This is a genomic window from Actinacidiphila sp. bgisy160 (genome assembly GCF_965342435.1).
In the GTDB taxonomy this organism is placed as follows: Bacteria; Actinomycetota; Actinomycetes; order Streptomycetales; family Streptomycetaceae; genus Actinacidiphila.
Map to the genome: position 1 here is coordinate 1 of NZ_CBDRCM010000042.1, position 55,935 is coordinate 55,935.

At 73.6% G+C, this 55,935-nt stretch carries 48 protein-coding genes and 3 pseudogenes (1 of these 51 only partly in view); 33 read left to right on the forward strand and 18 right to left on the reverse strand.

Annotated elements, in window-relative coordinates; genetic code table 11:
• Window positions 1-213 precede the first annotated feature (213 nt).
• Entirely contained in the window at window positions 214-1,734 is a 1,521-nt protein-coding gene (locus tag ACRWNP_RS26975; protein WP_431965734.1) for an FG-GAP repeat protein, read from the forward strand.
• Here the strand turns inward: ACRWNP_RS26975 and ACRWNP_RS26980 are convergent.
• Entirely contained in the window at window positions 1,731-2,369 is a 639-nt protein-coding gene (locus ACRWNP_RS26980; protein WP_431965736.1) for an FMN-binding negative transcriptional regulator, read from the reverse strand. The genes ACRWNP_RS26975 and ACRWNP_RS26980 overlap by 4 nt on opposite strands.
• A 14-nt stretch (window positions 2,370-2,383) precedes the next feature.
• Window positions 2,384-3,055 (reverse strand): pyridoxamine 5'-phosphate oxidase family protein, encoded by a 672-nt coding sequence (locus ACRWNP_RS26985; protein WP_431965738.1) that lies wholly within the window; start codon window positions 3,053-3,055, stop codon window positions 2,384-2,386.
• 26 nt (window positions 3,056-3,081) lie between these two features.
• Here ACRWNP_RS26985 and ACRWNP_RS26990 point away from each other — a divergent pair, with 26 nt between their 5' ends.
• The gene (locus ACRWNP_RS26990) at window positions 3,082-4,422 is read left to right on the forward strand and encodes an aminotransferase class I/II-fold pyridoxal phosphate-dependent enzyme (protein ID WP_431965740.1); all 1,341 of its coding nucleotides are present in this window, start codon (window positions 3,082-3,084) and stop codon (window positions 4,420-4,422) included.
• Window positions 4,423-4,434: 12 nt separating this feature from the next.
• On the opposite strand, the gene ACRWNP_RS26995 is transcribed toward ACRWNP_RS26990, so the two are convergent.
• Complete coding sequence (locus ACRWNP_RS26995) at window positions 4,435-5,403, reverse strand: DMT family transporter (protein WP_431965742.1); 969 nt, start codon at window positions 5,401-5,403, stop codon at window positions 4,435-4,437.
• A 74-nt stretch (window positions 5,404-5,477) separates the two neighbouring features.
• Between ACRWNP_RS26995 and ACRWNP_RS27000 the strand changes: the two genes are divergently transcribed.
• Together ACRWNP_RS27000 and ACRWNP_RS27005 are read left to right on the forward strand one after the other, a co-directional pair.
• Window positions 5,478-6,392 (forward strand): LysR family transcriptional regulator, encoded by a 915-nt coding sequence (locus ACRWNP_RS27000; RefSeq protein ID WP_431965744.1) that lies wholly within the window; start codon window positions 5,478-5,480, stop codon window positions 6,390-6,392.
• A 142-nt stretch (window positions 6,393-6,534) separates the two neighbouring features.
• Window positions 6,535-6,888, forward strand: a pseudogene (locus ACRWNP_RS27005) (isochorismatase family protein); the annotation flags it as partial.
• Here ACRWNP_RS27005 and ACRWNP_RS27010 read toward each other — a convergent pair.
• Window positions 6,871-7,353, reverse strand: a complete 483-nt coding sequence (locus ACRWNP_RS27010; protein ID WP_431965746.1) for a Rieske (2Fe-2S) protein — start codon at window positions 7,351-7,353, stop codon at window positions 6,871-6,873. The pseudogene ACRWNP_RS27005 and the gene ACRWNP_RS27010 overlap by 18 nt on opposite strands.
• Before the next feature lie 553 nt (window positions 7,354-7,906).
• Here ACRWNP_RS27010 and ACRWNP_RS27015 point away from each other — a divergent pair.
• From ACRWNP_RS27015 to ACRWNP_RS27040, 6 genes are all read left to right on the forward strand, one after another.
• Window positions 7,907-8,725, forward strand: a complete 819-nt coding sequence (locus ACRWNP_RS27015) for a HipA family kinase (protein WP_431965748.1) — start codon at window positions 7,907-7,909, stop codon at window positions 8,723-8,725.
• A complete protein-coding gene (locus tag ACRWNP_RS27020) occupies window positions 8,722-9,114 on the forward strand; it encodes a DUF3037 domain-containing protein (RefSeq protein ID WP_431965750.1) in 393 nt (130 codons plus the stop codon). Before ACRWNP_RS27015 ends, ACRWNP_RS27020 begins: the two co-directional genes overlap by 4 nt.
• 119 nt (window positions 9,115-9,233) lie before the next feature.
• Window positions 9,234-9,995 (forward strand): 3-oxoacyl-ACP reductase FabG, encoded by a 762-nt coding sequence (gene fabG / locus ACRWNP_RS27025; RefSeq protein WP_431965752.1) that lies wholly within the window; start codon window positions 9,234-9,236, stop codon window positions 9,993-9,995.
• A gap of 22 nt (window positions 9,996-10,017) precedes the next feature.
• Window positions 10,018-10,779: an SDR family oxidoreductase gene (locus ACRWNP_RS27030; protein ID WP_431965754.1), complete on the forward strand. Its 762-nt coding sequence runs from the start codon at window positions 10,018-10,020 to the stop codon at window positions 10,777-10,779.
• A gap of 267 nt (window positions 10,780-11,046) precedes the next feature.
• Window positions 11,047-11,727, forward strand: coding sequence for a uracil-DNA glycosylase (locus ACRWNP_RS27035; RefSeq protein ID WP_431965756.1), 681 nt, complete (start codon window positions 11,047-11,049; stop codon window positions 11,725-11,727).
• A 61-nt stretch (window positions 11,728-11,788) separates the two neighbouring features.
• Entirely contained in the window at window positions 11,789-12,244 is a 456-nt protein-coding gene (locus ACRWNP_RS27040; RefSeq protein WP_431965758.1) for a hypothetical protein, read from the forward strand.
• Between the two features lie 4 nt (window positions 12,245-12,248).
• On the opposite strand, the gene ACRWNP_RS27045 is transcribed toward ACRWNP_RS27040, so the two are convergent.
• On the reverse strand, window positions 12,249-12,767 hold the full coding sequence (locus tag ACRWNP_RS27045) for a DinB family protein (RefSeq protein ID WP_431965844.1): 519 nt from the start codon (window positions 12,765-12,767) through the stop codon (window positions 12,249-12,251).
• A 209-nt stretch (window positions 12,768-12,976) separates the two neighbouring features.
• Here ACRWNP_RS27045 and ACRWNP_RS27050 point away from each other — a divergent pair, with 209 nt between their 5' ends.
• Together ACRWNP_RS27050 and ACRWNP_RS27055 are read left to right on the forward strand one after the other, a co-directional pair.
• Window positions 12,977-13,231 carry a hypothetical protein gene (locus ACRWNP_RS27050; RefSeq protein ID WP_431965759.1) on the forward strand — a complete coding sequence of 85 codons (255 nt, stop codon included), beginning with the start codon at window positions 12,977-12,979 and terminating at the stop codon, window positions 13,229-13,231.
• Between the two features lie 154 nt (window positions 13,232-13,385).
• Complete coding sequence (locus tag ACRWNP_RS27055) at window positions 13,386-14,300, forward strand: Gfo/Idh/MocA family protein (RefSeq protein ID WP_431965761.1); 915 nt, start codon at window positions 13,386-13,388, stop codon at window positions 14,298-14,300.
• Here the strand turns inward: ACRWNP_RS27055 and lnt are convergent.
• Together lnt and ACRWNP_RS27065 are read right to left on the reverse strand one after the other, a co-directional pair.
• Window positions 14,272-15,798 carry an apolipoprotein N-acyltransferase gene (gene lnt / locus ACRWNP_RS27060; protein WP_431965763.1) on the reverse strand — a complete coding sequence of 509 codons (1,527 nt, stop codon included), beginning with the start codon at window positions 15,796-15,798 and terminating at the stop codon, window positions 14,272-14,274. The genes ACRWNP_RS27055 and lnt overlap by 29 nt on opposite strands.
• 632 nt (window positions 15,799-16,430) lie before the next feature.
• Entirely contained in the window at window positions 16,431-17,105 is a 675-nt protein-coding gene (locus ACRWNP_RS27065; protein WP_431965765.1) for a hypothetical protein, read from the reverse strand.
• A 148-nt stretch (window positions 17,106-17,253) separates the two neighbouring features.
• Between ACRWNP_RS27065 and ACRWNP_RS27070 the strand changes: the two genes are divergently transcribed.
• The 4 genes from ACRWNP_RS27070 to ACRWNP_RS27085 all read left to right on the forward strand — a co-directional run bounded on the left by ACRWNP_RS27070 (window position 17,254) and on the right by ACRWNP_RS27085 (window position 20,663).
• Window positions 17,254-18,129, forward strand: a complete 876-nt coding sequence (locus ACRWNP_RS27070; protein ID WP_431965767.1) for an Fpg/Nei family DNA glycosylase — start codon at window positions 17,254-17,256, stop codon at window positions 18,127-18,129.
• 63 nt (window positions 18,130-18,192) lie between these two features.
• Window positions 18,193-18,804 (forward strand): NAD(P)-dependent oxidoreductase, encoded by a 612-nt coding sequence (locus ACRWNP_RS27075; protein WP_431965769.1) that lies wholly within the window; start codon window positions 18,193-18,195, stop codon window positions 18,802-18,804.
• A 90-nt stretch (window positions 18,805-18,894) separates the two neighbouring features.
• Window positions 18,895-19,431, forward strand: coding sequence for a DoxX family protein (locus ACRWNP_RS27080; RefSeq protein WP_431965771.1), 537 nt, complete (start codon window positions 18,895-18,897; stop codon window positions 19,429-19,431).
• Window positions 19,432-19,499: 68 nt separating this feature from the next.
• Window positions 19,500-20,663, forward strand: coding sequence for a lactate 2-monooxygenase (locus ACRWNP_RS27085; RefSeq protein WP_431965773.1), 1,164 nt, complete (start codon window positions 19,500-19,502; stop codon window positions 20,661-20,663).
• Between the two features lie 7 nt (window positions 20,664-20,670).
• Here the strand turns inward: ACRWNP_RS27085 and ACRWNP_RS27090 are convergent, their stop codons facing one another.
• Window positions 20,671-21,390, reverse strand: coding sequence for a class I SAM-dependent methyltransferase (locus ACRWNP_RS27090; RefSeq protein WP_431965775.1), 720 nt, complete (start codon window positions 21,388-21,390; stop codon window positions 20,671-20,673).
• A 133-nt stretch (window positions 21,391-21,523) separates the two neighbouring features.
• Between ACRWNP_RS27090 and ACRWNP_RS27095 the strand changes: the two genes are divergently transcribed.
• From ACRWNP_RS27095 to ACRWNP_RS27125, 7 genes are all read left to right on the forward strand, one after another.
• Entirely contained in the window at window positions 21,524-21,946 is a 423-nt protein-coding gene (locus ACRWNP_RS27095; protein WP_431965777.1) for a VOC family protein, read from the forward strand.
• A 271-nt stretch (window positions 21,947-22,217) separates the two neighbouring features.
• Window positions 22,218-24,632 carry a phosphoketolase family protein gene (locus tag ACRWNP_RS27100; protein WP_431965846.1) on the forward strand — a complete coding sequence of 805 codons (2,415 nt, stop codon included), beginning with the start codon at window positions 22,218-22,220 and terminating at the stop codon, window positions 24,630-24,632.
• A 377-nt stretch (window positions 24,633-25,009) separates the two neighbouring features.
• Entirely contained in the window at window positions 25,010-25,813 is an 804-nt protein-coding gene (locus ACRWNP_RS27105) for a DUF4097 family beta strand repeat-containing protein (protein ID WP_431965779.1), read from the forward strand.
• A gap of 382 nt (window positions 25,814-26,195) precedes the next feature.
• The gene (locus ACRWNP_RS27110) at window positions 26,196-26,948 is read left to right on the forward strand and encodes a DeoR/GlpR family DNA-binding transcription regulator (RefSeq protein ID WP_431965781.1); all 753 of its coding nucleotides are present in this window, start codon (window positions 26,196-26,198) and stop codon (window positions 26,946-26,948) included.
• Window positions 26,945-28,288, forward strand: a complete 1,344-nt coding sequence (locus tag ACRWNP_RS27115; RefSeq protein ID WP_431965783.1) for a 6-phospho-beta-glucosidase — start codon at window positions 26,945-26,947, stop codon at window positions 28,286-28,288. The genes ACRWNP_RS27110 and ACRWNP_RS27115 overlap by 4 nt, the downstream gene beginning before the upstream one ends.
• A 13-nt stretch (window positions 28,289-28,301) precedes the next feature.
• Window positions 28,302-31,421 carry an alpha-mannosidase gene (locus tag ACRWNP_RS27120; protein ID WP_431965785.1) on the forward strand — a complete coding sequence of 1,040 codons (3,120 nt, stop codon included), beginning with the start codon at window positions 28,302-28,304 and terminating at the stop codon, window positions 31,419-31,421.
• A gap of 677 nt (window positions 31,422-32,098) precedes the next feature.
• Window positions 32,099-33,373 carry a glycoside hydrolase family 18 protein gene (locus ACRWNP_RS27125; RefSeq protein WP_431965787.1) on the forward strand — a complete coding sequence of 425 codons (1,275 nt, stop codon included), beginning with the start codon at window positions 32,099-32,101 and terminating at the stop codon, window positions 33,371-33,373.
• A 66-nt stretch (window positions 33,374-33,439) separates the two neighbouring features.
• On the opposite strand, the gene ACRWNP_RS27130 is transcribed toward ACRWNP_RS27125, so the two are convergent.
• Entirely contained in the window at window positions 33,440-34,192 is a 753-nt protein-coding gene (locus ACRWNP_RS27130) for a CAP domain-containing protein (RefSeq protein WP_431965789.1), read from the reverse strand.
• A gap of 446 nt (window positions 34,193-34,638) precedes the next feature.
• Between ACRWNP_RS27130 and cobF the strand changes: the two genes are divergently transcribed.
• From cobF to ACRWNP_RS27150, 4 genes are all read left to right on the forward strand, one after another.
• Complete coding sequence (gene cobF, locus ACRWNP_RS27135) at window positions 34,639-35,406, forward strand: precorrin-6A synthase (deacetylating) (RefSeq protein WP_431965791.1); 768 nt, start codon at window positions 34,639-34,641, stop codon at window positions 35,404-35,406.
• Between the two features lie 293 nt (window positions 35,407-35,699).
• The gene (locus tag ACRWNP_RS27140) at window positions 35,700-36,704 is read left to right on the forward strand and encodes a glycosyltransferase family 2 protein (RefSeq protein ID WP_431965793.1); all 1,005 of its coding nucleotides are present in this window, start codon (window positions 35,700-35,702) and stop codon (window positions 36,702-36,704) included.
• On the forward strand, window positions 36,691-37,131 hold the full coding sequence (locus ACRWNP_RS27145) for a GtrA family protein (protein ID WP_431965795.1): 441 nt from the start codon (window positions 36,691-36,693) through the stop codon (window positions 37,129-37,131). The genes ACRWNP_RS27140 and ACRWNP_RS27145 overlap by 14 nt, the downstream gene beginning before the upstream one ends.
• Window positions 37,128-38,396, forward strand: a complete 1,269-nt coding sequence (locus ACRWNP_RS27150) for an NAD(P)/FAD-dependent oxidoreductase (protein ID WP_431965797.1) — start codon at window positions 37,128-37,130, stop codon at window positions 38,394-38,396. The genes ACRWNP_RS27145 and ACRWNP_RS27150 overlap by 4 nt, the downstream gene beginning before the upstream one ends.
• On the opposite strand, the gene ACRWNP_RS27155 is transcribed toward ACRWNP_RS27150, so the two are convergent.
• Together ACRWNP_RS27155 and ACRWNP_RS27160 are read right to left on the reverse strand one after the other, a co-directional pair.
• Window positions 38,345-39,382 carry a hypothetical protein gene (locus ACRWNP_RS27155; RefSeq protein ID WP_431965798.1) on the reverse strand — a complete coding sequence of 346 codons (1,038 nt, stop codon included), beginning with the start codon at window positions 39,380-39,382 and terminating at the stop codon, window positions 38,345-38,347. The genes ACRWNP_RS27150 and ACRWNP_RS27155 overlap by 52 nt on opposite strands.
• Before the next feature lie 76 nt (window positions 39,383-39,458).
• Window positions 39,459-41,195: a hypothetical protein gene (locus ACRWNP_RS27160; RefSeq protein WP_431965800.1), complete on the reverse strand. Its 1,737-nt coding sequence runs from the start codon at window positions 41,193-41,195 to the stop codon at window positions 39,459-39,461.
• A gap of 184 nt (window positions 41,196-41,379) precedes the next feature.
• On the opposite strand from ACRWNP_RS27160, the gene ACRWNP_RS27165 reads away from it, so the two are divergent.
• Entirely contained in the window at window positions 41,380-43,113 is a 1,734-nt protein-coding gene (locus ACRWNP_RS27165; protein WP_431965802.1) for an RNA ligase family protein, read from the forward strand.
• 1 nt (window position 43,114) lies between these two features.
• Complete coding sequence (locus ACRWNP_RS27170; RefSeq protein WP_431965804.1) at window positions 43,115-45,955, forward strand: poly(A) polymerase; 2,841 nt, start codon at window positions 43,115-43,117, stop codon at window positions 45,953-45,955.
• A gap of 19 nt (window positions 45,956-45,974) precedes the next feature.
• Here ACRWNP_RS27170 and ACRWNP_RS27175 read toward each other — a convergent pair whose 3' ends face one another.
• Window positions 45,975-46,121, reverse strand: a complete 147-nt coding sequence (locus tag ACRWNP_RS27175) for a hypothetical protein (protein ID WP_431965806.1) — start codon at window positions 46,119-46,121, stop codon at window positions 45,975-45,977.
• A gap of 158 nt (window positions 46,122-46,279) precedes the next feature.
• Here ACRWNP_RS27175 and ACRWNP_RS27180 point away from each other — a divergent pair, with 158 nt between their 5' ends.
• Entirely contained in the window at window positions 46,280-47,581 is a 1,302-nt protein-coding gene (locus ACRWNP_RS27180; protein ID WP_431965808.1) for an acyltransferase family protein, read from the forward strand.
• 400 nt (window positions 47,582-47,981) lie between these two features.
• Window positions 47,982-48,104, forward strand: a pseudogene (locus tag ACRWNP_RS27185) (IS5/IS1182 family transposase); the annotation flags it as partial.
• 9 nt (window positions 48,105-48,113) lie between these two features.
• On the opposite strand, the gene ACRWNP_RS27190 reads toward ACRWNP_RS27185, so the two are convergent.
• Window positions 48,114-48,902, reverse strand: a complete 789-nt coding sequence (locus ACRWNP_RS27190) for an alpha/beta fold hydrolase (RefSeq protein ID WP_431965810.1) — start codon at window positions 48,900-48,902, stop codon at window positions 48,114-48,116.
• A gap of 189 nt (window positions 48,903-49,091) precedes the next feature.
• Window positions 49,092-49,718 carry a LysE family translocator gene (locus tag ACRWNP_RS27195; RefSeq protein WP_431965812.1) on the reverse strand — a complete coding sequence of 209 codons (627 nt, stop codon included), beginning with the start codon at window positions 49,716-49,718 and terminating at the stop codon, window positions 49,092-49,094.
• A 112-nt stretch (window positions 49,719-49,830) separates the two neighbouring features.
• Between ACRWNP_RS27195 and ACRWNP_RS27200 the strand changes: the two genes are divergently transcribed.
• Window positions 49,831-50,847: a LysR family transcriptional regulator gene (locus ACRWNP_RS27200; RefSeq protein ID WP_431965814.1), complete on the forward strand. Its 1,017-nt coding sequence runs from the start codon at window positions 49,831-49,833 to the stop codon at window positions 50,845-50,847.
• A 288-nt stretch (window positions 50,848-51,135) separates the two neighbouring features.
• Here ACRWNP_RS27200 and ACRWNP_RS27205 read toward each other — a convergent pair.
• The 3 genes and pseudogenes from ACRWNP_RS27205 to ACRWNP_RS27215 all read right to left on the reverse strand — a co-directional run.
• A pseudogene (locus tag ACRWNP_RS27205) lies at window positions 51,136-51,864 on the reverse strand (HAMP domain-containing sensor histidine kinase); the annotation flags it as partial.
• Between the two features lie 69 nt (window positions 51,865-51,933).
• Window positions 51,934-53,151, reverse strand: coding sequence for a cation:proton antiporter (locus ACRWNP_RS27210; protein ID WP_431965816.1), 1,218 nt, complete (start codon window positions 53,149-53,151; stop codon window positions 51,934-51,936).
• Between the two features lie 4 nt (window positions 53,152-53,155).
• Window positions 53,156-53,626 (reverse strand): cation:proton antiporter regulatory subunit, encoded by a 471-nt coding sequence (locus ACRWNP_RS27215; protein WP_431965818.1) that lies wholly within the window; start codon window positions 53,624-53,626, stop codon window positions 53,156-53,158.
• A 334-nt stretch (window positions 53,627-53,960) separates the two neighbouring features.
• On the opposite strand from ACRWNP_RS27215, the gene ACRWNP_RS27220 reads away from it, so the two are divergent.
• Window positions 53,961-54,731, forward strand: coding sequence for a CAP domain-containing protein (locus ACRWNP_RS27220; protein WP_431965820.1), 771 nt, complete (start codon window positions 53,961-53,963; stop codon window positions 54,729-54,731).
• Window positions 54,732-54,770: 39 nt separating this feature from the next.
• On the opposite strand, the gene ACRWNP_RS27225 is transcribed toward ACRWNP_RS27220, so the two are convergent.
• Window positions 54,771-55,935: the 3' portion of a sensor histidine kinase gene (locus ACRWNP_RS27225; RefSeq protein ID WP_431965822.1), read on the reverse strand. The gene runs 197 nt beyond the window's last position; 1,165 of the gene's 1,362 nt are visible here — the last part of the coding sequence; its start codon lies beyond the right edge, outside the window — the gene reads right to left on this strand; its stop codon occupies window positions 54,771-54,773.

The following is a 55,935-nucleotide window of genomic DNA, read 5'->3' on the forward strand; positions in this document are numbered from 1 at the left end:
CCCCCCCCCCCCCCCCCCCCCCCCCCCCCGACCCCGCACCCCCCACTTCCCCCGGCACCCACGGGTGCCGGCCGTGCCCGGCACCCGTGCCGGATTCGCGGTCCGCACAACCATTCCGTCCCACGGCGTGTCAAACACCGCGCCGGACAAGGAAACGGGCTCTTTCCGGACACCCCCGCACCGCCCGGTCGTTCTTGAGCGAAGGAGCCGCTCATGCGCAAGAACCGCTCGGCTGCGGTCACCGCGGCGTCATTTCTCCTCATCACGGGCGCGGCCATCGCCGCCGCGCCCGCCTCCGTCGCCGGGACCCCCGGCGGCACGCACGCGGGCGACCGCAACCGGGACTTCAACGGCGACGGGTACGAGGACGTGCTGACCGGTGCCCCCGGCGCCACCGTGGGCGGCCGGTCAGGGGCCGGCGTCGTCACCGTGCAGTACGGCGGTCCCAAGGGGGTCACCACCAGCGCCCGCGTCTTCAGCCAGAACACCTCCGGCGTGCCCGGCGCCGCCGAGACCGGCGACGCCTTCGGCCGGGCCGTGGCCAGTGGCGACCTCGACGGGGACGGTTACGACGACGCCGTCGTCGGCATCCCCGGCGAGGACCTGACCGGCGTCGGCGCCGACGCGGGCGGCGTCGTGGTCCTGTGGGGCTCGGCGAAGGGGCTGTCCGGCGCCGCGAGCGACTGGCTGCAGTCCGACCACGCCGCCAAGGGCGACCGGTTCGGCAGCGCCCTGGCCGCGGGGCACTTCACCACGTACGTCCCCGGCGACCTGCTCGCGGTGATCGACAGGGTGGGGCTGTCCCTCCACCAGTACGAGTCCGCGCCGCAGGCCGCGGCCCGCAAGGACGGCGGCGGGGGGTCGTTCACACCGTTCAAGGACCGGCGGCGCACTCCGCTCGCCCGGCAGGCCGAGGGGCCGGGCATCACCCCCACCTCCCTGACGACCGGCGACTACGACGACAACGGCCTGGCCGACCTCGTGGTCTCGGGCCCCAGCGTGGGCGGCGAGCCGGGCCACGGCTGGTCGTACGTCATCCTCAGCGACGACATCGACCCGCTGCCCGTCACCGCCCTGCGCGGCGGCCCGGTCGTCGCCTCCGGCGACATCAACGGCGACGGCTTCGACGACCTGGTCACCGGGGAGCCGCACAGCCCCGACGACGGCGGCGAGTCGATGACCGGCGGCATGGTCGGCGTCTACTACGGCAGCCCGGACGGGCCGGTCGGGCAGGAGGGCCCGGGCAGCCCGCCCGTGTGGTGGACCCAGGACACCGCCGGCGTGCCGGGTGTCGCGGAGCGCGGTGACGGCTTCGGCTCCGACCTCTCCGTCGGGGACGTCAACCGCGACGGCTACGCGGACGTGGCGATCGGCGCCTCCGGCGAGGACATCGGCAGAGTCGCCGACGCGGGGGCCGTGTGGGTGCTGCGCGGTTCGGCGCGGGGCCTGACCACGGCCGGTGTCCTGGACGTCAACCAGAACACCGCGGGCGTCCCGGGCGCCGCCGAGAAGGCCGACAAGTTCGGCGCCCAGGTCTCCTTCACCGACCCCAACCGCGACGGCTACTACGGCCTGCTCGTCGCGGCCCCGGGCGAGAACACCAACGACGGTGTGGTGTGGGTGTTCTCGGCCGGGTCCGGCGGTCTCAAGCTGCCGGGGAGCTGGGCGTACGGCGGCGGCTCGATCGGCGCGCCCTACCAGAACGCCCGGTTCGGCGCGGCGATGGACGACTAGTCTCGCTGCCCGAGGCGGCGCAACTGCTGGGTCCGGGCGGCGTCGTCGCCCGGACCTCCCCGCCCGGCCAGCAGGCCGGTCACCCGCCACTGCGTCTCGCGCGGCTTGTTCCCGCCGAACTTGAACTTGGCGCGGACGTCCGTGACCTCCAGCCGCAGCCCGCGGATGCCGGGCAGTATCCGGCCGAACGGCGCCTGGCCGGGGACGACGGGGGCGTGGTCGCCGCGCGGCTGGAAGTGGGCGAGCTGCCGGTGCAGCAGGTCCGCCTTCTCCTGCGGGTCGTCCACGAGATGGGCCACGCACAACAGTTGCACGGCCGCGTAATAGCTGGTGGGCGTCCCGTGCTCGGGCGGGGTGCCCTCGGGGGCGTGCCAGGGGCCGGGGATGAAGGTGTAGTCGTCGACGACGCTGAGCGTCACCCGGGGGTGGGTCTCCAGCGCGGCCCACAGGGGGTTGGGGCGGGCGAGGTGGGTGACCGCCTCGCGCCGTCCGGCGTCGTAGGCGAAGTGCAGCGGCTGGACGAACGGGGGCTCGCCGCCCGGACCGTTGACCGCGAGCTGGCCGAAGTCGTGCGCGGCCAGCCAGTCCTGCCACTCGGCCTCGTCGGCGGGGGCGTCCCAGGGGTGGACGAGCATGCGCGGGGCTCCTCTCAGCGCGCGGTGAGGTAGCCGGGGACGGCGATCGACGGGTCGAGGTCGTCGCCCGGCTCGGGCGGCCCGTAGGCGCGGGTGACGGGCAGCACGCCCGCCCAGTGGGGGAGCGTCAGGTCCTCGGGGTCGTCGCCCGGGCCGCCGGTGCGAACCTTGGCCGACACCTCGCGCAGGTCGAGGGCGATGACGGCGGTGGCGGCCAGTTCCCTGGCGTTGGCCGGGCGGGAGTCGGCGGCGCGGCCGGGCATGATGTGGTCGACCAGGGCGTCCAGGGCGGCGGAGCGCTCGGCGGGGTCGGTGACCTGGCGGGCCACGCCGTGCACCACCACGGAGCGGTAGTTGACGGTGTGGTTGAAGGCGGACCGGGCCAGCACGAGCCCGTCCAGGTGTGTCACGGTCAGGCAGACCGGGAGGCCGGTCGCCTCGCCGGCGCCGCGCAGCGGACGGGAGCCGGTGGAGCCGTGCACGTACAGCCGCTCGCCGACGCGGGCGTAGAGGGTCGGCAGCACGACAGGAGCCCCGTCGCGGACGAAGCCGAGGTGGCAGAGGTAGTCCGCGTCGAGGATCGCGTGCACCAGGTCGCGGTCGTACGTGGCGCGCTCGCGGCTGCGGGTCGGGACCGTGCGGTCGGTCGGAGCGTACGCGTCGGCAGCGGAGGGCGTGGCGGACATGGCGCGATCCTTTGCACTAGTGCATAATGCCGTTTGTGCTAGGAGATTACACGTTCACCGGCCGGGGCGCAGCGGAGATCGCGGCGAGCGTCGAACGGGCCATCGGGGAGGGCGCCCTCGCGCCGGGCGCCGCGCTGCCGCCGCTGCGGGAGCTCGCCGCCGGACTCGGCGTCAACCCCAACACCGTCGCGGCCGCCTACCGCCTGCTGCGCGACCGCGGCGTCATCGAGACCGCGGGCCGGCGCGGCAGCCGGGTCCGGCGTCGTCCGGCCACCACCGCGCGGGACGAGATCCGCCCGGAGGTGCCGGCCGGGGTGCGCGACCTGTCCACCGGCAACCCGGACACCGCACTGCTGCCCCCGCTCGGTGAGGCGCTGGCCGTCGCGGCCGCACGCAGCGCGCGGCAGCCCGTGCTCTACGGGCACGCACCGGTCGAGGACGAGCTCGCCGCGCTGGCGCGGGCCGCCTTCGACGCCGACGGCGTACCGGCCGGCCCGGTCGCCCTCACCTCCGGTTCACTCGACGCCATGGAGCGCGCGCTCACCGCCCACCTGCGGCCCGGGGACGCGGTGGCGGTGGAGGACCCCGGCTGGGGCAGCGTCTTCGACCTCGTGCCGGCCCTCGGGCTGCGCGCCCTCCCGGTGGGCGTCGACGACGACGGCCCGCTGCCGCACGACGTCGACGCCGCCCTGCGGCAGGGCGCGCGGGCGCTGATCGTCACCGACCGCGGCCAGAACCCGACCGGCGCCACGCTCTCCGCGGCCCGCGCCGGAGAACTGCGCACGGTCCTCAGCGGCCACCCGCAGGTGCTCGTCATCGACGACGACCATGTGAACGGCCTGACCGAACTGCCGCTGCACCCGCTCGCCGAGAGCACCGCGCACTGGATGCTGGTCCGCTCGACCGCCAAAGCCTACGGCCCCGACCTGCGCCTGGCCGTCCTCACCGGTGACCCCGTCACCGTCGACCGGGTCCGCGGCCGCTACCGGCTCGGGCCCGGCTGGGTCAGCCATCTGCTGCAGCACACCGTCGCCCACCTGTGGCGCACCGGCGCGGTCGACGTCCCGGCCGTCTCCGCCGCCTACGCCGCGCGCCGCGAGGCGCTGGTACGGGCGCTGGCCGACCGCGGCGTCGCGGCGCACGGCCGCAGCGGCATGAACGTCTGGGTGCCGGTGCCCGACGAGACGGGGGCGGTCGCGCGGCTCCTGCAGGCGGGCTGGGCCGTGGCGCCCGGCGCCCGCTTCCGCCTCGACTCCCCGCCGGGCATCCGCATCACCGTCTCGCCGGTCACGCCGGACGAGGTCCCGGCCCTGGCCGACGCCGTAGCCGACGCCGTCCGGCCGCACCGCGCCGGGCGCTTCGGCTGATCGGCAGGTGGTTCAGCCCGCCGGGCGACGCTGGGTCAGTGCCGCGCCGGCCAGCACCACGACGGCGCCGACCGGCTCGTTCCACGTCAGGTGCTCGTCCAGCAGGGCGACACCGGCCGCGGTCGCGATGACCGGGATCAGGTAGGTCACCATCGTGGCGATGGTCGGGCCCTTCTCCGCGACGATCCCGTACTGCAGGAGGAAGGCGATCCCGGTGCCCAGCGCGCCCAGGGCCACCACCGACAGCGTCGGCCACAGCGGGAACGAGGCGGGCACAGAGGTGAAAAGCGGGGTCAGCACGGCCAGTTGGACCGTGCCGAGGAGCAGCTGCGTGGAGGACATCGACAGCGCCGAGTTGCCGCTGCCGCTCAGGGTGCGGCGCACGTAGATCCAGCCCACCGCGTAGCTCGCGGAGGCACCCAGCGCCATCGCGGTACCCGCGGGATCCGTGCCGGAGAAGCCCTGCCAGGCGCCGAGCACCGTCAGCACGCCCACAAAGCCGATGCCGACACCCGCGACCCGCTGCCGGGTCGGCTTGTCCTCCGAGAGTGCCACCACCGACAGCACCATGCTCCACAGGGGGGTCGTGGCGTTGCAGATGCCCGCGAGTGTGGACGGGATGGTCAGCTCCGCGTAGGCGAAGAGCGTGAACGGCACCGTGTTCAGCAGCAGCGCGGCGACCGCCATGTGCCCCCAGGCGCGCGCGCCGCGCGGCAGCCGTTCCCGCTTGACGGCGAAGGCGGCGGCCAGCACGGCGGTGCCGAACGCCATGCGGCCGAGCGCGACCTGCAGCGGGGCGTAGGCCTCGGTGCCCACCTTGATGAACAGGAAGCTGAAACCCCAGATGAGCGCGAGTGCGGCCCAGCTGACCCGCCAGTCCACGACGGGGCGGCGGCGCGCAGTGGTGGCGGTGGCGGATGGGGTGTCGGCGGCTGACGGGGCGGCCACGGCGGCCGGGCGGCGGGTGCTGGGTGCGCTCATGGCCATCACCATGACGGATTGAACCTCTTAGGACAAGCGAGAAAACCTGCCGGTGATCACGTAGACTTGCTTACATGTTGAACCTCGAGCGCCTGCGCGTCCTGCACGCGATCTCCACGTACGGCTCGGTGAGCGCCGCCGCGGACGTCCTGCACGTGACGACCTCTGCCGTCTCCCAGCAGATGGGCAAGCTCGAACGCGAGACGGGACAGACCCTGCTGGCCAAGAACGGCCGTGGGGTCCGGCTCACCGACGCCGGCCGACTGCTGTCCGGGCACGCCGACCGCATCCTCTCCCTCGTCGAGCTCGCCCACTCAGACCTGGAGGCGCACCGCGGCGCCGCGGTCGGCGAGCTGCGCATGGGGGCCTTCCCCACCTCGGTGCGCGGCCTGTTCCCGCAGGCGCTCGCCGCGACGCGGCGCGACCACCCCAAGCTGCGCGCGATGGTCCACGAGATGGAGCCCCAGGACGCGCTGGCCCGGCTCGTCCGCGGCGACATCGACCTCGCGGTCGTCCTCGACTGGTACAACAAGCCGCTTTCGCTGCCCGGGGGCCTGGCCAAGGAGCCGCTGCTCGACGACATCGCCGACGTGGTCGTCCCGCAGGGCCATCCCCTGGCCGGCCGCGACGAGGTCGACCTGGGCGAACTCGCCGGCGACGACTGGATCGCCTGGCCGGACGGCGGGTTCTGCCACGAGTGGCTGCTGTTCACCCTGCGAGGCAAGGGCGTGGAGCCGCGCATCGCCCACCACGCCGAGGAGCACCCCACGGTCCTCGCCCTCGTCGCCGCCGGACTGGGCGTCGCCGTCCTCCCGCGCCTCGGCCGCGGCCCGCTCCCGGCGGGGGTCCGCGCCATCCGCGTGCGGCACACCATGAAGCGGCACATCTACGCCGTCTGGCGCTCCGACGCCGACCGCCGCCCCGCCATCCGCGCCGCCGTCGAGGCCCTGCGCCGGGCGGGGGAGGACGTGGCGGCCGCCGACGTCTGAGTGCCGACCGGACGACGTACGTTGTGGTGCACCCGACCGCCGAACGCCGAGCCGACGGCGGGTCCAGCCGCACAGCGCGGATCCTCCGCGCCGCCGAGCGGCTGCCCGCGCTCCAGGTCGCCGGCACGCCGGCCGTCGAGCTCGCCGAGGAGTACCGGCCGGTGCCGGCGGCTTCGTCGCGCGACGGCTGCACGGGCTGTCGCCGGTCGCCGGCACCGGCCTCGACGCCGTGCCGCGCAACCTCGGCGTGCGCACGGTCGTCGGCACCGGGGTGTCGGCCGACATGGCCGTTCCCAACGCCGTCTTCGAGGCGGTCAACCCCGGTTACGAGGCGGTCGTGCCCGCCGACGCCATCGCCGCGGTGCCGGAGACGTACACCGCGGACATGGTCCGGCACACCCTCGCGCTCCTCGCCACGGTCACCACCGCCGACGAGGTCGTCGGCAGCCGGAAACGGTCCGGGCCGGGTCCCGGGGACTCAGGCCAGGGCCACTGAGTCCCCCTCCACCTTGATGTTCGCCGCCGGCAGCGGCTGGGTCGCGGGGCCGCCTGCCACGCTGCCGTCCTTGATGCTGAACCTGCTGCCGTGGCACGGGCAGTTGATCGTGCCGCCCGCGATCTCGTTGACGGCGCAGCCCTGGTGGGTGCAGATCGCGGAGAACGCCTTGAAGGAGCCCGCCTCGGGCTGGCAGACGACGACCTTCTCGTCCGCGAAGATCTTGCCGCCGCCGACCGGGATCTCCGTGGTCCTGGCCAGCGCCGCCTGCGCCCCGCCGCCGGCGGGGGCCGACCCCCCGGCCCCCTGGTCGCCGCCCTGCGGGGGCGCGGCAGGGCTGTAGGCGCCCGCGGAGTCGTTGGAGTCACCGCACGCCGCCAGCGCGGCCGCGAGTCCCGCCGCACCCACTCCGGCGACCACGGCGCGGCGGGTCGGAGCTCCTGCGATGCCAGTCGTCTCGGCCATGCGTCACACATCCTGTTGCCTCGTCCGTTCCGGACCGCCTGCCGGGGCCCGGGAGCGCAAGTCACGCCCTGCCCTGACGTACGGACGAGATGGGTGAGCCGTTCAACCATTCCCCGGGAAATCTCACGTGGCGGCCGGTGCCGGAGCCGAAGTCCCCTCGAGCCCGTTACTTCGGACCGGAACACCGGATGGTCCGGGCACCGCTCGCACGAGATGCCCGAGCGCGTGGAGGCCACGCGTTCGGCCTCCGGATCACGTGGGCCGCCGGTACGCCGGCCGCCCCGTCACGCCTGTGGACCGGGAGGTCTTCTTCGCGTACAACGACGTGGACGAGCTGAAGGGGAACCGGGGCCAGAGGCGAAGGAGCCCCCGGTCTCCGCCACAGAGACCGGGGCCCTGTGCGTCCGCCGGGGACGCAGAGGGGGGTGCTTCCAGAGTACGGCGGATCGGCCCTTCGGGACCCGGAGCGGGAGGGCCGGGACCCGCGGCGCTCGCGTCGGGTCCCAGCCATGGCGCGGCGTGGCCGTGGGAGGCCGGTCATTAGGATGCGCCCATGGAGGAAGTGACCGGGATCCGCTACGTCACGCCGTTGCGTGAGGGCGGATCGGTGCCCGGGGTCGTCGAGGCCGACGACCTGGGGACCTATGTGGTGAAGTTCATCGGGGCGGCCCAGGGCCGCAAGGCGCTGGTCGCGGAGGTGATCGCGGGGGAGCTCGCCCGGCGGCTGGGGCTGCGGGTGCCGGTGCTGGTGCGGTTCCAGTTCGACCCGGTGATCGGGCTCGGCGAGCCGGACCAGGAGATCCAGGACCTGCTGAAGGCCAGTGGTGGTCTCAACCTCGGCATGGACTTCCTCCCCGGCGCGCTCGGCTTCGACCCGCTCGTCTTCGAGGTGGAGTCCGGTGAGGCGGGGCGGGTCGTGTGGTTCGACGCGCTCGTCGGCAACGTCGACCGCTCGTGGCGCAACCCGAACATGCTGGTCTGGCACAAGGACCTCTGGCTGATCGACCACGGCGCCTCGCTGATCTTCCACCACAACTGGAAGGGCGCCGACCAGGCCGCCGACAAGCCCTACGACGCGGCCGACCACGCCCTCGCCCGGTTCTCCCCGGACGTCGAGGCCGCCGCGCGCGACCTCGCCCCGCGCGTGGACGAGGCGCTGCTGCGCGAGGTCACCGCGCAGATCCCCGACGAGTGGCTGCTGGACGAGCCCGGTTTCGCGGGCCCGGAGGAGGTGCGGCGCGCCTACGAGCGGGTGCTGCTGGCGCGCGCCGGCACCGTGGGGGAGCGGATCACCCTCGCCCCGAAGCAGCAGGAGAAGCAGGCGCCGCCGGAGTGGCTGCGCACCTGGGTCGAGGGGAAGGCCGCCAAGTGAGCACGGCGAGCGGGCGCGATGTGTTCGAGTACGCGCTGGTGCGCGTGATGCCGCGGATCGAGCGCGGCGAGGTGATCAACGCGGGCGTGCTGGTCTACTGCCGCGCCAAGTCCTTTGTGGGTGCCCGCGTCCACCTGGACGAGACCCGGCTGCGCTGCCTCGACCCGGACGTGGACGTCGCAGGCGTACGGGCCGCGCTGCGCGGGTACGAGGGCGTCTGCGCGGGCGGCGAGCGGGCCGGGCAGGCGGCGGAGGACGATCCCGGGCGGCGCTTCCGGTGGCTGACGGCGCCGCGCAGCACCATCGTGCAGCCGGGCCCGATCCACACCGGGCTGACCGAGGACCCCGAGGCCGAGGTGGACCGTCTGCTGGATCTTCTGGTGCGCTGAGCCACATCGGCGCGGTGGGCGTTGACACAGGGTCACCGCGCTCCTACGGTTTCGGCTACGGGACGTACTAAGCGGTCGCTCACTTGCGCGACCGCTCCCCACAGGGCTGAGGAGAGCAGATGTCGACCACCGAGCAGCGCGTAGCGATCGTGACAGGGGCGGCGCGCGGCATCGGCGCCGCCACCGCCGTGCGCCTGGCCGCCGAGGGCCGCGCCGTGGCCGTGCTGGACCTCGACGAGACCGCGTGCAAGGACACCGTCGAGCAGATCACCAAGGCGGGCGGCCGGGCCGTCGCCGTCGGCGCCGACGTCTCCGACGAGGAGCAGGTCGCGGCCGCGGTCGCGCGCGTCGCCGAGGAGCTCGGGGCGCCGACGATCCTCGTCAACAACGCGGGCGTGCTCCGCGACAACCTGCTGTTCAAGATGAGCGCGGCCGACTGGGACACGGTCATGAACGTGCACCTGCGCGGCGCCTTCCTGATGACCCGCGCCGTCCAGAAGCACATGGTGGACGCGAAGTTCGGCCGGGTGGTCAACCTGTCCTCGTCCTCCGCCCTCGGCAACCGCGGCCAGGCCAACTACTCCGCCGCCAAGGCGGGCCTGCAGGGCTTCACCAAGACCCTCGCGCACGAGCTGGGCAAGTTCGGCGTGACCGCCAACGCCGTCGCCCCCGGCTTCATCGTCACCGACATGACCGCCGCCACCGCCGCCCGCATCGGCATGGGCTTCGAGGAGTTCCAGGCCGCGGCCGCCACCCAGATCCCGGTGCAGCGGGTCGGCCGGCCCGACGACGTCGCCAACGCCATCGCCTTCTTCACCGGCGACGACGCGGGCTTTGTGTCCGGCCAGGTGCTGTACGTGGCCGGCGGCCCGCTCGACTGACCAGCGACAGGAGACCCGCATCATGAGCACCCAGCCCGCAGGCGGCCGCGTGGCGATCGTCACCGGCGCCAGCCGCGGCATCGGCTACGGCATCGCCGAGGCCCTCGTGGCCCGCGGCGACCGCGTCGTCATCACCGGCCGTAACGAGGAGGCGCTGAAGGAGGCCGTCGAACGGCTCGGCGCCGACCGGGCCCTCGGCGTGGCCGGCAAGGCCCACGACGAGGCGCACCAGGCCGAGGTCGTCGAGCGCACGATGGAGGCCTTCGGCCGCGTCGACTACCTCGCCAACAACGCCGGTACCAACCCGGTCTTCGGCCCGCTCGCCGAGCTCGACCTCGGTGTCGCCCGCAAGGTCTTCGAGACCAACGTCATCTCCGCGCTCGGCTTCGCCCAGCAGACGTACAAGGCGTGGATGAAGGACAACGGCGGCGCGATCGTCAACATCGCCTCCGTGGCGGGCATCAGCGCCTCCCCCTTCATCGGCGCGTACGGCATGAGCAAGGCCGCGATGGTCAACCTCACGCTGCAGCTCGCCTCCGAGATGGCTCCCGGCGTCCGTGCCAACGCCATCGCCCCCGCGGTCGTCAAGACCAAGTTCGCCTCCGCCCTCTACGAGGGCCGCGAGGAACAGGCGGCGGCCGCGTACCCGCTGAGGCGGCTCGGCGTGCCCGAGGACATCGGCGGCGCCGCCGCCTTCCTGCTCTCGGACGCGGCGGCCTGGATCACCGGCCAGACCCTTGTCGTGGACGGCGGCATCTTCCTCAACGCCGGCGTCGGCGCCTGAGGCCTGCGTTCGTCCGCACTCCCACGTGCACGGTCCCTGGTACCGGCCGCCGCCGCGGCGGCCGGCACCAGGGACTTCCCCGTATCCGAGGAGTGCGCACCATGCGACACCGCACACCGGCAGGCGGCGCCGGGCCGAAGGTCAGCACCCTGTGCCGGGGCGCCCTACCCCTCGGCACCACGGTCGACGACACCCGGCCGGACGGATTGTCAGTGCGGAACGGTACGTTCGTCCCCAGTAACGGATCGCGTACCGGAGGTTCCCGACGTGCCCATCACGCTGCCCGAGTCCTGGCAGGCCGTCCTCGGTGAGGAGCTGGAGAAGCCCTACTTCACCCAGCTCACCGAGTTCGTGGAGGAGGAGCGCGGGAAGTACAAGGTCTTCCCGCCGCGCGAGCAGGTCTTCGCGGCCCTGGACGCCACTCCCTACGACAAGGTGAAGGTGCTGATCCTCGGTCAGGACCCGTACCACGGCGAGGGCCAGGGGCACGGCCTCTGTTTCTCCGTGCGGCCCGGCGTCAAGACGCCGCCCTCGCTGCGGAACATCTTCAAGGAGATGAAGGAGGAGTACGGCTACCCGATCCCGGACAACGGCTACCTGATGCCATGGGCCGAGCAGGGCGTGCTGCTGCTCAACGCGGTGCTGACGGTGCGCGAGGCCACGGCCAACTCGCACAAGGGCAAGGGCTGGGAGAAGTTCACCGACGCGGTCATCAAGGCCGTCGCGTCCCGGCCCGACCCGGCGGTCTTCGTCCTGTGGGGCAACCACGCCAAGAAGAAGCTGCCGCTGATCGACACCGAGCGGCACGCGGTCGTCCAGGGCGCCCACCCGTCGCCGCTGTCGGCCAAGCTCTTCCTCGGCAGCCGCCCCTTCACCCAGATCGACGAGGCGCTCAAGGCGCAGGGCCACGACCCGGTGGACTGGCGCATCCCGAACCTGGGCGAGTGACGTCGCCCGGGCCGGGCGACGCACGGGGGTCGTCGCCCGGCCCGGGCCGAGGGGGATGCCGATGGCATGGACGGAATGGACGGGGCCGCGCACGGGCAGGGCGCGTCGCCGGGCCGAAGCGGCGGCGTGGGCGGCCGGACTGGTGCTCGGCATGGTCGCCGACGTCGGGCTGATCCAGCACCTCCTGGCGGCGGACGTGGCCCCGGCCTCCGTCGCCTCGCGCAGCGCGCTGTTCGGTACCTGGGTGACGGACGACGGGGACGGTTCCATCCGGTTCGACGCGGACGGGCACTTCTCCGCCTCCCGGATGCCCGCCCAGGTCTTCACCCCGGGCCGGTGGGTCGACGGGGTGACGACCACGGGCGGCACCTGGACGTTCCACCACCGCTATGTGGAGCTCGACGGGTTCTCGGGGCTGGGGGTCGTCGAGGACTGGCGCGACGACACCCGCCTGTGCGTGAGCTCCGGCGACCCGGGCGTCCTCTGCGACGAGGTGCTGCACCGGGTGCCGGAGTGAGGCGTCAGTCGCCCGTGACCCCGTCGATGCGCTCGCGGATCAGGTCGGCGTGGCCGTTGTGGCGGGCGTACTCCTCGATCATGTGGACGTAGATCCAGCGCAGGGAGACCTCGTGCCTGCCGCGGCGCGACCCGACGTCGTCGAGCGACCGGCCGCGGGTCAGCTCGCGGGCGCGCGCGATCTCGGCGCGCCAGGTAGCGAAGGCCTCGGCGGTGTCGGCGTCGTCCAGGCCGTGGAACTCGCCGTCGGGGTCCTCCTCGGTGAGGTAGAGCGGAGGCACGTCCTCGCCGGCGAGGACGGTGCGGAACCAGCCGCGCTCGACGCTGGCCATGTGCCGGACCAGGCCGAGCAGGCTGAGGTCCGAGGGGGGCGCGCTCGCGGTGCGCAGCTGTTCGTCGTCCAGGCCGGCGCACTTCATCGCGAGGGTGTCGCGGTGGAAGTCCAGCCAGCTCTCCAGCATGGTGCGCTCGTCGGCGATGTAGGGCGGGTCGGTGCGCTCCGGTGTCGTCGTCATGGCCGCCATGATGGCGGGGGTCTCTGACAACGTCGACGCATCAACCGCCGGAACGGCCGCCGACCATCCCCCGTAGCAGGTCGGCCGCTCCCGCGCGCAACTCGGCCCGGGGCGGGCGGCGGTGTGGCCGGTGGCCGGCTCGCCCCGGCCGAGGTGACGGGACGCCGCCCGGCGCCCGCCGCGTACCTGTCGGACGAGACCTGGGGGCGCGGCCGGCTGTGGGGCACCGTCCGCTCACCGGCGGCCGCGTCCACTGCCACGCCACCGCTGTGGAACCGCCCGGCGCCCTCGACGGGGACGAACGGACAGAGCCGCGGCGCCTGTGCGGCGGACGGCACCACCCGATTCCCGAACTCATCGCCTCCGCCGCCCCCGGGACCGTGCTCCGCGACCACGTCCACCACCTCGCGACGCCGCTGCCGCCCTTCCACCGGGGCGCGTCGCCCGGCTCGGCGACGCCGCGCACGCCATGACGCCCAACCCGGGCCAGGTTCGCCACCGTCAACCCGGTCGGCCCGCGCCTGGCGCCGCGCGGCCTCGACGGGATCGCCGACCGGCGGCCGCCGACCGGCCCGTATGCTGCCGACGGCACAGGTCAGGCACGGCAGACGTAGGCGGGAGCGGCACATGGAACCCCTCAGGATCGGGGTCATCGGACTCGGCGACATCGCGCGCAAGGCGTACCTGCCGGTGCTCACCGCCCAGCCGGGGGTCGAACCGCACCTGCACACCCGCACCCGCGCCACCCTCGACGCCGTCGCCGACACCCACCGGGTCCCGGCCGCGCATCGCCACGACACCCTCGGCGCCCTGCTCGACCAGGGACTCGACGGGGCGTTCGTGCACGCGCCCACCGAGACGCACGTCGAGATCACCGAACGCCTCATCGCCGCCGGCGTCCCCGTCTACGTCGACAAGCCCCTCGCCTACGACCTGGCCGGGGCCGAGCACCTGGTGCGGCTCGCCGAGGAGCGCGGCGTCGGGCTGACGGTCGGTTTCAACCGCCGCCACGCGCCTGGCTACGTGCAGTGCGCCGACCACCCGCGCGACCTGGTCGTCATGCAGAAGAACCGCATCGGACATCCGGACACCGCGCGCACCGTCGTCTTCGACGACTTCATCCACGTCGTCGATACCCTGCGCTTCCTCCTGCCGGGCCCCGTCGAGCACACCGACGTCCGGGCGCGGGTGCGCGGTGGGCTGCTCCACCACGTCACGCTGCAGCTGTCGGGAGACGGATTCACCGCGATCGGCGTGATGAACCGCATGAGCGGCTCCAACGAGGAGGTCCTGGAGGTGATGGGCCAGGACAGCAAGCGCCAGGTGTTCAACCTGGCCGAGGTCGTCGACCACAAGGGCCAGCCCACCGTCCGCCGCCGCGGCGACTGGGTTCCCGTCGCCCGCCAGCGCGGCATAGAGGGGATCGCCCTCGCGTTCCTCGACGCCGTACGGCACGGCAGGCCCCTCGACGCCCGCGACGCGCTGCTCACCCACGAACTGTGCGAGCGCGTCGTCACCGCCGTGACCGAGCAGACCTCCTGAGCGCCGTCTCGTACACCCCCGACGCGGTCAGCAGCAGCACCGCCAGCCGGGGGACCCAGTCCCCGAGCCGGTCGTACGGGCTGCGTCCGGAGCTCAGCGGCACGTCGTAGACCTGCGCCGTACCGCGCGACGTGCCGAGTGCCGGGCCGATCCGCTCGCCGCGGGCGTCGTGGACCACGCTGACCCCGGTCAGCGTCGCGTGCACCATCGGCCGCCAGGTCTCCGCCGAGCGCAGCGCCGCCAGCGAGGCGTGCTGCGCGGGTGCCCAGCTGTCCTGGAACGAGGACGTGGAGGACTGCGCCACCAGCAGCTGCGCCCCGTCGTCCGCCAGGTGCCGGCTCATGTCGGGGAACGCCGACTCGAAGCAGACCAGGGGCGCCAGCCGCACCGTGCCCGCGTCCATGACGACCTGGCGGTCACCGCGGATGCGGTCCTCCCCGGCCGCCCTGCCCACCGAGGTCGTCCAGCCCAGCACGGTGCGGGCCGGCACGTACTCGCCGAAGGGCACCAGCCGCATCTTGTCGTAGCCCGGGCCGACCGGCCCGGACGGGCCGATCAGCATCGAGGTCTTGGAAATCCCGAGGCCGTCCTCCCGCCGGGCGTCGACGTTGACCAGGATGTCGGCGCCGACGTCCCGGGACAGCGCGGCCAGCCGGTCCGCCAGGTCGGGGCGTGCCGACAGGTCGAAGCCGACGCTGCTCTCCCCCCACACCACCAGGTCCACGCCCCGGCCCGCGAGCGTCCGGGTCAGCTGCTCCCCACGGTCGAAGCGTGGCTGCGGCCCGTTGATCACCCCCGGCTGCACCACCGCCACCCGCACGGACTCCCCGCTGCGGGACGGGACCGGGGCCCAGGCCCACAGCGCCGTCGTCCCCACCGCCGCGGTCGCCAGCGCGGACCCGGCGGCGGCCCGGCACGAGGGCACCGCGAGCAGCGCGGCCAGCGCCGTGTTCACCGCCACCACCAGGAAACTGACCAGCCACACGCCCCCGATCGAGGCCAGCCGCAGCGCCGGCGGCACCTGCCACTGGCTCGCCCCCAGCAGCCCCCACGGCCCGCCCAGGTACTCCCACGACCGCACCAGCTCGACCAGCAGCCAGGCACAAGGCACCAGCACCACCGCCGCCAGGACCGGGCGGCGGCCTGGCGTGCCCCCGAGCAGCCGCCGCACGAGCCATCCCCACGGCGCCCAAAGGGCCCCCAGCAGAAGGGCGATGAGCACGATGAAGACGTGCAGACTCGGGATCAGCCAGTGATGCACGGCCACCATGAAGCCGGCCCCGCCCAGCCATCCGTCCAGCGCGGCCCGCCGCCCCGTCGGCGCGGCGCGCGCCAGCAGCATCCAGGGCACCAGGGCGACGTACGCCAGCCACCACAGCGACGGCGCCGGGAAGGCCAGCGCCGGCAGCGCCCCTGCCGCCGCGGCCGCCGCGCCGCGCGTCCAGGGCGAGGCGAGCCGGGGGGAGGCCGTCAGTGGCCCGTCGACCTTCACCGTCACCTGTGCCACTCCTCACACTCGCCTGGCCTCAGTCTCGTGCGTACGGAGGGCCTTGCCCAGAGGGCGACCGCGGGTGAAGCGGCGGCCCCGTGCCGTGTGCGCCGCGCCGCCGCCGCGCACGCCGCTCGAGAGTGCCCGAGGGGATCATGCTGAGGGAACGGCCGTGAGGGCGAGGACGACCCATGAGAAGGCGCACCGGCCACGGGCGGCACGGAGGAGGGGAGGAGCACGTCGGGCCGACTTCGGCCGGCCCGACCGCGAAAGCGGCCGGCGGCACTCGGGACACCGACGGCCCCGGGCGCGGCGCCGGGTCGCCGGGGAAGCGGGGCGGGTGAGCCGCCGGTGCGGACCGGTGCGGCGGTTGAGGGCGGTGCTGGTCATGGCGGGGACTCGGGCTGATCCGCGACGCCACCGTGATCTGCGAGGCCTGCGACACCAGCAGCACCGCCCCGCACCTGCGCCGCCCCGGATCTTCGACGAGGGCGGCCGCGGCCTGCCGCTCGTTGCCCGGCTCACCCAGCGCTGCGGATCCCGGCAGACGCCCGGCCGCAAGACGATCTGGCCCGAGCAGGGGCCGCCCTGACGCACGCAGCCCACGTCAACTGTGGAACGACGTGAGCCCGGAAGCGACGTCAGCCGCCCCGGTACCAGTCGCCCTGCCGTCCGCCGTCCCACTGGCCACCGCCGTAGGCGTTCCAGCCGGTGCCGCCGTCGGCACGGTGCCGTCCGCCGAAGCCACCCCGCTCGCCCGAGCGGTGCGCGGCGATGGCGCGTGTCACGGCCTCCTGCCAGTCCTCGCTGTCCCAGGTGCCGCTGACGCGTGCGTGGCGGCCCGGGGCCGGTGCGTCCGTCCGCGCGGTGTCACGGGCGCCGGTGCCCGCCGAGGTGCCCGTGCCCGTCGACGCGGGCTTCGTCGACGCCTTCGTCCCGGCCTCCGGGGTCTCGGCGGAGACGGCGGCGCCCGCCGCCGTCGGCACGATGGCGTCCTCGACGGCCCCGTCCGGCACGGCCCTCACCGACTCCTGGGCGGCCTCCGCGACGTTGCCGGCGCCGCCGTGCGGCATCAGCATGGACAGGCCCGCGACGGCGCCGGTCGCCGTCAGCACGGCGGTGCCCAGCGAGCCGCGGCCGGGACCACGGCGCTGCCCGCGATGGCGGCCTCCGACGACCTCTCCGCTGATGACCCTGACCTCCGTGGCCTCACCGGCCTCCACCGGCTGCGGCCGGGGAATCACCTCGGTGGGGTCCAGCGCACCCGGGTCCGGGTGGTTCGGTGCCTCGGCGGGCAGGGGGAGAGAATCGGCCATGGCTGCGATCATTCACACCCGGCGTCCCGATGTCCAGTTCTACCGAACATCCAACTGTCTGTTCATGGTGCGGTATTGACGCCGCAAGCGGGCGGAGCCGTCCGGTCGCCGTCTCGCACCCCACCGTTCCCGGGCGCACACTGGTCGCATGCCGGAGCTGCCCGAAGTCGAGGCCCTGGCCGGGTTCCTCACCGGCCGCATGGCCGGCCACGCCATCGCCCGGGTCCTGCCGGTGGCGGTGAGCGTCCTCAAGACCTACGAGCCGCCGCTGGACGCGCTGCACGGGCGCACCGTGACCTCTGTCGGGCGCCGTGGCAAGTTCCTCGTCTTCACCACCGACGCCGGAGCGGGCCCGTACCTCGCCGTGCACCTGGCCCGGGGCGGCTGGCTGCGCTGGAGGGACGACCTGCCCGCGACCCCGCCCCGCCCCGGCAAGGGCCCGCTCGCGCTGCGGCTGCTGATGGCGGAACCGGAGGGCGCCGGCTTCGACCTGACGGAGGCGGGGACGCAGAAGCGGCTGGCCGTCCACTGCGTCCGGGACCCGCAGGACGTCCCCGGCATCGCCCGCCTCGGCCCCGAACCGCTCGGCCCCGCCTTCACGCTCGGCGTCTTCGCGGCCCTGCTCTCCGGCGAACGCCGCCGCATCAAGGGCGTCCTGCGCGACCAGGGCGTCATCGCCGGTGTCGGCAACGCCTATTCGGACGAGGTGCTGCACGCCGCCAAGATGTCGCCGTACGCACTCGCGGCGAACCTCTCCGAGGAGGAGGTCAGCCGGTTGTACCAAGCGCTGCGCACCACCCTCCAGGACGCCGTCGAACGCTCCCGCGGCCTGGCGGCGGGCGACCTGAAGGGCGAGAAGAAGACCGGGCTGCGGGTGCACGGGCACACGGGCGAGCCGTGCCCCGTCTGCGGCGACACGATCCGCGAGGTCTCCTTCAGCGACTCCTCCCTGCAGTACTGCCCCACGTGCCAGACCGGCGGGAAGCCGCTCGCCGACCGCAGGATGTCGCGCCTTCTGAAGTAGCCGCCCGCCGGGTGGTGACCCAGGATGGCGGGTGACCCTACCCCGACCCGGAGCGACGCCGACATGCGTATCGCGATCTTCGGAGCCACCGGCCATGTGGGACGCGAGCTCGTGGCGCAGGCCCTCGACGCGGGCCACGAGGTCACCGCCCTGGCCCGCGACCCCGCCGCGCTCCCCCCGCGCGAACGGCTGACGGTCGTGCCCGGCGACGTCCGGGACGCCGAGGCCGTCGGCCGCGTGATCGCGGGCGCCGACGGGGTGCTCAGCGCCCTCGGCACCCGCTCCCCGCGCGGCGGAACCATCTGCGCCGACGGCATGCGGCGCATTCTCCCCGCCATGCGGGCGCTCGGCGTACGGCGGCTGGTGGCCGTCGGCGCTTACGGGTCGGGACCGGGCGGGCGCGGTGTGCACCGGTTCGCGACCTCACTGGTCATCCCGGCCATCATGCGGGACAAGGACCGCCAGGAGGAGCTGATCCGCGCCGAGGGCGACCTGTGGACCATCGTGCGGCCCGCGGTCATCACCGGCGGCCGTTACTCCGGCGTCTACCGCACCGGCCCCGACCTACGGCTCGGCCTGGCCTCCCGGGTCAGCCGGGCAGACCTCGCCGACTTCATGCTGCGTGCCCTCGGCTCGGAGGACTGCGTACGGCGGGCCGTGGCCATCGCCTCCTGACCGCCCGGACGGCCCACCGCGGGCGGCGCGCCCCGCGGCGGGCGTCCAGACTGGCCGTACGCGCCCGCACCGCCCCGGAAGGACCCCGCCATGCCCGACAGCCGCCGCAAGGACCTCGGACTGCTCGCACTGCGCCTGGGGGCGGGCGCGGTGCTCGTCGCCCACGGCTCCCAGAAGCTCTTCGGCTGGTTCGGCGGCCACGGCCTGGAGGGCACGGGCGAGGCGATGGAGTCCATGGGCTTCCGGCCCGGCCGGCTCAGCGCGCTCGCCTCGGGCCTCGCCGAGGCGGGCGGCGGCACCCTGCTGGCGCTCGGCCTGGCCACCCCGGCCGCCGGCGCGGCCGCCGCCGGCGGGATGGCCGGCGCTGTCTCCGTGCATCTGCCGGCCGGCTTCTTCTCCGCCTCGGGCGGCTTCGAGTACCCGGCGTTCCTCGGCTACACCGCCGCCGCCGTGGGCCTGGCCGGACCGGGCCGCTACTCACTGGACCGGCTCACCGGCCACGTGCTGGACAACGTCTGGACGGTCGCGGCCTGCTTCACCGTCGGCGCGCTCACGGCGGGGGCCGTGGTGGGCCGCCGCAACGCCGCCGTGCGCGCCGACATGGCCGCCGAACTGCCGCAGGCCTGACCGGACGGTGGACGCGGCGGACAGGTCCTGACACAGTCCTGGTCTCGGCACCGACAGACGGGACAGGAATGGGCGACCGGGCGGACCACCAGTACGAGATCTACCTCAACGGGCTCGCGGGCGTGCTGCCCGCCCTCCCCACCGACCTGACGCGGCTGGAGGAACTGGCCGCCGAGCGCCTGGCCGCCGGGCCCTTCGGCTACGTCGCCGGCAGCGCGGGCAGCGGCCGAACCGAACGGGCCAACCGCGAGGCCCTGGACCGGCTGCGGATCGTGCCGCGCATGCTGCGCGACGTGTCCGCGCGCGACCTGACGGTGGAGGTCCTCGGCCGCACGCTGAGCGCCCCGCTCGCGCTGGGCCCGGTCGGCGTGCTGTCGATCGTGCACCCCGACGCCGAGCGCGCTGCCGCCCGTGCCGCCGCGGCGCAGGGGGTGCCCTTCGTGCTCTCCTCCGCGTCCAGCACGCCCATGGAGGAGGTCGCCGAGGCCATGGGCGACGCGGAACGCTGGTTCCAGCTGTACTGGGCCAAGGACCGCGAGGTGACGCGCAGCTTCCTGGGCCGCGCCAAGGCCGCCGGGTACACCGCGCTGCTCGTCACCCTCGACACCCCGCTGCTCGCCTGGCGGCCCCGGGACCTGGACCAGGCGTACCTGCCCTTCCTCAAGGGCATCGGCACCGCCAACTACTTCACCGACCCCGCATTCCTCGCCGGCCTCACCAAGCCCGTCGAGGAGGACCTGAACGCAGCCGTCCTGCGCTTCGTCGGCATGTTCGCCGACCCCGGCAAGACCTGGCCCGACCTCGCCTTCCTGCGCGAGAACTGGGACGGCCCGATCGTCCTCAAGGGCGTGCAGCACCCCGACGACGCACGCCTGGCCGCCGACGCCGGCATGGACGGCGTCGTCGTGTCCAACCACGGCGGCCGCCAGGTCAACGGAGCGATCGGCGCCGCGGACGCCCTCCCCGCGGTGGCCCGCGCCGTCGGCGACCGGCTCGCCGTCCTCTTCGACAGCGGTGTCCGCACCGGCGACGACGTCTTCAAGGCCCTCGCCCTCGGTGCCACCGCCGTCCTCCTCGGCCGCCCCTACGCCTACGGCCTCGGCCTGGACGGTCAAGCGGGCGTCGAGCACGTCATCCGCTGCGTGCTGGCCGAGTTCGACCTCACCCTCGCCCTGTCCGGCCACTCCCGCCCGGGAGACCTGAGCCCGGAGGCGCTGTCCCCGGCGTCGTGACCGGGCGTCAGGCGGTGGCGGCGGCCGGCTTGCGGACGCGGAAGGCGAACTGCCCGCAGTAGGTGAGCTTGCGGAGGTTCGCCAGGGCGGCGCCCCGCTTCGTCCGCTGCGCCCAGGTGTCGATCTCGGCGTTCAGCGGCGACGCCTCGTCCCAGTACCGGCCGTACTCGGGCGGCCTGCCGTGGTACGAGCGCATGATGAGGGTCACCCCGTCCAGCGAGGGCCGGATCTCCTCCAGGGCGAGCCCGGCCTCCTCGACCAGCACCCGGAAGCCGTACGGCGTGTAGTTCCAGAGGCTGAAGGAGTGGTAGGGCTCGAACTGCGAGGTACTGCCGATGAAGACCGCGCCCGGCCGCAACACCCGGCCGATCTCGGCCAGCAGCTCCCTCGGCCGGGAGACGTGCTCGAACACCTGGTGCGAGTAGATCAGCGGGACGGCGCCGGTGCGGAAGGGCAGCCGGACGCCGTCGTAGTGGAGGACCGCTTCCCCGCCGGCCGTGCGCTGCCGTGCCTCGGGGGAGTCCCTGATGTCGACCCCCACCCAGCGCACCTTGGGGTTGTGCCGGCGGAAGAGCGCGGCCGACGTGCCGCGGCCGCAGCCGAGGTCCACCACCCGGTCCGGTGCGTGGGCGCAGGACATGGCCTGGTCGAGGTAGAAGCGCGACGTGACCTGGCGGGCGTGGTCGTCGGGGATGCAGTCGCGCATGAGCTCCCACAGGGTTGCCATGGACCCGATGCTACGGACGGGCCGCGGGCCGGGACCGGCGGCGCGCGGCCGCGACCGGGCTCGCACCGCCGTCCGGGCCCCGGCCCGCGCAATGCGGACCGGAACGGGCCGCGATCCACGCGAGCATGACGGCATGACGACAACATTCCGTGGCCTGGCCACCATTCGCTACCACGCCGGGGACCTCGCGGCCGCGAAGGCTTGGTACACCGAACTGCTGCGCATCGAGCCCTACTTCGACACCCCGGACTACATCGAGTTCCGTCTCGGCGACCACAGCCAGGAGCTGGGCGTCTCCCGCACGGCCTCCGCGCCCGCCGGCGTCGTGGCCTACTGGCACGTCGACGACGTCCAGGCGACCTGGGAACGCCTGCTCTCCCTGGGCGCCCGCCCACAGGAGGCACCGCGCGACCACGGCCACGGCTTCGTCGCGGGCGCGGTCCTCGACCCCTTCGGCAACCTGCTCGGCGTGATGCACAACCCGCACTTCGTCGAGGTGGCCGAGGCGGCCCGCGGTGCCGGACGGAGCGTCACCCCTGCGGCAGCCGGAGGGTGAACCAGACCGTCTTGCCCTCGTTGGACGGCCGGGTGCCCCACCCCGTGGCCAGGGCCTCCACCAGCAGCAGGCCCCGCCCCGACTCGTCCCCGAGTTCGGCGGGCCGCGCCGGGGATGCCCCGAAAGCGGTCCTGTTCGCCCGGATCCGCTCAATCCGCGATCTTCCCTGTCGCCTCCTGCGGCACGCGCGCTCCAGATCAGGCCCCGTGCCGAACACCCCCGTCGGCGTCCGGGCACCGGAAGAGGCCCCATCCGGCCCTAGCGGACCGTCATCGCAAATGCCGAGTCTGGGAAGGAGAGGTCTCCCGTACCCGACGTTTCGGAGGAAGCCATGCACGACGAGGAGCTCCGTGCCCTCGACGCCCATTGGCGCGCCGCGAACTACCTGGCAGTCGGCCAGATCTACCTGATGGGCAATCCGCTCCTGGCCGAACCGCTCCGCCCCGAACACGTGAAACCACGGCTGCTCGGCCACTGGGGCACCTCACCCGGCCTGAACCTCGTGTACACCCACCTCAACCGGGTGATCAAGGCCCGTGGGCAGCGGGAACTCGCCGTCTGGGGGCCGGGGCACGGCGGGCCCGCCGTCCTGGCGAACTCGTGGCTGGAGGGTACGTACTCGCAGACCTACCCGGACGTCCCCCGTGACGCGACGGGCATGGACCGGCTGTTCCGGCAGTTCTCCTTCCCCGGGGGCGTGCCGAGCCACGTCGCGCCGGAGACCCCCGGCTCGATCCACGAGGGCGGTGAGCTGGGCTACTCGCTCTCGCACGCCTACGGTGCCGCCTTCGACCACCCCGAACTCGTGGTGACCTGCGTGATCGGCGACGGCGAGGCCGAGACCGGGCCGCTCGCCGCGTCCTGGCACTCCAACAAGTTCCTCGACCCCGTCCACGACGGGGCCGTCCTGCCGGTCCTGCATCTGAACGGCTACAAGATCGCCAATCCCACCGTGCTCGCCCGGATCCCGGAGAGCGAGCTCGACGAACTGCTGCGCGGCTACGGCCACGAGCCGCTGCACGTCACCGGGGACGACCCGATGGCCGTGCACGCCGCGATGGCCGAGACGATGGACACCGCCCTGGACCGCATCGCGCAGATCCAGGCCGCCGCGCGCGAGGGCGGTGAGCGCGGGCACCCGCGCTGGCCGGTGATCGTACTGCGCACGCCCAAGGGGTGGACCGGCCCGGCCGAGGTCGACGGCCTGCCCGTGGAGGGCACCTGGCGCGCGCACCAGGTGCCGATGGCCGCGGTCCGCGACAACCCCCAGCACCTGCGGCAGCTCGAGGAGTGGATGCGCTCGTACCGGCCGCAGGAACTGTTCGACGAGGACGGCTCGCCCACCGCGCAGGTGCTGGCCTGCGTCCCCGACGGCGACCTGCGGCTCGGCGCCACCCCGTACGCCAACGGCGGGCTGCTCCTGCGCGACCTGCCCGTACCGCCCCTGGAGCGGTTCGCCGTCGAGGTCGACAAGCCGGGCGTGACGTTGCACGAGCCCACCCGGATCCTCGGCGGCCTGCTGGAAGGCGTCATGGCCGACACCGCCGGACGCCGCGACTTCCGGCTCGTCGGTCCCGACGAGACCGCCTCCAACCGGCTCCAGGCGGTCTACGAGGCCAGCGGCAAGGCCTGGCAGGCCGAGGTCCTCCCCGTCGACGAACACCTCGACCGGCACGGCCGCGTCATGGAGATCCTGTCCGAGCACACCTGCCAGGGCTGGCTGGAGGGCTATCTCCTCACCGGCAGGCACGGGCTGTTCTCCTGCTACGAGGCCTTCGTCCACATCGTCGACTCGATGGTCAACCAGCACGTCAAGTGGCTGCGCACCACCCGGAAACTGGCCTGGCGCAGGCCCATCGCCTCCTTGAACTACCTGCTGACCTCGCACGTGTGGCGGCAGGACCACAACGGCTTCTCCCACCAGGACCCCGGCTTCATCGACCACATCCTCAACAAGGCGCCCGAGGTCGTGCGGGTCTACCTGCCGCCGGACGCCAACACCCTGCTGTCCACCGCCGAGCACGTGCTGCACAGCCGTGACTACGTCAACGTCGTCGTCGCCGGCAAGCAGCCCTGCTTCGACTGGCTCGACCTCGACGCCGCCCGCGCCCACTGCGCCCGCGGCGCCGGCGTGTGGCAGTGGGCGGGCACCGAGGACGGCAACCGCGACCCCGATGTCGTCCTCGCCTGCGCGGGGGACGTCCCCACCCAGGAGGTGCTGGCCGCCGTGTCACTGATCCGCCGTCACCTGCCCGCGCTGGCCGTACGGGTGGTCAACGTGGTCGACCTGGCCCGGCTGCTGCCCAGGGAGGAGCACCCGCACGGCATGGCGGACCCGGACTACGACGCGCTCTTCACCCGGGACAAGCCGGTGATCTTCGCGTACCACGGCTACCCGTGGCTCATCCACCGCCTCGCCTACCGCCGTGCCGGGCACGCCCACCTGCATATCCGCGGCTACAAGGAGATCGGCACCACGACCACGCCCTTCGACATGGTCGTCCGCAACGACCTCGACCGCTTCCGGCTGGTCATGGACGTCATCGACCGCGTGCCGGGGCTCGCGGTGCGAGCCGCACCGGTAAGGCAGTTGATGGATGACGCCCGGCTGCGGCACCACGCGTGGATCCGCGAGCACGGCACGGACCTGCCCGAGGTCGCCGACTGGACCTGGCCCGGCCGGTAGACCGGCCGGCGGACGACCGGCAGGCGACCCCCACGAGGCGCCGCCCGCGGCCGGCGCGGGCGGCGCCCCGGCGATCGACAGCATGAAGCCGAGCGCCGTGAGCGGGGCCCGGTCGTGCCGTGTGGAGCCGCCCGGCCACACCACCCGGAACAGCGCGGGCCACGGCCACTCGGCGATGACCATCGCCGCCGTCGTGGCGGCCACTGAGCCGGCCCCGCGGTGACGGCCGGCGAGGACGTCGGCGCGCCACCCGTTCGCCGCACCCGGTGCGACGCTCCCGATGGATGCGCGCGTACCCCCGGCCGGGCGGGCCAGTCACCCCGACGGAGGATCGGGAATGCCGTGTTCGCGGCGATATGCTCCCCAGGGGAGGGAGGGTGACGACGGGCAAGGAGAAGGCCGTGGTGAAGAGTTGGCGTGTCGGGGCGGCAGTGCTCGCCCTCGTGGCGGGTGGGTTCCTCGCCTCCTGCGACTCGGGCGGTGGCGAGCGGGCACGGCCCGCGGGCCCGGCTCCCGGGTCGGCGTCCGTGCCCGGCGCGGGCACCGGAGCGAGCGCGGACGCCGGCGGTGGCGCGCCCTCCTCGCCCTCGCCGCACGCGTACGAGGTATCCGGCGCCAGGGCGCTGAGCGTGCGCAATGTGAACGGCACCGTCCGCGTCACCGCGGGCAGCGGGCCGGTGTCGGTGGTGGAGACGCTGGAGTACGGCGCCGTGAAGCCCACCACCCGTCACCGCGTGGAGGACGGGACCCTGGAACTGGTCGGCTCCGGCTGCGGGGACAGCAGCCCCTGCAGGGTCGACTACACGGTGACGGTCCCCGCCGCCATGCCGGTCACCGTCAGACTCGACAACGGCGACGTCGACGTGGAGGGCGTCACCGGGCCGGTGGACCTCACGACGCGCAACGGCGGCGTCAGGGGTGCCTCACTGGGCGCCCGGGAGGCCACCCTCAAGAGCGCGAACGGCACGGTGGAGGCGGCGTTCACGGCAGCGCCGAAGGAGGTCGACGCCGGCACCGGGAACGGCGCGGTCACGGTCACCGTGCCCGCGGGCCGCTCCTACGACGTCCATGCCACGGCCGACGTCGGGATGCGGGAGGTGAGCGTGCCGGCCGACCCCTCGTCGCCGCACCGGATCACCGCGACCACCCGGACCGGCGTCGTCACGGTGCGCACGGGCTGACGGCCTGGCGGAGGCGCTCCCGGTCGGACGCCGGGCGCCGCGGCCGGCCGCGGCGCCCGGGTGTTCGCGGCGGGTCAGCCGCGGACGGCGCCCTCGGTCGCGCCCGCGATGAAATCCCTGGTCCACACCTCGGCGCCCGGGGTGGGCGGCGTGGGGAGCCCGGTGGACCCCAGGTCGAAGAAGAGCAGCCCGGACAGGAAGACATCGGCTGCCTCCTCCCGGGTGCTGCCGGCGTGTGTCCCCCCGGTCCAGGCCCGGACGGGGGGACGCCCGGCCTGACGTAGGCAAGAGCTCGCATGCTGTGCAGTGGTTTGACAAGGGTCAATCACAAACTTGCTCGACTTTGATTGACTTTGCACAGAGTCCGGGTAGGGTTCGTGGCATGCTCCCCGACCGACGACATGAGCTGATCCTCCGCGCGCTGCGGTCGGACGGCCCCACCTCGGTGAGCGTGCTGGCCGAGCGGATCGGCGCCAGCCAGGCCACGATCCGCCGCGACCTCATCCAGCTCGAGGACGAGGGCCTGCTGAAGCGGGTCTACGGCGGCGCGGTCCCGCTGACCGGCGAGGACGATCCGTTCCCCGACGTCGCCGCGGTCCGTGTCGAGGCCAAGGACGCCATCGCCGTCCGCTGCGCCGAGATCATCCAGGACGGCGAGACCGTCCTGCTGGACATCGGGACGACCGCCCTGCGGGTTGCCCGGCACCTGCGGGGCCGCTCGCTCACGGTGATCACCAGCAACCTCGCGGTCTACGAGGAACTGCAGGACGAGAAGGACGTGCAACTGGTGCTGCTCGGCGGGGTCGTGCGCCGCGAGTACCGCTCGCTGGTCGGCTTCCTCACCGAGGACAACCTTCGCCAGGTCCGGGCCGACCGGCTGGTCCTGGGCACCAGCGGCATCCGTCCGGGCGGGCAGATACTGGACACGACCGCCGTGGAGGTGCCCGTCAAACGGGCCATGATCGCGGCGAGCGACCAGGTGGTGCTCGTGGCGGACGCCGGGAAGTTCCCCGGCACCGGCATGGCCCGGGTGTGCGGGCCCGAGGACATCGACGTCGTGGTGACCAACGCCCCGGCGGACGCGACGACCCGGACCTCGCTGCGCGAGGCGGGGGTGGAGGTGGTCGAGGTATGAGGCTCACGATTCTCGGCGGCGGCGGGTTCCGCGTCCCGCTGGTCTACCGCGCCCTGCTGGAGGACCGCGCGGAGGGCCGCGTCACCCACGTGACCCTGCACGACCTGGACCCCGCGCGCCTGGACGCCATCGTCCGGGTCCTGCGGGAACAGGCGCAGGGCCACCCCGACGCGCCCGAGGTCACCGTCACGACCGATCTCGACGATGCCGTCACCGGCGCCGACTTCGTGTTCTCCGCGATCCGCGTCGGCGGTCTCGCCGGACGCGTCGTCGACGAGCGGGTCGCCCTCGACGAGGGCGTACTCGGCCAGGAGACGGTCGGCCCCGGCGGCATCGCCTACGGGCTGCGCACCGTCCCGGTCGCCGTCGACATCGCCCGCCGCATCGCGCGGCTCGCCCCCGACGCCTGGGTCATCAACTTCACCAACCCCGCCGGCCTGGTCACCGAGGCCATGTCCCACCACCTCGGCGACCGCGTCATCGGCATCTGCGACTCGCCCGTCGGCCTCGGCAGGCGCGTGGCGCGCGCCCTCGGCATCGACCCCGGCCGGGCCTGGTTCGACTACGCGGGCCTGAACCACCTCGGCTGGCTGCGGGCGGTGCGCGTCGACGGCGTCGACCTGCTGCCGCGCCTGCTCGCCGACGAGGCGGCGCTCACCTCCTTCGAGGAGGGCAAGCTCTTCGGCGCCGACTGGCTGCGCACCCTCGGCTCGGTACCCAACGAGTACCTGAACTACTACTACTCCAACCGCGAGGTGGTCGCCGCCGCGCGCGACGCCGAGCACACCCGCGGCGCCTTCCTCCTGGAGCAGCAGCAGCGCTTCTACGAGAAGATGCGCGCCCCGGGCACCGAGCCCTTCGCCGCCTGGGACGCCACCCGCCTGGAGCGCGAGACCACCTATGGCGCCGACGTCCGGGAGGCCGCGGGCGCCGGCGAGCGCGACTCGTGCGACCTGGAGTCCGGCGGCTACGAGAAGGTCGCCCTCGCCCTGATGCGGGCCATCGCCCTGGACGAGCGCGCCACGCTGATCCTCAACGTCCGCAACCGCCGCGCCCTCGAGCCGCTCGACGCCGAGGCCGTCGTCGAGGTGCCCTGCCACGTGGACGCCAACGGCGCCCGCCCCATCGTCGGCGACCCGCTGCCCGGCCACGCCGCCGGCCTGGTCACCGCCGTCAAGGCCGTCGAGCGCGACGTCATCACCGCCGCCACCACCGGCGACCGGGCCGCCGCCCTGCGCGCCTTCGCGCTGCACCCGCTCGTCGACTCCGTCGCCGTCGCCCAGCGCCTGCTCGACGGCTACCGCAAGCACGTACCCGGACTCGCCTACCTCCGGGACTGAGGGGACCAGCACCATGCACGACGACCGCAAGCAGGTCGAGGCGCGCCTCGACCGCGTCCTCGAACAGCGCATCCGCCCCGCGGTGTACGCCGCGTCGGTGCCGCTGACGCTCACCGCGTGGCACGTGGACGGCGAGCCCGTACCCGTGGGCGAGGCGCTGGCCGCCGAGTACGTGCCCTTCGCGACCGGCGACCGCTGGGGCACCCCCTGGTCGACCAGCTGGATACGTGCCCGGGGGACCGTCCCCGCCGAGTGGGCCGGCCGCCGTGTGGAGGCCGTCTTCGACCTCGGCTTCATCGGCGACTGGCCCGGCGGCCAGGCCGAGGCCCTGGTCCACGACGCCTCAGGCACCCCGGTCAAGGGCATCGAGCCGCGCAACCAGTACGTGCCCGTCGCGAACCCCGCGGCCGGCGGCGAACCGGTGGAACTGCTGCTGGAGGCCGCCGCCAACCCCGACATCCTCGCCAAGGGCTTCCTGCCGACACCGCTCGGCGACCGGCTCACCGCGCCCGCGGACCCGTTGTACACGATGGCCCGCGCCGACCTCGCCGTGCTCGACGAGGACGTGTGGCACCTCGTCCTGGACATCGAGGTCGCCGGCGAGCTGATGCGCGAGCTGTCCACACACGAGCCGCGCCGCCACGAACTGCTGCGCGCCCTGGAACGGATGCTCGACGCCCTCGACATCGCCGACGTCGCCGGCACCGCCGCCGCGGCCCGTGCCGAACTCGCCGGGGTGCTGTCCCGGCCCGCTCACGCCAGCGCGCACACGCTGTCCGCGGTCGGCCACGCCCACATCGACAGCGCGTGGCTGTGGCCGCTGCGTGAGACCAAGCGCAAGACCGCCCGCACCTTCTCCAACGTCACCGCGCTCGCCGCCGACTACCCGGAGCTGGTCTTCGCCTGCTCCCAGGCCCAGCAGTACGCCTGGGTCAAGGAGCGCAACCCCGAGGTGTACCGCCGCATGCAGGAGGCGGCGAAGGCCGGCAACTGGGTGCCGGTCGGCGGCATGTGGGTCGAGGCCGACGGCAACCTGCCGGGCGGCGAGGCGATGGCCCGCCAGCTGATCCACGGCAAGCGCTTCTTCGCCGAGGAGTTCGGCGTCGAGTGCCGGGGGGTGTGGCTGCCCGACTCCTTCGGCTACACCGGCGCCTACCCGCAGCTCGCCCGGCTGGCCGGGATGGAGTGGTTCCTCACGCAGAAGATCTCGTGGAACCAGACGAACAAGATGCCGCACCACACCTTCTGGTGGGAGGGTATCGACGGCACCCGCATCTTCACGCACTTCCCCCCGGTCGACACCTACAACGCGGTGTTCTCCGGCGAGGAGATGGCCCACGCCGTGCGCAACTACGCCGACAAGGGGGGCGGCACGCGTTCCCTGGTCCCCTTCGGCCACGGCGACGGCGGGGGCGGCCCCACCCGGGAGATGCTGGAGAAGGCCCGGCGCCTGCGCGACCTGGAGGGCTCGCCCAAGGTCGTCGTCCAGGACCCGGACACCTTCTTCCGCGAGGCCCGGGCCGAGTACGAGGACGCCCCGGTGTGGTCCGGCGAGCTCTACCTGGAGCTGCACCGCGCCACCTACACCAGCCAGGCGCGCACCAAGTCCGGCAACCGGCGCGGCGAGCACCTGCTGCGCGAGGCCGAGTTGTGGGCCGCCACCGCCGCGACGCGCGACCCCTCGTACGCGTACCCGTACGAAGACCTGGACCGGCTGTGGAAGACGGTCCTGCTCCACCAGTTCCACGACATCCTGCCGGGTTCCTCCATCGCCTGGGTGCACCGCGAGGCGGAGGCGACCTACGCCCGCCTGAAGGAGGAGCTGGAGGCGATCATCGCCGGCGCCGCCGCGGTGGTGGCCGGCGACCCCGGCACCGGGCCGTCGGCCCCCTGGGTGTTCAACACCTCCCCGCGGCCCCGGGCCGAGGTCGTCGCCGTGCCGGCGGCGCCGGACGGAGCCGGGGTCCAGCCCCTCGCCGACGGCCGGGTGGCGGTCTTCGCCCAGCTGCCCGCCTCGGGCGCGGGGCCCCTCGTGGCGGCCGAGCCGGGCGGCACGGTGACCGTCACCGAGCGCGTCCTGGACAACGGGCTGGTCCGCGTCGAACTCGACGACGACGGGCTGCTGATCTCGGTGTTCGACCTGACCGCGGGCCGCGAGGTGCTGGCCCCGGGCGAGCGCGGCAACCTGCTGCGCCTCCACACCGACCTGCCCAACCAGTGGGACGCCTGGGACATCGACCGGCACTACCGGCGGCAGTACACGGACCTGACGGCCGTCGACGCGATCACCGTCGTGGAGGAGGGCCCGCTGGTCGGTGCCCTCCGCGTCGAGCGGTCCTTCGGCGGCTCCCGCCTCGCGCAGACCGTACGGCTGCGCGCGGGCAGCCCGCGGATCGACTTCGAGACGGAGATCGACTGGCACGAGAGCGAGAAGATCCTCAAGGCGGCCTTCCCGCTGGACGTGCACGCCGACCGCAGCGCCGCCGAGATCCAGTTCGGGCACGTCTTCCGGCCCACGCACACCAACACCAGCTGGGACGCGGCCCGGTTCGAGGTCTTCTGCCACCGCTGGGTGCACGTCGCGGAGCCCGGCTACGGCGTGGCCGTGCTCAACGACTCGACCTACGGCCACGATGTCGGCCGCACCTCACGCGAGGACGGCGGCACCACCACCACGCTGCGGCTCAGCCTCGTCCGGGCGCCCCGCGTGCCCGACCCGCACGCCGACCAGGGCACGCACCGCCTGACGTACGCGCTGCTCCCCGGTGCGGCCGTGGAGGACGCGGTGGCGGGCGGCTACGAGCTCAACCTGCCGCTGCGCGTCACCGCCGGGGCCGTGGACGCCGCACCGGCCGCGCCCCTGGTGACGCTCGACGGCACGCGGGCCGCGATCGAGGCGGTCAAGCTCGCCGACGACCGCTCCGGCGACGTGGTCGTCCGGCTGTACGAGTCGCTCGGCGGCCGCGCCACCACCACCCTGCGCGCCTCGTTCCCGGTGGAGCGGGTGCGCGTGACCGACCTGCTGGAACGCCCGCTGGAGGGGGAGAGCGCGCAGCTCGGGCCCGACGGAGGGATCCGGGTGGCGCTGCGGCCGTTCCAGATCCTCACCCTGCGCCTCACCCCGTGCGCATAGCCGGATCCCTCCGCCCGAACAGGTCCCGGACGCCGTCCTGACCTGTTCGGGCCGGACCCGTGCGGGCGGGCCGCGCCCGCACGGGGCACTCCGGCCCGCGTGCGCACCCCGTCCGTGCCCTCCCGAACGCGCTGCCCGGCTGCCACCCCGAGCCGACGGCCGTGGGCCCGGCCCCGCTTCCGCCGGGAGACCCCCGGCGACGTCCCAGCCCAGCTCGCCGCCGCGGCCCCCACCGCCCCACGACGACCGGCGAACCCACCCCCGGGCCAGGGCACCTCACCGTCACCGGCCGGACGGAGACCCTCACCGAGGCCCGGCCCGTGCCCGCGGCGGAACGCCCGGCTCCACGGCCGCCCGCCTGGACGGCCGCGCGCGGGTGGGGGCACCGGCGGACTCACGCCCCACCGCGAACCGGCCACCCCCGGAAGGGAACCCCCACGCAGGACCGTCGTCCCCGCCGCAGCCGGGCCCGCCGTTCACCCTGCCGGCGTACCGGGTCGGCCCGGGCACCCACCGCTGGTCCTGGACGCCGATGCCTCTCTGACGGCCGGTCATGAGCGCTCGGAAAGCGGGGACTTCCGTATTGGTGCAGACCATTGACCTTATTGGTCTAGTCCTTCTAGGGTGTCCTCGCACCCACGCGCGCTCACGACCGCTTCCTCACCAGAGGTGACTCCATGCCCAGACCGCAGGGATCACGGTTCCGCAGAGCCCTGGTCGGCCTCGTCGCCGCCGGCACGGCGCTGCTCACCGCGAGCCTGGTCACCGGCCCCGCCGCGGCCCAGCCGGCTGCCGCGGTGTCCCACGGCCACCACGCCCCGCACGCCCCGGCGGGCACGTCGAAAGTCGTCGGCTACTTCATCGACTGGGGCGTCTATGCCCGGGACTACCACGTCAAGAACATCGTCACCTCGGGCGCCGCGTCCCGGCTCACCCACATCAACTACGCCTTCGGCAACGTGACGGACGGCAAGTGCGCCGTCGGCGACGCCTGGGCGGACTACCAGAAGCCCTACGACGCGGCCGGCAGCGTGGACGGCGTCGCCGACGGCACCGAGGAAGGCGCGCTGCACGGCAACTTCAACCAGTTGCGCAAGCTGAAGAAGAAGTACCCGCACATCAAGGTCCTCTGGAGCTTCGGCGGCTGGAGCTGGTCGCCCGGCTTCACGCAGGCTGCGGCCGACCCGGAGGCGTTCGCCGACTCCTGCTACGACCTCGTCGAGGACCCGCGCTGGGCCGACGTCTTCGACGGCATCGACATCGACTGGGAGTACCCCAACGCCTGCGGCATGTCCTGCGACACCAGCGGCCCGACCGCCTACACGGACCTGATGGCCGCGGTGCGCCACCGCTTCGGCAAGAAGAACCTGGTCACCGCCGCCATCACCGCCGACGCCTCCGACGGCGGCAAGATCGACGCCGCCGACTACGCGGGCGCCGCGAAGTACGTCGACTGGTACAACGCGATGACCTACGACTACTTCGGCACCTGGTCGGCCACCGGCCCGACCGCCCCCCACTCGCCGCTCACCTCCTACCGCGGGATCCCGGCGAAGGGCGCCAACGCGGCGGCGACCGTCCACAAGCTGCGCGGCCTCGGCATCCCGGCCCGCAAACTCCTGCTCGGCCTCGGCTTCTACGGCCGCGGCTGGACCGGGGTGACGCAGACCGCGCCCGGCGGCGACGCCACGGGACCCGCCCCCGGCACCTGGGAGCCGGGCAGCGAGGACTACAAGGTGCTCAAGACCCGCTGCCCGGCCACGCGCGTGGTCGCCGGCACCGCGTACGCCCGCTGCGGCCAGGAGTGGTGGAGCTACGACACCCCGCTCACCCTCCGCGGCAAGGCGGCCTGGGTGAAGAGGCAGGGCCTCGGCGGCGCCTTCTTCTGGGAGCTGAGCGGGGACACCGCGGGCGGTGAACTGATCAACGCGCTCGGCCGCGGCCTGCGCTGAGCCCACCGCGCACACGCCGGGAGGTCCGGCCGCCACGGGGGCGGCCGGGCCTCCCGGCGTTCTGCCTCAGCGCGCGGCGCCGAAGTCCTGCGTCCAGTAGTTGCCGGGCTGTGCCAGCGCGATCCCTATCTCTTTGAAGGAGCAGTCCAGTATGTTCCGCTTGTGGTCCGGGCTGGCCATCCAGGCACTCATCACGCTGGACGCCGAGGAGTAGCCGTAGGCCACGTTCTCGCCGTAGCTGCTCCAGTTGTAGCCCACCGAGGAGATGCGGTCGGCGGGGGACGAACCGTCGGATCCGGTGTGCGACATGCTCCGGTGCGAGGCCATGTCCTTGCTGTGGTCCTGCGCGGCCTCGTTCAGCTTGGCGTTGACCTTCAGGGCCGTGCAGCCGGCCTTGGCCCGCTCCTTGTTCACCAGGTCGAGCACGGTGGCCGAGGCACCCGTCAGCGTGGCGCCGGAGCCCGCGCCCGGGGAGGCCGGCGCGGCGGACGGTGCCGACGAGGGCGCCGAGGACGGCGCGGACGACGGCGCGGAGGCGGGGGCCGAGGGAGCGGTGGACGGTGCCCAGGACGGCTTCCCGCCCCACTGGCCGCCCTGCGTCCACGCCCCGTTGCCGGACCCGCCCGCGGACCCGTTCCAGGACCCGGCCCACGAGCCGTGGTTCCAGCGGCCCTGGCCCTGGCCCTGGGACCGGTCGTACCGCGGACCCTGCTGGCCACCGACGCAGGCCATGGCCACCGAGGGCACACCCACGGCGGCGACGGCGAGGGCGGCGACGGTTATCTTCCGGAATCGCTTCGTCCGGCGGTGCTTCGTCATTGCGTGACCTCACTCGAGGGGTCGGCGTGCGTGTTCACAACCCGCCTGAGCTGCCGTGACGGCTGGCGGGCCCGGCCATTGTGTGGACCGTCCCGAACATCGGGCAATGAAAGATCGGTACTACGCGGACTCGTAGCCGCGACGCCTCATGCCACTGGCGTGTGAGCGTGCCGCGCCACCGCATCCGAGGTCCGGAGGAGACCTGATGGGCACTCAGAACGCGTACCCCGCCCCGGGGCAGCCCATGACGCCGTACGGATCGAATGCCGTCGCCCCGTGGGCGAATTATGTCCCATTCCGTTGCGGATGGAGGTTATATGCCGCGCGAAGGCCGGCTACTAAGTCGCACCGTAACCACCCAATCCAGCGTGAGGGACATCACAGGACGTCCTGGGAACAGTTGCCGCGATGGCCGTCACGGGCACACCGCAGGGCACAATCACCGCATGCGACACATCCTCGTCATCGGCATCGGCGCGGGCGATCCCGAACACCTCACCCTTCAGGCGGTCAAGGCGATCGGCCGTACGGACGTCTTCCTCGTCCTCGGGAAACCGGAGGAGCGCCAGGACCTGATCCGCCTGCGCCGCCGGATGCTGGACGAGCACGCCCGCCCCGGCCACCGTCTCGTCGAGGTCCCCGACGCCGAGCGCGACCGCAGCGCACCCGGCTACGCGGAGGCCGTCGAGGACTGGCGTCGCCGCCGCGCCGACCTGGTGGCCGGACTCCTCGACGCCCACCTCCGCCCCGGCGAGACCGGCGCCTTCCTGGTCTGGGGTGACCCCTCCCTGTACGACAGCGTGATCGCCGTCGTCGAGGAGGTCCTCGCCCGCCGGCCCGGTTCCTTCACCCACGAGGTCGTCCCCGGCATCAGCAGCGTCTCCGCGCTCGCGGCCCGCCACCGCCTCACCCTCACCCGGGTCGGCCGCCCCCTGCAGATCACCACCGGCCGCCGTCTGTCCGAGGGCTTCCCCGAGGACGCCGACGACGTGGTGGTCATGCTCGACGGCCGCGCCGCCTTCGCCGGGATCGACCCGGAGGGCGTGGACATCCACTACGGCGCCTATCTCGGCACCGAGGACGAGATCCTCATCTCCGGCCCGCTCGCCGAGACCTCGGAACGCATCCTCAGGGCCCGCACCGAGGCCCGGGAACGCAAAGGCTGGATCATGGACACCTATCTGCTGCGCCGCCGCCCCGGCGGGGCGAGCTGAGCCACGCGCGGTCGGCCCTGCCGGCCCTGCGGCGAGGCCGCCTTCCTCCGGCAGTGCTGACCCACGGCCGCCCACTCCAGGCCGTTCGCGCGAGGACGGAAGCGGCGGTGGCCGGAATTCCCCGCATCCCCATTCGGAACCGGTGATTCCGTGACCGGAGCGCCGCCCTGCCGTCAACTCGGTGCGTCGTCCCGGAAAGGCTTTGTTCGCCTTCGATTAAGAGTCGATCCATAGGTTTGCCAAATGTTTGAGAATCCCCATGTGCGCGCAGTGCACGGTGCGGAGGACCGACGGTGACCACGCAGACCGCTGAATTCGCGAACGCCGTCGCCCGCCGGCCGGCGACGGAATCGGGCGGAACGGCACTGATCTCGTACGTCCTCCCCGTGTACAACGAGCAGGACGGCATCCGCCATTTCCACGAGGAGCTGGTCAAGGCCCTCGCCGGGCGGCCGGAATTCCGCTACGAGATCGTGTATGTCAACGACGGCTCCGCCGACGACTCCCTGACCATCCTCAGGGACCTGGCGAAGAACGACCGCCGTGTGCGCGTGGTCGACTTCGCCCGCAACTTCGGCCATCAGATCGCCATCACCGCCGGCCTGGACGAGGCCAAGGGCGACGCCGTCATCATCATGGACACCGACCTCCAGGACCCGCCGAAGATCAGCCTGGAGCTGGTCGACGCCTGGCGCGCCGGTGCCGAGATCGTCCACGCGCGCCGCCGCACCCGGCGTGACACGATCTTCAAGCGCACCACCGCGCACGCGTTCTACCGCATCCTGCGCAGCTGGGCCGAGGTGGACATCCCGCTGGACACCGGCGACTTCCGGCTCCTGGACCGGCGGGCGGCCGACGAGCTGCGCCGCTTCCGCGAGCGCAGCCGCTTCGTGCGCGGCATGGTCGCCTCGATGGGGTTCCGGCAGACCGAGGTCCAGTTCGACCGCGACGAGCGTTTCGCGGGGGAGACCAAGTACCCGCTGCGGAAGATGGCGCGCCTGGCCATCGACGGCGTCACGAGCTTCTCCACCGTCCCGCTGCGGCTGATCAGCCGGCTGGGCTTCCTCGTGCTCGCCTTCTCCCTCCTCGGCATCCTGTACGCGCTGGGCATGAAGATCTTCCGGCCCGACATCACGGTGTCCGGCTGGACCATGCTCATGGTCGTCACCCTGTTCCTCGGCGGCACCCAGATGCTCGCCATCGGCGTGCTCGGCAGCTACATAGGGCGCATATACAGCGAGGCCCAGGACCGGCCGCTGTACATCGTCCGCGAGGTCCTCGGGCATGACGGCGACTGAGGCGGCCGGGGGCGCGGACACCGCGGCCCCGGCTCCGGCGCGTCCCGACCGGCGGGGGGACCTGCGGCAGCTGATCCGCTACGCGCTGGTCGGCGGCAGCGGTGTCGCCCTCGACCTCGTGTCCTTCCTGCTGCTCTTCAACGTGCTCGGCCTCGACGAGCAGGTCGCCAACGTCATCAGCACGAGCCTCGGCATCACCAACAACTTCGTGCTGAACGCGATCTTCACGTTCGACAAGCGGGACCGGGTGTTCGTGCGCTTCCTGCGCTTCTACGCGGTCGGCCTCACCGGCATCGCCCTCACCTACGTGCTGTTCCAGATCTTCACCAGCTGGCTCGGCATCGACGCCAACGTCGTCAAGGCGGGCTCGCTGCCCCTGGTGCTGGCCACCCAGTTCGTGCTCAACAGAAAGTGGAGTTTCGGATGAATCTCGGCATCATCGGTGCCGGTGCGACCGGCCTGACCGCCGCGTACGACGCGGTCAAGGCCGGACACCAGGTCACGGTGCTCGAGGCGGCCGACGAGCTGGGCGGGCTCGCGGCGTCGATCCCCGTCGGGGGCGTCCCGCTGGAGCGGTACTACCACCACATCTTCCGCAGCGACCGGGACATCATCGAGCTCATCGAGGAGCTCGGCCTCGGCGGCGACCTGCGCTTCCACAAGCCCACCACCGGCGTCTTCCGGGACGGCACGCTGCACCCCTTCAGCACCCCGCTGGAGATGCTGCGCTTCCCCTCCTTCTCGCTGCTCGACGGCGTGCGCTTCGGGGCCTCCTCCGCGCTGCTCAAGGCCGTCCGCAGCGGTGAGCGCTACAACGACCTCACCGCTCTGGACTGGCTGCGCCGCCGGGCCGGCCGCAAGGCCACCGAGACCATCTGGGAGCCGCTGCTGCGCGGCAAGTTCGGCGACCGCGCCGACGAGGTCTCGATGGCCTGGCTGTGGGCCCGCGTGCACTGCCGGACCTTCGAACTCGGCTACGTGCACGGCGGCTTCGAGCGCGTGTACGCCGCGCTGCGCGACGCCGTCGCCGCCCGCGGCGGCAAGGTCGAGTTTGGCAAGAAGGTGGAGACCATCCGTCAGCCCGAGGGTGCCGAGCAGGTCACCGTCACCACTGGCGACGGCGCGTCCTACGACTTCGACCAGCTCGTCGTCACCGTCCCGCAGCCCGTCTTCGCCAAGGCCGCGGACGTCCCCTCCGACGACACGGTGTGGCGCAACCAGTACCTCGGCGCCACCTGCTTCGTGCTCGAGCTCGACCGCAGCGTGATCCCGTACTACTGGCTCAACATCAACGACCCGGACTTCCCCTTCCTGGCCGTCGTGGAGCACACGCGGATGGTCGACCGCGCGGAGTACGGCGGCCGCCACCTCCTCTACGTCGGCAACTACGTGCCGCGGGACGACTGGCGGTTCACCACCGCCCCCGCGGAGCTGCTGGACCGGTACATCCCGTACCTGCAGCGGCTCAATCCGGAGTTCGAGCGCTCGTGGATCCAGGAGTGGCACTTCTCCCGTGCTCCCTTCGCCCAGCCGGTCGTGACCCCCGAGTACCGCTCGCTCATCCCGGAGCACCGGACCCACATGAGCCGGGTCACGCTCGCCACCATGGCGCAGATCTACCCGCAGGACCGCGGGCAGAGCTACTCCATCGCGCTGGCGCACCGCGTCACGAAGCTCATCGGCGCGAGCTGAGCCGCCGGCGGCTGGGGCCCGGCCGGGCAAGAGCCGGGCCCCAGCCGCGACCAGCTGCGGTCGTCGCCCCACACCGAGAGCGGATCCACGTAGGGGCGCAGCAGACCGATCAGCACCGGGTCGCCGCGGCCCGCCAGCTCGTCCGAGGCCAGCTTCCGCGCCACCCCGGCGAGGAAGTCGGCGAGCTGGATCCGCGGGTCGTGGCGCGACTCGGCCAGCCGCAGCCCCGCCGGCCGCCGGTCCGGTGCCAGGGACGCCCCGAGCCGCGCGATCCGCTCCTCGGTGAGCGAGTTCTGCCGGTCGTGCACGACGTGCACCCGTGCCCCGCCCTCGCTCCAGCGCGCTATCGTCCGCTCCAGCGCGGGGAAGAGCGGGTCCAGCGGATCCACCGCCTCCGGGGCCGCCGCGAGCCGCGCCCGGAACGCCTCCGCCCGCGGCCTGGCCCGCCGCAGCACCTCGACGACCCCGGAAAGGGCGCCGGCGGCGCCGTCCGCGGGATCCAGCGCCCCCAGTGCGCGGTGGAACGGGTCGACGGGTGTCACCCCCGCCTCGTGGTTCCTGGTCCGCACCAGCTCGTTGGCGGCGCGGAGGAACTCCCGCCACCGCGCCGCGTCCACGGTGCGGCGTCCCTCGCGGTACAACGTGGTCGCCAGGGCGGCCGCGGACGGCCCCGTGGCCAGCACATCGACGACCGCCACGACCACGAACCACGCCTTGTCGACCAGGTGCACCGAGGCGGCGCCGCCCAACGGCCCCGCGGGCCCCAGGAACCACTCCAGCACCGCCCGGTGCTTGTCTCGCAGCAGATGGTTCGCCTTGTACTCCTCGGCGGGCGAGCGGATCCGCTCGCGCACCTCCGCCAGCGCCCGGGCCGCGGCCTCGCCGGCGACGCACACACCCGCGTGCGCGAAGACGTCCGTGTTCCCGCCGATCAGGTTCTCGCCGTCCGAGCCGGACTCGTCGCAGGCGACCTCCAGGAACGTCACCCGCCCATCATTCCGCCCCGCCCCCGAGCCCACCACGCATTTTGCGGCCCCGGGGGCGGGGCGGGGAGCCGGGTGCCTAGCGCAGGCGGCAGACCACCGGGGTGCGGGGGTTGCCGTTCAGGGGCGGGCACTCGTAGGTGGCCTCGATCGTGGCCGCCATGGTCTTGTCGACGTTGCCGAGCTGGAACCAGGAGCGCTGCAGGACCGCGTAGGGGGCCGGGTCCTCGGTGACGCAGCGGAGGTTCTCCTTGTAGGACGGCAGCTTGTCGACGTCCGGGAGGAACTTGGTGCGCTGCAGGAACGTCGGCACGGGGTAGCGGCACGGTGTCGGATGACCGACGTAGTACGCCACGTCGCCGAAGGCCAGGTAGAGGACGGGCGCACCGTGCGGGATCTGCCGGTTGACCTCGGCGGCCTCCAGCGCGGTCTGGCCGGACCGCGCGGCGAAGGAACCGTTGCCGTAGACGACGCGGCCGGCGTTCATCAGCTGCGGCGAGCCGGGCCAGACCGCGGCGGCCAGGCAGAAGACCCCGGCGACCGCGGAGAGCGCGACGGCGGCGGCCGCGAACCGGCCGGGGCGGGCCGGGCGGACGGCGGGCCTGGGGGCGAACAGGAGGTCTGCCGTCGCGGCGAGCAGCGCGACGAGGGCGGCCGCCCAGCCGGCGGCGACACCCTGCACGGCGTGCGGGGACTGCTCGGCGAACGGCACGAAGGCCGCGTAGACCGCCGTGACCGCGGTGAAGAACAGCGGTGGCCTGCCGTACGCCCGGTACCAGGAGGCGACCGCGAGGCCCCACAGCGCGGCGGCGCCCACCGGGAGGGAGGCGGCGTGGTAGCCGAACCAGTTGCCCTGCACCGCGACCGCGGCTACGCACACGAGGACGATCAGGCCGGCCAACGCGGCCAGTTCGGCGCGCCGGCGGCGGTCCTCCTGGCGGGACAGCAGCAACAGCAGCAGCGCCGCCGGGAGCAGTGCGACGACGGGGCTGAGGTAGGCCCGGTCCACGAGGAAGGACGCGGACTTGTCGAGCAGGAAGGAGGGGTGGAGTCCCTTGCGGGTGAGGGCGCCCTGGTTGATCTTGGGCATGTCCCTGGCCCACTGCAACTCCCGGGAGCCGGCCAGGACGCTGATCCCGAAGAGCACCACCGAGGAGACGCCCGTGACGAGGCCGAGCCGCACCGCACGCATCCGGTCGACGGCGAAGAGCAGCAGCAGTGCCATCAGGGCGGTGGCCGCGGTGGAGTACTTCATCAAGACCGCCAGGCCCAGCGGCACCGCCGCCACGGCGGCCGCCGGCCACGGCCGTTCGATGCCGAGGGCCGCGGCGATCGCCAGAACCGACAGCAGGGTCGCCGTCCACTCGGGCTGCAGGAAGTCGATCCTCGGGGCGAAGGCCAGCGCCAGAGCCACCGCCGCCGCCGTGAGCGTCGCGTCGCGCAGCGGGATCCGGCGGGCCAGCGCCGCTCGCAGGGCCAGTCCGGTCGCCACGCAGAGCAGGACGGCCACGATGCGGATGATCATCTCGCGGTTCGCGGTCGACCCGAAGGTGAGTGAGTCGAGACCGGCGACGAACCAGCGGTAGAAGAGTGGCCGGTGCACAAAGGTGTCCGATGCCGAGAATCCCCCGCCCCTCGCGCTGCGCAGGCAGGCGAGGACGTACCTGAGGTCCCCGTTCATGCCCGAAGTCACCGTCGAATAGCCGAGCAGGACGACGGCCGTGATCACCCCGCCCCAAAGCGCCGGCCGGAGGGTCCGACGACGCGTCGGCAGGGGGAGCAGCCTGTTGAGCGTGAGGAAGCCGGAATCGTTCACGGGCAGAACTTAGCACCAAATTAATTGGGTAATATGTATCGGGAATTGGGATGCCGCGCATTAACCGTTCGTTTTCCCGGAATTCACTCCTCCCTGGTGGCGCGCCCCGATTAATCGGTGGCTTGCCGGCTCCCCCGCTCCTACAGTGGGCGCGCACCACATCGTCACGGGGGAATCCGGCATCATGCGCACGCACTATCCACGCACGCCGCACCTGCCCTGGTCGCCCGGGGCCACGCCGGACGACATACGCGCCGGGGACCCCGGCGCGCTCCGGGGCCGCGAGGTCGTCGTCACCGAGAAACTCGACGGCGAGAACACCACGCTTCACCGGGACGGGACGCACGCCCGGTCGCCCGACTCGGCCCACCACCCCTCCCGGGCATGGGTCAAGGCGCTCCAGGGGCGGATCGGCCCCCTTCTGCGGCCCGGCCTGCGCGTTTGCGGCGAGAATCTGCACGCCCGCCACTCCCTCGGCTACGAGCAACTGGACAGCTGGTTCTACGGCTTCTCCGTCTGGGACGGCGACCGGTGCCTGGACTGGGACCGCACGGTCCGATTCCTGCGGGGGCTCGGTATCCCGGTGCCACCCGTGCTGTGGCGCGGTAGGTACGACGAACGCGCGCTGCGCGCACTGCGCCTGGACACCGCACGCCAGGAGGGCTACGTCGTCCGTACCGTCGACGGCTTCCGTCACGAGGAGTTCGGCCGCCATGTCGCCAAGTGGGTACGCACCGGTCATGTGACGACCGGCACCCACTGGATGCACGCCCCCGTCGTCGAGAACGGGCTGGGCCCGGCCGCCGCGCTGTGGGCGGTGCGCTCCGGCGCGGCTCCCGACGCCGGCGCGCTCGCCGCCGCGGTGGGGCTCGACGTCGCCGGCCCCGGGGCCGCGGAGCGCGCCGCCGAGGTATCCGGCCGGCTGGACGTCCTTCGCCGCACCGGGGACGCCCGGCTCGCAGGGGTGCTCGCCGCCCTGCTGCACGACATCCCCCGGGCCCGACTGGCGGCCCGCCTCGCCGGACCGCTCGGCATGCCGCAGGCCCGGCGCGTGGCCGACCTGGCCGGACTCCACCCGGCGCTGCAGCGCCCGTACCCCGACGAGGACCGCGTGGCCGGTCTCGCCCGCATGGCGCTCGCCGCAGACCTCGGCGTCCTGCACGCCGTGGCGGCCGCGGCGGCGCCCGACGCCGAGTCCCGCGAGCAGACCGAATGGTCGGCCCTGCTCGCCGAGGAGGCCGGCCTGCTCGGCCCCGACCCGTTCGGCTCCCTTCGCCACGGACTGCGCGCGGCTCTCGCCGGGCTGGACACCGAAGCCGCCGACCGCTGCTGGGCGGAGGCCCGCGCCGGGTACGCCGCGGGCCGGATCGCGGGCGCAGAGGAGGCCGTCGCCACCACCTGGCGCCGGCGTTCCGCGCAGTTCCCCCGCCTGATCCACCTGACGGGGCCCGCGGGCAGCGGCAAGAGCACCTTCGCCGGCACCCTGCCCGGCACCGCCGTCCGCATCGCTCTCGACGACCTGCGCCTCGCCCGCGGCTCCCGCGCCGACCAGCGGGCCAACGCCGACGTCCTGCGCGAGGGGCTGCGCCGGCTCGACAGCGCCCTGACCGGGCGTGCGACGGTGGTGTGGGACGCGACGTCACTCAACCCGCACCAGCGCTCCCTGGTGCACGCGGTGGCCCGCCGCCGCGACGCCCTGGTCACGCACGTGGTGACCCTGGTCGACGAGGAGGAGCTGGCCCGGCGCAACGCGGACCGCGCCCACCCGGTGCCGGCCGCGGTGCTGACCGCGCAGGCCCGCCGGTTCGCCCCGCCGTACCCCGGCGAGGCCCACCGCACCTGGTACGTCGGCGCGGGCGGCACCGTCGAGGACACCGACGGCTCGCTCGGCGGCGCCGCGCCCGGACAGGAGGCCTGACATGCGCACCAGCGAGGAGATCTACCACCGCGTCCGCTGGGACGCCCGGTTCGACCCGGCGCGCTTCGTGATCGGCGTCCACCAGCGCGGGGCCGCCCCCAAGCGGGTCCCGCTGCCCGCCTTCGTGCCCGGCGGCGAGATCCCCTGGCACCGCGTGCTGTTCGTCGAGGCGGACGGAGAGCTGGTCTGGGACCGGGCCACCGGCACCGACCGCATCGACGCCACCGACGCCGGGCGCGTCCGCGATCCTCGCCTGCTGCGGCCGCCGTTCTTCACGGCCCGCGTCCCGCACGCCTGGGACGAGGACGGGCACCGCTGGCGGCCCGCCGAGCAGGTCCCGCCCGGCCGGGCGGGAACGGCCGACGGCGGCCGGCTGCGCGTCCTGACCTGGAACACCCTGTGGGACCGCTACGACAGCCACCGCATCGACACCGCCCGCCGCCGCCCCCTGCTGCTGCGCGCCCTGGAGGAGGCGGACGCCGACGTCATCGCCCTCCAGGAGGTCGAGCCCGCGCTGCTCGACACGCTGCTGCGGGCCGACTGGGTGCGCTCCCGCTACACCCTCGGCACCGACCCGGCCGGACGCGACACCGACGACACCGGGGTGCTGCTGCTCAGCCGGCTGCCCGTACGGGAGGCCGCCCAGCACGCCCTCGGTCCGCACAAGGCCGTCGCCGCGATCACCGTCGAAACGTCCGCCGGACCGCTCGTGGTCGCCGCCACCCACCTCAGCAGCGACCACTGCGACGACGGTCCGGCCCGCAGGCAGGTCGAACTCGCCCGGCTCGCGGAGGGACTCGCCGGTGTCGAGGGCGACCTGCTGCTGCTCGGAGACTTCAACGACGGAGGCGACGGGCCGTCGCTCGCCCTCGGCCTGCGCGACGCCTGGACCGAGGCGCACGGGCCGCACGACCGCACCCCCACCTTCGACCCGGCCGTCAATCCGCTGGCGGCGGTCTCCTCGCTCAGCGGCCGTGCCTCCCGGCTCGACCGCGTCCTGCTGCGGGAGGGCGGACCCCGCGTCACCGGTGCCGCCCTGCGCGGCGACACCCCGACGCAGGAGGGCCTGTTCGTCTCCGACCACTACGGTGTGGAAGTCACCCTCTGCCTCGCCGCCGGCGCGCAGGCCGAGGCCGAAGGCGCCCTCGGCCTGCCGCCCACCGTGCGCACCGCCGTGGCCTGGCTGCCCCCGGACGAGCTGTGGCCCGCGATCCAGGCCGTCCGCCGCGAGCACGATCCGCAGATCCACCGCTGGCCGCCGCACGTCAACCTGCTCTTCGGGTTCGTGCCGGAGGCCGCCTTCGAGCGTGCCGCACGCCTGCTGTCCGAGGCCGCGGCAGGCGTCCGTCCCTTCACCGCCCGCCTGGACGGGGTGCACACCTTCGGGCGCCGCGAGGACGCCACCGTCTGGCTCGACCCGGCTGCCGACGGCGGCACCTCCTGGGCGGTCCTCCAGCACGCCCTCGCCCGCCGCTTCCCCCGCTGCCGGGGCCGCGCCGAGGGCTACACCCCGCATCTGTCGCTCGGCCGCACCCGGGACCCGCTGCGGGTCGCCGCCGATTGCGCGGCCCGGCTTCGCGGGACGACGGCACAGGTCGGCGAACTCGTCCTGCTCTCCCGGCGCGGGGACGAACCGATGGGGGTCCGGGCCACGGTCGCACTCGGCACGGGGGAGCTGCGCTGGGTGCCCGACACCGCCGACACCGCCGACACCGCCGACACCCCCGATGACCTCCCGCACGCGGAGGAGACCGCCCGGCGCGTGGCCGCCGCCCTGGACGACGGTGTGGTCCATGTCGCCGGCTCCCGCCGCATGGGCTGCGCACTGCCCGGCGCCGACCTCGACCTCGTCGCGGCGCTGCCGGGCACCGCCGACACGGCGGCGGTCCGGGACAAGGTGACGGCCGCGCTGCCGGAGGCCACCCGTGTACGGGAGGTGACCGGCGCCCGTGTGCCGGGACTGCGCTTCCGCGTCGGCGGTCTCGACGTCGACCTCGTCGTCGTCGCCACCGGAGGCCACGACCCAGCCGAGGCAGTGCCCTGCCGCGCCGAACTCGGCGAGGCCGCCGCCGTGGCGCTGAGCGCCGTCAGCGATGCCGACGCGATCCTCGGACTCGCCGGTGACCACGACCGTTTCGCGGTTCTCGCCCGCGACGTCAAAGCCTGGGCCAGGGCGCGCGGCCTGGACTGCGCGCCCTTCGGCGGCCTGCCCGGCCTGGCCTGGGCGCTGCTCGCCGCCCGCACCGTCCACGACGCCCCGGGCCTGGCCGGGGCCGAGCTGCTCCGGCACTTCTTCGCCACCTGGGCCGCCTGGGACTGGCGTCAACCGGTGGGCGCCGCCGGGCAATCGGGCCCCGCGGTCTCCATCGCCACCCCCACCGAGCCCGTCCGTCCTTGCACCGAGCAGGTCGGCCCGGCCGGCCGCGACCTGCTCGCCCAGGAGCTCTATCGCGCGTGGGAACTGCTGGATGCCGCGGCCGGCACGGGCGCCGCTGCCCGGCCGGCCCTCACCGCCCCGCCACCGCTCCACCGCCGGCACGCGGCCTGGGTGGTGCTGGCCGTCCACGGCGCGACGGAAGCGGAGTTCGAGGACACCCTCGGCCGGGTCCGGGGCCGCGTCCGCGCGCTCCTCACCGCGCTGGAGGACGCCGGCACCGGCGGCGTCCACGCCTGGCCCCGGCCCTTCCGTACCGGCCCTCGTTCCGCCCACTACGCCGTCGGCCTCGGCCCCGCCCCGCCCGACGCGGCCGGCCTCGCCGGGATCACCGCCGCGTGGAGCCGCGGCCTGTCCGGCGTCGAGGTGACCCGGGTGGAGGGCGGCGCCGTACCGACGCTGCGGTGAGGGCGGCCGCTCGGCGCGGTCAGACGGCCGTGAACTCGACGATGCCGATGTCCCCCGCCGTGCGCACCGCCGTCCCCCGCAGGCATCGTTGTCGTGCGCAGCGCCACGGGGTCACCAGGGCCGCCGACCGGCGCAGGGAAACGTCCTGCTGCTCCTCGCCCGCCATCAGCGACTGCCTCTCCTCGCGACCGGCCGGCCGGCCTCGCCCCGATAGGCGTGCCTGCCACGCGAATTACGCCGGCCGGGTCGCGCAGTGGGCACGAAACGGTTGCGGTCGCCGCCGATTGCGGCGCCGCCGGCGGGGGTCGGGCAGCATGACCGGGCATGGAGCGAGACCGGTACGTCGACTTCCTGCGGGCCCTGGCGATCTGCATGGTCGTGCTCGGCCACTGGCTGATCACCGCCCTCGTCCGGGAGCCGGGCGGGGGCATCGTGGCGCCCGAGCTCCTGGCGGAGATCCGCTGGACGCAGTGGCTGACCCTGGGCTTCCAGATCATGCCGCTGTTCTTCCTCGCCGGCGGCCACGCGGCGGGCGGCTCCTGGGTCCGTACCCGGGCCGCGGGTGGCACGGCGGCGCCCTGGGTGGCCCGAAGGGCCCTGCGCCTGCTGCTGCCCGCGGCCGCCTACTGCGGGCTGGTGCTGCTCGCCGTCGCGATCTGCTCGGTGGCCGGGGTGGACCGGCACACGCTCGAGCTCGCGGGGTGGGCGATGGCCATGCAGTTCTGGTTCCTCCCGGTGTATCTGCTGCTCAGCGCCCTGACCCCGGTGCTGCACGCGGCACACCGGCGCTGGGGATCGTGGGTCCCGGCCGTGCTGGGCGCGGTCGCGGTGACCGCGAGCGTCTCGGCTTCCACCCGGCCGGTCGACTACGTACTGGTCTGGTGCGTGGCGTACCAGCTCGGGTTCTGCTGGCGCGACGGCCAGTTGACGCGCCGGCGCGCTGCTGCGATGGCGGCAGGCGGCGCTGCGGCCTTCACAGCGCTGATCACGCTCGGGCCGTACCCGGTGAGCCTGATCCGGGTCACCGGGGAGGCCGTCAGTAACACCGACCCGCCGTCGCCCGCGATGCTGGCCTGGGTCGTGGCCCAGGCCGGCGGCTGCCTGCTGGCCGCGCCGGCCGTCCGGCGGGCACTGGAGGGCGCACGCGTCGGGCGGGCGGTCGGATTCCTGGGCGGCGCGAGCATGACCCTGTATCTGTGGCACATGCTGCCTGTGCTGCTCGCCGCGGTGTTCTACCTTGTCGGCCTCGCCCCAGGCGCCGCCTTCGGCACCGCCGCCTGGTGGGCCCTGCGCGTGCCCTGGCTGCTGGTGCTCGCGGTGTTCCTGGCGGGCGTGCTGGCGGCACTGCGGCCGCTGGAACGCGTGCTGGCCCGCCTGTTCGGCGCCGTCGCCCCACCCGCCGTCGCCCGCCACGACCGCCCCGCCCTCCTCTGGACCGGCCTCGCCCTCAGCACGGCCGCCCTCGCGTACTGGTCCGTGCACGGACTCGCCCCCGGCGGGGGTTTCGCCGCCCTGCCCGCCCTCGCCTTCGCCCTCGGGGCGACACTGCTTGCGCTGCCCCACCGCGCGGCACCGCGCACGCCCGCCGAGGGGGAGCCGGTGACGCCCGCGGAGGAGGCCGCCTGACGCTGCACGTGAGCGTTTTCAGCTTCGCGACTCCAGGGTGAGAACGGCCTTGGCGACTGACGTCATGCGGTGGGGGCTGATGCGGGCTCCGGCCGGCCAGTCCGGGGGCCCGAGAGAATTCGGCAAGGAAGCTCAGGAGCAGGGCGGTTCGGTCTGTGTACGCGATGGCCTCGCCAGGCGGCCGGTGCGGTTTCCCGTGCAGGACGCCACGGCGGATGTCGCTCTTGCTTGTGCCATGGAGGTTCCTCGGCTCGGCCCACACAGGGCTGGCCAGACCACTCACGCAGTAGTCACCGGAGAGCCGGATGACCGGGGAAACCGCCATGTCCGGTTCGGCGGGAGGCCGCGCGGAACAGGACTCGCCCCACGGCGAGCACCTCACCGCGCGGCCGACCCAACCGCCTGGCTTCACCAGTTCAAACGACTGAGGATCCGCTACGAACGCCGCGCCGACCTTCACCAGAGCCTCTTGGAACTCGCCTGCAGCATCATCTGCCTCCGACGACTCCGCACGTCATTCTGAAACGATCAGTTAAGGCCTGTGCGCGGTGGTGAGGAAGTCCATGACGAGCGGGCTGGCGTGGGCGCGGCACTCCTCGAAGTAGGCGTGCCGGCCATCGGGGATCAGGTGCAGCCGGGCGCCGGGGATGCGGTCGGCGAGCAGGGGTGCGTTGGCGGTGGGGTTGAGCAGGTCGGCGGTTCCGTGGATGACCAGGGTGGGAGCGCTGATGTCCGGCAGGAGGTGCCAGGCGTTGTGCTGGTTGCTGGCCACGAGGTGGCGGCGCCGGGCGTGCGCGGGCATGTGAGGGTCGCCGAGCGTGTGGTGCGGGCCGGGATGGGATGCGAGCCATTGGGGGGTGTACATCAGCTCCAGCAGGGCCTGTTGCGCGGCTCCGGGCTGAGGTTGCGCCAGGGCTTTGCGGACGTCGTTGTCGCGTTCGACGCTGTGGGGGCCGCCGGGTGAGGTGCAGCCGAGGACCAAGGCGCCTACCCGGTGGGGGTGGCGGACCGCGAGCTGCTGGGCCACTCGTCCGCCCATGGACGTGCCGTAGACGTCAGCCCGGTCGATGCCGAGTTCGTCAAGGACTGAGATGACGTCACGAGCGAACAGGTCGGTGCTGTGGGGGGCGTCGGGCTTGTCGCTGTCGCCCGTGCCGCGGTAGTCGAGCGTGAGGGTGCTGCGAGCAGGATGGAAGTCGGTACGAACCGCGTCCCACCAGTGGTGGTTGCTGGCCTGACCCGCCAGCAGCACCAACGGCGCGCCCTGACCACGGAGTTGGTAGGCGATGCGGGTTCCGTCCGGTGTCACGGCGTACGTCAAAGGCTTCCTTGCTCCCGTGCTGTCGGGCGGACTGCCCGCGTTGCCCCGGGCCTGAGCTACGGCGAAGCCGGGGCGATCGTTTCGATGTGCTTCGTCGCCACCGGTCGTACCGGGCGATCTCAAAGGTCAGTATGGCCGGCGGCAGACGGCTCGGGCGGCCGGGAGCCGGAAGACGTACCGGCCCGGCCCTCAGACGCCCGCTGCCACCGCGGCGCCCAGCGCCAGCAGGACGACGCCGGTGGCCACGCTGAGTCCCCGCAGGACGGTCGGCTTCGACGCCAGGTCGCGCCCTCGGCTGACGGCCCAGGTGAGCAACATGTACCAGGAGGCGCTGACGAGCGCCCACACGACTCCCAAGGCGACGGTCGACAGGAACACCGGGCCCTTCGCGGTCACGAACTGGGGCAGCACCGAGATGGCGAACACACCCGCCTTGGGGTTGCCGAGGTTGGTGCTCAGGCCGGTGAGATATCCACTCGCGAAGCCGGTGCTGCGCTCGCCCTCGTCGGTCGGGGTGGTGGACACGGTGGTGTTGAACGTGGTCCGTAGCGTCTTCACCCCGAGGTACATCAGCACGATCCCGCCTGCGATCCGGAGCGCCGCGTACGCGGTGGGGCTGGCCAGCAGGACGGCGGAGAGACCGGCCGCGGCAGCCGTGGACCACAGCACGAAGCCGGTGGCATTGCCCGCGAGCGTGCCTTGGAGCGTACGTTGGCCGCCTTCCAGAACCTGCCGGATCATCAGGGCTGCACTCGCGCCGGGCAGCATCGCCAGCAGCAAGGTGGTGGCGATGAAAACGGGCACATGCGTGGGCATGGGAAAGGAACCCCTTCTGGGGACAGCGGCCGATGGGTGTACACCACCAGGCTTCCTGCCTCACGCTCCTAAGAGAAGTTAAAAAAGAAGGGTGCAGCGTTAGGATTAGTGAATGGTGGTGGATCCGGGACAGCTGCGACTTCTGACGTTGATCGAGCGGCACGGCTCCCTGACGGCGGCGGCTCACGCACTCCAACTCACGCCCGCCGCGGTCACCCAGCAGGTGGCGAAGGCCGAGCGCGACTGGCAGGTGCCGCTGGTCATCCGTGGTCCTCGCGGGGCAACGCTCACCGCGGCCGGTGCGCTGCTCGCCTCCCACGGTCATACTGTCGAGGAGGCATCGGACAAGGCCGAGGCGGAACTCGCCGCATTGCTCGGCCACTTGTCGCTCCGTCTAAGGATCGGGACGTTCCAGGCGGCTGCCCTGCACCTGCTGCCACCGGCCCTGACGACTCTGCGACACCGCCATCCGGGCGCCGACGTCTCCGTCGTGGACGTGGGGTCCGCACGCGGAGCGGCCGAGATCAGCGCGGGGCGCCTGGACGTGGCCATCGTCGCGTCCTGGGGCACGCCGCTCGCCCCGCCCCCACATGTACGGGCCCACCCGCTCCTGTTGGACCCGATGGTCGTGGTCCTCCCCGATGACCATCCGCTGGCCACCGGGCAGCCCGCGGACACCGAACTTCACCTGGAACAGTTGCGCGACGAATCGTGGGTCTCCATCCTGGCCGGTCATGCCGCCCGCGAACAGTTCCACGACGCCGCCCGCGAGGCCGGTTTCACTCCCACCGTGCGGTTCGAGACCGAGTCGTACGACGTCGCCCAGGCCCTCGTCGGCACGGGCATCGCGGTGGCCCTGGTCTCGCGCCTGGCCCTGACCCATGCGCCCGGCACGACCCATCGCGAACTGGCCCACCCCAGGCCCCACCGCCAGCTCTACGCCGTGACCAAGGCCGACGCCAGCCTCACACCACTCGCGGACATGCTCATCGACCTCCTGCGTGATGTCGCCCGCGACATCACCGCGACCTGGGAGGCTCCCCCGCAAGAAGGGCAACGCTCGTCGAACGCACCGCACGGAGCCCGAAAATCCCCCGGTTCCGCATCGACGTCGCCTGGCTCTGAATGAGGTTCCCCCTGTGAGCTGGACGGCCTGATCCTGGGACGGAAGGTCCCGGAGGAAGCAGGTCAAGGTAGCCCGTCGCCGGACCTGGTCGGTCGCGACTTCACCGTTGCGGAGCCGGGCGCCAAGCTGGTCTCGGACATCACCTACCTGCCCACGCCGGTCGGCTGGTGGTGACCATGAGCATGGGTGCCCACTCAAACAGGCACTCCGCCAGTATCGTTCCTCCGTTCACGGTTCGATCAGCCCGGCCCGGATCGCGTACCGGGTGAGTTCCAGACGGTCGCGCAGGCCGGCACCCGCATGGCGGGCCGCGTTGGTCAGGCCTTCCTGGGCGACCCGGTAGAGGACCAGCTCGGTCTGCTCGCCCATGGCCGGCAGGTCGGGGTCGAGGCGCAGGCCCACCCCCAGTGCCGGGGAGGTGAACTCGGCGGTCAGCGCCCGCAGTGCGCTGGGCAGGCCGAGTTCCTCCAGGACACCGGGCCGCAGGCGGCGCGCGATGTGGCGGATCTCCTCCAGGCTCCCGCGGGTGGTCTCGCGGACCTGGTGCAGCTCCTCGCGCAACGGGCCGGGCGCCAACTCGGTGACGTGCTTGAGCTGCAGCAGCACCGCGGTGAGCGTCTGCCCGACCTCGTCGTGGAGCTCCTGGGCGATGCGCTGCCGCTCGGCCTCCTGGCCGGACAATACGCGGGCGCTGCCGGCGGCCTGTTCGCTCTCCAGCCGGTCGAGCATGGTGTTGAACGTCGTGATCAGCTCGGCGACCTCGCCGTGCCCGGCGGCCGCCGTCCGGCTGCCGGGTCGCAGCAGGTCCGCCGCCATGGCACGGGTCAGCCGGCGCAGCGGGGCCAGCCCGACCCGGAGCAGCACGGCGTTGGCGACCAGCATCGCGACCAGTCCCGCCACGACCACCGCCGCCTCGGCCGGCAGGACGGGGGAGGAGACCGTGACCGGCCCCAGCAGCAGCATCGTCGCCACCACCAGCACGACGGCGTTGAGCAGGAGGATCCGCCAGAACAGCGACACGGCCCAAGGGCCTCCTCTCGGGGGAACGCGCGGGCACCGGGCTCCCGCCTCAGTGCGCGCGGCGCGGGGTCAGTCCCCGGCGACGGGGGTCGGGGTCCGCTCCGGCTCCGAGCCGGTCTCGCGCGCCGGGGCGCGGCGCCCCGCCAGCGCCCGGGCCAGCGGCTCGGTGTAGCGGGCCGTCAGCGGACCGAAGACCACCAGCAGCAGGACGTACGCCGTGGCCAGCGGGCCCAGCGCGGGCTCGATGCCGGCCGTCACCCCCAGCCCCGCGATGACGATGGAGAACTCGCCCCGCGCCACGAGCGCGCCGCCCGCCCGCCACCTGCCGCGCACCGCGACCCCGGCGCGGCGCGCCGCCCAGTACCCGGTGGCGATCTTAGTGAGCGCGGTGACGACCGCCAGCGCCAGCGCCGGCAGCAGGACCGGCGGGATGCTGGCCGGGTCGGTGTGCAGGCCGAAGAAGACGAAGAACACGGCCGCGAACAGGTCACGCAGCGGGCTCAGCAGCGAGTGGGCGCCCTCGGCGACCTCCCCGGACAGCGCGATGCCGACCAGGAACGCGCCCACCGCCGCCGACACCTGCAGCTGCTGGGCGATGCCCGCCACCAGCAGCGTCAGACCCAGCACGACGAGCAGCAGCTTCTCCGGGTCGTCACTGGAGACGAACCGGGAGATGACGCGCCCGAAGCGGACCGCGACCAGCAGCACCAGGCCCGCGGCGCCCAGCGCCACGGCCAGCGTCACACTGCCCGCCGCCCAGCCGACACCGGCCAGCAGGGCGGTGAGGATCGGCAGGTACACCGCCATCGCCAGGTCCTCCAGGACCAGGATGCTCAAGATGACCGGCGTCTCGCGGTTGCCGAGCCGCCCGAGGTCACCCAGCACCTTGGCGATGACCCCGGACGAGGAGATCCAGGTGACGCCCGCCAGCACCACCGCCGCCACCGGGCCCCAGCCCAGCAGCAGCGCCGCCACCGCGCCGGGCAGGGCGTTGAACGCGATGTCGACCAGGCCCGACGGGTACTGCGTCCGCAGGTTCCCGATCAGGTCGCTCGCGGTGTACTCCAGGCCGAGCATCAACAGCAGCAGGATGACGCCTATCTCGGCCCCGATCGCCACGAACTCCTCGCTGGTGCCCAGCGGGAGGATCCCGCCCTCGCCGAAGGCGAGGCCGGCCAGCAGGTAGAGGGGGATGGGGGAGAAGCGCAACCGGCCGGCGACCCGGCCGAGCAGGCCCAGACCGAGGATGATGGCGCCGAATTCGATGAGGAAGACCGCGGAGTGCAAGGGCTCACTCCCGCCCGAGTATCGCGGCGGCGGCCTCGACACCCTCACGGGTGCCGATCACGATCAGCGTGTCGCCGCCCGACAGGCGGAAGTCCGGTGCGGGGGAGGGGATGGCGTCCGCCCTGCGCAGCACCGCGACGATGGAGGCGCCGGTGTCCGTGCGCATCCGCGTCTCGCCGAGCAGGCGTCCGTTCCAGTGCGAGGTCGCGGACAGCTCGATCCGCTCCGCGACCAGACCGAGGTCGGTGGTGTGCAGCAGGTTCGGGCTGTGGTGCGTCGGCATCAGCGCGTCGATCAGCGACATCGCCTCGGCCCCGGTCAGCCGCAGCGACTGCGCGCACGCGTCCGGGTCGTCGACGCGGTACACGTTCACCGTCCGCGATCCGTCGCGGTGGGCGACCACCGACAGATGGCGCCGGTCCCGCGTGGTGAGGTCGTACCGGACACCGATGCCCGGCAATGGCGTCGTGCTCATCCGCGGAGCAGGCACAGCTCGATTCCCTTCACGGACGGCGCGCCGCCGCCCGGTTCCTTGTCCGTTTCGCCCCCCAGTGGATCCTCATCCTTTCATCCGGCGAACCGGGCCGATATGGGTGCTGACACCCATCGGGGCCCCTGTGACGCTCCCCACACCCGGGCGGAGAGGGCCGGTGGAACCGGTGCCCTACCTGAGCGCAGCCTTATGTGTTCTTGAAGATCCGCTCCGGACCGGCGAGTTCTCCGCCCGGGGCGCCTAGGGTCGCAGTGCCCGGCACGCCGCGTTCCGACGTGCCCGGTGGAAGTCCCGTCGTCCGGAGGTACCCCCGAGCATGAGTTCCCACAGGAAACGACACCGCGCCCGCCGGGCCCCCTCGGCGCGGTCCTGGCCGCTGGCCGCCGCGGTGGCGACGGTCGCCGCGGGCGCCCTGGTCGGGGCCGGTGCGCAGTTCGGGAACGGCGCCGGCGGCAAGGACCGGGCCTCCCTGGCGGCCGGCGACCGGGAGAGCGACGACCCTGTCGCGTCCGACGCCCGCCCGGAGACCGCGAGCCCGGCGCCGACGACCGCGAGCCCCAGCGCTTCCGCCACCCCGGAGCGGCGCAAGCCGGCCTCGCGGCAGACCCGCACACCGCGGCCCTCCGCCACGCCGGCCCGCACGGCGGCACCGTCACCGGCGAAGACGACCGTCGCGGCACAGCCCACCCGGTCCGACGGCGACGACTCGGTGGTCGAGGAGATCGTCCGGCTGGTCAACGAGGAGCGCGCCTCGGCCGGATGCCGTCCGGTGACGCTGGAGAAGCGGCTCACCGAGGCCGCGCAGGACTACACGGACGTGATGGCCCGCTCGGGTGTCCTCTCCCACACCGGGCCCGACGGGTCCACCATGGCCGGGCGCGTCGAGGCGGCCGGCTACCAGTGGTCGACCCTCGGCGAGAACATAGCTGTGGGCCAGCGGACCGCCGCCGACGTGATGGACGCCTGGATGCACAGCGAGGGGCACCGGGCGAACATCCTCAACTGCAGCTTCGAGCAGATCGGAGTCGGCGTGAACACCTCGTCCGACGGTCCCTGGTGGACCCAGGACTTCGGCACACCCCGCTGAACCGCCGACCGGTCGGCCGGCTGGAGCGGCCGGCCGGCCTCAGACCGGGTGCGGGTGACGCCTCGCGCGTCGGGCCGCCTTCCTTCCCCCCACAGGCGGCCCGCCGGCGAGCCCGAGCGTCACCCGCACCCTCGCCCCGCCCAGCGGGCCCCTGGTGATCTCCATGCCGCCTTCCGCGGCGGCCGCCGTCCGCTGCACGATGTCCAGGCCGAGGCCCGTGGAGCCGCCGACGCTCACCCCGCGGGCCCGGGCGGTGTCCGGGTCGCTGATCCCCGGCCCCGCGTCGTCCACCGTGAGCAGCACCGCCCGGGCGCCGCGCTCCACCCGCACCGCCAGCGCCGTGCCCTGCGGGGTGTGCCTGAACACGTTGCCGATCAACGCGTCGACGACCGCCGCGAGGTCGTCCTCGCCGAGCGGGACCGCGGTCGCCTCCGCCGTCGCCTCCAGACGGCACTCCCGCCCCTGCTGCGCCGCCAGGACGGACCAGAACTCGACCCGCCCGCGCACCACGGCCGACGCGTCGCACCGCTGCGCGCGGCCCTGGCGGTCGGACGGGGCCGACAGCGGTGTACGGGCCGCGTCGATGATCGAGTCCAGCTCGCTCTCCAGGTGCGCGATCGCGGCCTCCAGGTCCTCGCCCCGGTAGCCGGGGACCTGCGCGGCGATCCGCTCGGCCTCCAGCTGCAACCGGGTCAGCGGGGTCCGCAGGCGGTGCGAGAGGTCCGCGACCAGCTCCCGTTCCGTGGCGAGCAGTTCGACGACCCGGTCGGCCATCGTGTTGAACGCCGCCCCGGCCTCCTGCAGTTCGGGCGGCCCGGCGGGGGCGACGCGGATGCCCAGTTCCCCGGCGCCGAGCGAGCGCGAGGCACGGGACAGGCCCTGGGAGGCGCGCACGACGCGCGCGCCCAGCCGGTCCGCGACCAGCACCGACCCGGCCACCAGGCCCAGTGCCAGCAGCGCCATCATCGCCCAGGACGCCTTCACCCCGCGGTCCAGGTCCGCGCGGGGGACGAAGGCCTCCACCACCGCCACCCGGTCCCGGGCCAGGATCACGGGCTGGAGGTAGACCCAGCCGGCGGGGGTGTCCGAGGCCACCGTCCGGCGTCCGTCGGCCGCCCGGTCGAGGGCCTCCTGGGAGGCGCGCACCGTCCCGACCACCTGCCCGTCCGGCAGCCGTACGCTCAGGTGGTCCCCCGAGTCCAGC

What these genes read in the sequence shown, in the direction of transcription:
- ACRWNP_RS26975 (WP_431965734.1), top strand. Translation starts at nt 214, where the DNA reads ATGCGCAAGAACCGCTCGGCTGCGGTCACCGCGGCGTCATTTCTCCTC.
- ACRWNP_RS26980 (WP_431965736.1), bottom strand. Translation starts at nt 2,369, where the DNA reads ATGCTCGTCCACCCCTGGGACGCCCCCGCCGACGAGGCCGAGTGGCAG.
- ACRWNP_RS26985 (WP_431965738.1), bottom strand. Translation starts at nt 3,055, where the DNA reads ATGTCCGCCACGCCCTCCGCTGCCGACGCGTACGCTCCGACCGACCGC.
- ACRWNP_RS26990 (WP_431965740.1), top strand. Translation starts at nt 3,082, where the DNA reads ATGCCGTTTGTGCTAGGAGATTACACGTTCACCGGCCGGGGCGCAGCG.
- ACRWNP_RS26995 (WP_431965742.1), bottom strand. Translation starts at nt 5,403, where the DNA reads ATGAGCGCACCCAGCACCCGCCGCCCGGCCGCCGTGGCCGCCCCGTCA.
- ACRWNP_RS27000 (WP_431965744.1), top strand. Translation starts at nt 5,478, where the DNA reads ATGTTGAACCTCGAGCGCCTGCGCGTCCTGCACGCGATCTCCACGTAC.
- ACRWNP_RS27010 (WP_431965746.1), bottom strand. Translation starts at nt 7,353, where the DNA reads ATGGCCGAGACGACTGGCATCGCAGGAGCTCCGACCCGCCGCGCCGTG.
- ACRWNP_RS27015 (WP_431965748.1), top strand. Translation starts at nt 7,907, where the DNA reads ATGGAGGAAGTGACCGGGATCCGCTACGTCACGCCGTTGCGTGAGGGC.
- fabG (WP_431965752.1), top strand. Translation starts at nt 9,234, where the DNA reads ATGTCGACCACCGAGCAGCGCGTAGCGATCGTGACAGGGGCGGCGCGC.
- ACRWNP_RS27030 (WP_431965754.1), top strand. Translation starts at nt 10,018, where the DNA reads ATGAGCACCCAGCCCGCAGGCGGCCGCGTGGCGATCGTCACCGGCGCC.
- ACRWNP_RS27040 (WP_431965758.1), top strand. Translation starts at nt 11,789, where the DNA reads ATGGCATGGACGGAATGGACGGGGCCGCGCACGGGCAGGGCGCGTCGC.
- ACRWNP_RS27045 (WP_431965844.1), bottom strand. Translation starts at nt 12,767, where the DNA reads ATGGCGGCCATGACGACGACACCGGAGCGCACCGACCCGCCCTACATC.
- ACRWNP_RS27055 (WP_431965761.1), top strand. Translation starts at nt 13,386, where the DNA reads ATGGAACCCCTCAGGATCGGGGTCATCGGACTCGGCGACATCGCGCGC.
- ACRWNP_RS27065 (WP_431965765.1), bottom strand. Translation starts at nt 17,105, where the DNA reads ATGGCCGATTCTCTCCCCCTGCCCGCCGAGGCACCGAACCACCCGGAC.
- ACRWNP_RS27070 (WP_431965767.1), top strand. Translation starts at nt 17,254, where the DNA reads ATGCCGGAGCTGCCCGAAGTCGAGGCCCTGGCCGGGTTCCTCACCGGC.
- ACRWNP_RS27075 (WP_431965769.1), top strand. Translation starts at nt 18,193, where the DNA reads ATGCGTATCGCGATCTTCGGAGCCACCGGCCATGTGGGACGCGAGCTC.
- ACRWNP_RS27080 (WP_431965771.1), top strand. Translation starts at nt 18,895, where the DNA reads ATGCCCGACAGCCGCCGCAAGGACCTCGGACTGCTCGCACTGCGCCTG.
- ACRWNP_RS27085 (WP_431965773.1), top strand. Translation starts at nt 19,500, where the DNA reads ATGGGCGACCGGGCGGACCACCAGTACGAGATCTACCTCAACGGGCTC.
- ACRWNP_RS27090 (WP_431965775.1), bottom strand. Translation starts at nt 21,390, where the DNA reads ATGGCAACCCTGTGGGAGCTCATGCGCGACTGCATCCCCGACGACCAC.
- ACRWNP_RS27095 (WP_431965777.1), top strand. Translation starts at nt 21,524, where the DNA reads ATGACGACAACATTCCGTGGCCTGGCCACCATTCGCTACCACGCCGGG.
- ACRWNP_RS27110 (WP_431965781.1), top strand. Translation starts at nt 26,196, where the DNA reads ATGCTCCCCGACCGACGACATGAGCTGATCCTCCGCGCGCTGCGGTCG.
- ACRWNP_RS27115 (WP_431965783.1), top strand. Translation starts at nt 26,945, where the DNA reads ATGAGGCTCACGATTCTCGGCGGCGGCGGGTTCCGCGTCCCGCTGGTC.
- ACRWNP_RS27120 (WP_431965785.1), top strand. Translation starts at nt 28,302, where the DNA reads ATGCACGACGACCGCAAGCAGGTCGAGGCGCGCCTCGACCGCGTCCTC.
- ACRWNP_RS27125 (WP_431965787.1), top strand. Translation starts at nt 32,099, where the DNA reads ATGCCCAGACCGCAGGGATCACGGTTCCGCAGAGCCCTGGTCGGCCTC.
- ACRWNP_RS27130 (WP_431965789.1), bottom strand. Translation starts at nt 34,192, where the DNA reads ATGACGAAGCACCGCCGGACGAAGCGATTCCGGAAGATAACCGTCGCC.
- cobF (WP_431965791.1), top strand. Translation starts at nt 34,639, where the DNA reads ATGCGACACATCCTCGTCATCGGCATCGGCGCGGGCGATCCCGAACAC.
- ACRWNP_RS27145 (WP_431965795.1), top strand. Translation starts at nt 36,691, where the DNA reads ATGACGGCGACTGAGGCGGCCGGGGGCGCGGACACCGCGGCCCCGGCT.
- ACRWNP_RS27150 (WP_431965797.1), top strand. Translation starts at nt 37,128, where the DNA reads ATGAATCTCGGCATCATCGGTGCCGGTGCGACCGGCCTGACCGCCGCG.
- ACRWNP_RS27165 (WP_431965802.1), top strand. Translation starts at nt 41,380, where the DNA reads ATGCGCACGCACTATCCACGCACGCCGCACCTGCCCTGGTCGCCCGGG.
- ACRWNP_RS27170 (WP_431965804.1), top strand. Translation starts at nt 43,115, where the DNA reads ATGCGCACCAGCGAGGAGATCTACCACCGCGTCCGCTGGGACGCCCGG.
- ACRWNP_RS27175 (WP_431965806.1), bottom strand. Translation starts at nt 46,121, where the DNA reads ATGGCGGGCGAGGAGCAGCAGGACGTTTCCCTGCGCCGGTCGGCGGCC.
- ACRWNP_RS27180 (WP_431965808.1), top strand. Translation starts at nt 46,280, where the DNA reads ATGGAGCGAGACCGGTACGTCGACTTCCTGCGGGCCCTGGCGATCTGC.
- ACRWNP_RS27195 (WP_431965812.1), bottom strand. Translation starts at nt 49,718, where the DNA reads ATGCCCACGCATGTGCCCGTTTTCATCGCCACCACCTTGCTGCTGGCG.
- ACRWNP_RS27200 (WP_431965814.1), top strand. Translation starts at nt 49,831, where the DNA reads ATGGTGGTGGATCCGGGACAGCTGCGACTTCTGACGTTGATCGAGCGG.
- ACRWNP_RS27215 (WP_431965818.1), bottom strand. Translation starts at nt 53,626, where the DNA reads ATGAGCACGACGCCATTGCCGGGCATCGGTGTCCGGTACGACCTCACC.
- ACRWNP_RS27220 (WP_431965820.1), top strand. Translation starts at nt 53,961, where the DNA reads ATGAGTTCCCACAGGAAACGACACCGCGCCCGCCGGGCCCCCTCGGCG.